This window comes from Pseudolabrys sp., assembly GCF_035943735.1.
GTDB lineage: Bacteria > Pseudomonadota > Alphaproteobacteria > Rhizobiales > Xanthobacteraceae > Pseudolabrys.
The window spans coordinates 1-57,044 of record NZ_DASZBV010000014.1; the positions used below are offsets into that span (position 1 = coordinate 1).

Sequence of the window (57,044 nt, forward strand, 5' to 3'; positions counted from 1 at the left end):
CGCCACCATGAACCTCGACTACGATCCGGACCCGGATCTCGACGGCGCGCGCTTCCCGCCGATGGTCTGGCCGGCGAAGACCGACGCCGACGCCGCCTACGCACGCTTTGCCGAATTCGGGCTCAAGAAGCCCGATACGGCGAAGTAGGCGCGCGAAGGGGCGGCCGAACTCCGTGGCTCAAATCGCACAATCCCGATGAAGCGCCTCTCGATCCTGAGTGCCGTCGTCGGGCTGGCCATCATCGCCGCAGCGATCATCGTCGCCGATCCGGCGACCGTCGCCGACGCCATCGCCCAGTCGCACTGGGCAACGGCGGCCGTGATCGGACTTCGGGTCGTCGCCGTCGGCTCGGCCGGATTGACCTGGTGGCTGCTCTTTCCTGCGCATCCGCGCCCGAAGGCCCGCATCTGCGCCCTGCTCCGCTATATCCGCGAGGGCACCAACGCGCTCTTGCCGCTAGCGCAGATCGGCGGTGACGTCATCGGCGCACGGCTGCTGACGTTCTGGAAAATTCCGGGTCCGCTCGCCGCCGCGACCATGATCGTCGACGTGCTGGCGCAGGCCGGCACGCAGTTCCTCTTCGCGCTCGTCGGTTTCGCACTGGTGATCGCGCACGGTGTCGGCGGCACCTTCATCCACGATCTCGCCTGGGCGCTCGCCGCGGGGGCCTTCGCCCTCGTCGGCTTCTATCTCGCGCAGCGCCACTGGGGCGAGCGGGTGGTGAACGCCGCGCTCAAGCGCCTTGCGCGCGGACGCGAGTGGCAGATCAACGGCACGTTCGAGACGCTCTTCCGCGAATTGCGCGCCGTCCATCGCCGCCGGCTTTCGCTCAGCGCCGCCATCGTTTGCCATCTCGCGGTGTGGTTTATCGGCGCGCTGGAAGTCTGGGTGACGCTTCGGGCGATGGGCTATTCAATCAGCTACTCCGACGCCGTGGCGATCGAGAGCCTGGCGCAGGCGGCGCGCGGCGCTGCCTTCGTCGTGCCCGGCGCAGTCGGTGTGCAGGAGGGCGGTCTCATCGTCCTGTGCGCGCTGTTCGGCGTCCCGGCGAACGCGGCGCTGGCGTTGTCATTGATCAAGCGCGCCGCCGATCTCGCCGTCGGCATCCCCGGCCTGATCGGCTGGCATGCGCTTGAAACCCGGCGCATGGCGCACAAGCACCGGAGCGCCTAGCAGACGCAACTCTGCCTTGGAGTTTAGGTCCGATAATCGGCCACGACCTGCGGCCGCTGTATGACCGGCACCCGCAATCCCGGATAACTGCCGAACGCGGGGCGCGGCGCGGTAATGCCGACCACCGTCACCGAATTCGGCCCGGAGCCCGCCGTGGGTAAAAACGCGTAGATGGTCACAATGATGAGCAGGGCACCAATAAGCAGGGACCAGTGGAAATAACCGCCCTTGATCGAGGTGCCTCGATCGTCGCCACCATAGTCGCCCATGGTGCCCTCCGCTGCCGTCGGCTTTACGATGTGACCCGGCACCCGTCCGGTGCCGGCCGCCGAGCGTTCAACGCGGAACCATGTTCAGCGTTTCTTACCTGACAAAAAATATCCCGCCGTCGCCTTCCTGGCGGCAAGCGCGCCGGGTCCGAGCGGCGCTGATAAAGGCCGCATAGCTCCAGGTGAGGTCGCGCGCAGAGGCCGGGATGCCGGTCGTTCGATCAAATTGCTCGGCGAGGTGGCCGTCGGCCGGAGTGAAGCCTCTTATCGTTGTCATAAAGGCGTCGCCACGCGCTATCATACTACGTCGATAGCACAGGGATGCCGCGGCCAGCGTGGTGACATACCAGGCGCCGCCGCCAAAATAGCGGTCGTTCCGCGACCGCCCCAATGCCGGCGCGCCGCGGCCACGGTTGATCGGGAACTCGCGCGCGAACAGATCCTCCAGCGCGGCAAAAGTCAGCCACAGGCGCGGATCGTCGACCGAATGCGGACCGCCCGGCAGATCGGCGTCGACCACTCCTAACAAGCAGGCCGTATCGACGATATCATCGCGCCCGCCGCCCCTGAGCGGCCAGATGGCGGCATAGACCTGATGGTCCTCGGACCAATGCCGGTCGAGCACCGCGCGCAGCCGTGCCTCGGCGTCTGGCGCTGTCACGAAGGCGCGCCCATGCACCAGCGCGCCAAATTGTACCAGCGCGACATAATAGTAATGCGCGTTCTCCTCGGCCTCCTCCCACGGGCCGATGCAGGCCGCCCCGGCATGGCGGCGCGTGAAATCGAGATCGCGGTGCAGGAGTTCGCGCATGGCCTCGCTCGCCGCCCCGCCGGTCGCGAGGAACCGCAGGCACGCGAGCGCGCGCAAAGCCGGCCCGTCATATTGCGGACGCGACCAGCGCAAGGCGTCCGGGCTGCCGTCCGGATTGAAGCGCGGCTCGCCGAGGAGGGCGTCGCCGGCCAGCGCGCGCATCGCATCGTCCGGGCGCAGAAACTTGCGGAACCCGGGCTGCGTCTTCTCTTGCAGCGACGGATAATCGGCACCGTCGATGCGCGTCAGCGCCAGACTGAAGTCGACGAAATCGTTGAAATGCCGGATCCAGCGTCGGCGCTCGGCCTCGCTTCGCGCATCTGCCGCCAGTTCCGCGACCGTGCGCATGACGATCGCGGAATCGCGCAGCCAGTGGAAGAAATAATCGGGTTCCGGATTCCAGTCGGCCATCGACGGCGACGCCAGCACGGAACCGCGCGCGGGCACGATCATCTGCCCGAAGGCAGCGCGTTCGCGCCGCAAATTGGTGGCGGAAATCGCGCGCTCCATCAAATTCGCGCTCAGTTGCGCTTGCCGCTCGATCCAGTCGTCGAGTTCCATCGCCACAATCTCATTTACGAACGCACAAAGTTCTGCACTTTATTCCCAGTCTGCGGCAACGCGGCATGAGACTTTTCTTGCAATCGATTCGTGTTTGACACACTCATTATGTGTCTCTTCGAGTCGCGATATTGCGCGACCGGACCCGCCAGCCGGGAGGGGGGCTGGCAGACGGACAAAATGTGAGAAATCTGCAGGACTGTCAGACTGACAGCGAGGACGCGTCCGCGCGTTCCGCCCGCACTGTCTTCACGTCGCCGAGCAAGGCCGGCGACGCAGCCGCTGTTGCAAGCGCTATATCCATATTCCAGCCACCAGCCATCGAGTACGAAGGCCGCGGCGCCGCCGCCGAGTGTCTCGCGCTCGTCAAGAGCCTTTGGCGCAGCCGTTATCGCGCCACGGTGACGCTGCTTACCAGCGGCATCCTGCTCATGCTGATCGGCAACATGTTCGGCCAGATCCGGCTCAACGACTGGAACGGCGATTTCTTCGATGCGATCGCCAAGAAGAACCTCGTTGCGCTCGGCCATCAGCTGCTGCTGTTCCTCGGCATTGTCGGCTTCCTTCTCTCACTCGTCGTCGCCCAGACGTGGATGCTGCAAATGTTGAAGGTGCGGCTGCGCGAATGGCTGACGCGGCACCTCCTCGACGAATGGCTGGCGCGCGGTCGCGCCTATCGGCTGGCGCTGGCAGGCGAACTCGGCGTCAACCCCGACCAGCGCATCGAGGAAGACACCCGCAAGCTCACCGACCTCTCGGCGGGACTCGCCGTCGGCCTGCTGCAGGCGAGCATCCTGCTCGTCTCCTTCATCGGCATCCTGTGGTCACTGTCGAGCCATCTCGTCTTCGTCGTCGGCGGCCACCACGTCTCCATTCCCGGCTACATGGTATGGTGCGCCCTCGCCTACGCGCTGATCGGCTCGACCCTGACCTGGCGCGTCGGCTCGCCGCTGATCGGGCTCAATTCGCAGCTTTACTCACGCGAGGCGGAACTGCGCTTCGCGCTGGTTCGCGCCAGCGAGAGCGCGGAAAGCATCGCGCTCTATGGCGGCGAACGCGACGAGCGCCGGCAACTCGACGGCAATGTCGACCGCGTCATCGGTACGATGAGCAAATTGACCGGTGCGGTGTCGAAGCTGACCTGGATCACCTCCGGCTACGGCTGGCTCGCCATCATCGTGCCGATGCTGGTCGCGTCGCCCGGCTATTTCAGCGGCACGCTGACGCTCGGCGGGCTCATGGTCGTGGTCGGCGCCTTCAACCAGGTGCAATCCTCGCTGCGCTGGTTCGTCGATCAGTTCCCCTCGCTCGCCGACTGGCGTGCGACCTTGCACCGGGTCAGCGCCTTCAAGGCGGCGATGGACCGGCTCGACCGCAGCGACGAAACGGTCGAGCATATTCGCATCGCGCGTCACCCCCGCGGCAAACTCGCCTTCGACGGCGTCAGCGTGCTGTTCGCCGATGGCCGCGTCGTCATCGCCGAGACCACGGTCGAGATCGCGCTCGGCGAGCGCGTGCTGATCGTCGGTGAATCCGGCGCCGGCAAAAGCACTTTGTTCCGCGCGCTCGCCGGGCTGTGGCCATGGGGCACCGGTACGATTCTGCTGCCCGATCCCGCCGGCATGATGTTCATGCCGCAGCGGCCTTACCTGCCGCTCGGCACCCTGCGCGCCGCCCTCACCTATCCGGACGCACCGAACGCGTTCTCGACCGCGGCGGTCGAGGTCGCGCTCAAGCGGGTCGGTCTGGCCGAGTTCCAGTCGATGCTTGATGTGCCGGCGCGCCTCGATAAGAGTCTGTCGCTCGGCCAGCAGCAGTTGATCGGCTTCGCGCGCCTGCTGCTGCACCGGCCGAAATGGGTGTTCCTCGATGAGGCGACCTCGGCGCTGGACGAACTCAGCCAGAAACGGGTGATGTCGATCCTCGACCAGGAGCTGGAGGGCGCCACCATGGTCAGCATCGGTCACCGCCCCGGGCTCGAGGCCTTCCATCGCCGCGTGCTGCATCTGGTGCGCAGCCCGCTTGGCGCTACGCTACGGCATGGACCGGTGCGGAATCGCGCCGCCGTCCCGGCGTAGGAAAGGCCGATGGACATCGACGATCTGCTGGGGCGGATGAGCCTCGCCGAGAAGATCGGCCAGCTCAACCACCCGAACATCGGCGGCGCCGACACCACCGGCGCCGGGCCCGCAAGCGCGCACCTGGAAGCACGCATTCGGGCCGGCGAGATCGGCAGCCTCGCCGCCGGGGCGCCGCTGCCGTGGCTCGCCGAATTGCAGCGCATCGCCGTCGCGCAATCGCCGCACGGCATCCCGTTGTTCTTCACGCTCGACGTGATCCACGGTCATCGCACCATCTTTCCTTTACCGCTAGCGCTCGCCTGCGCTTTCGACGCCGATCTCGTGGCGCGCACCGCGCGCGCCGCCGCGGTCGAGGGCGCAGCGTCCGGCATAATGCTTGCCTGGGCGCCGATGCTGGACGTCTCGCGCGATGCGCGCTGGGGGCGCTGCGCCGAAAGTCCGGGCGAAGACCCTTACGTCGGCGCGGTGTTCGCCCGGGCGATGGTCGACGGCTATCAGCAGGACGATCTCACGCGCGCCGACACGATGATGGCCTGCGCCAAACATTTCGCCGGTTACGGCTTCGCCGAGGCGGGCCGCGACTACAACATGGCCGACATCAGCCCCTACCGCATGCACAACGTCGTGCTGCCCCCTTTCAAGGCGGCGGTCGACGCCGGTGTCGGCGCGGTCATGGTCGGTTTCCACAATCTCGCGGGCATCCCCTGCACGGCGCATCGCGAGCTGCTGCACGATCTGCTGCGTGAACGCTGGGGCTTCGACGGCCTCATCGTTTCCGATTACACGGCGATCATGGAGCTGGTGCACCACGGCGTCGCTGCCGACGAGAAGGAAGCAGCCTGGCTCGCCTTCCACGCCGGCGTCGACATCGACCTCGTCGGCGAATGCTACCGCCGGCATCTGCCGGCACTGGTCGCGGAAGGGCGCATCGCCGAGAGAGACATCGACGCCGCCTGCCGCCGGGTGCTGCGCGCGAAGGAAAAGCTCGGACTGTTCGACAATCCATATCGCGGCCTCGACGAAGAGAAACGCGCCGCGGTGACGCTGACCCCGGCGGCGCGCGCACTGGCGCGCGAGGCGGCGGCGAAATCCTGCGTGCTGCTGAAGAATGACGGCGCGCTGCCGCTCGCCCGCGACCGCAGGATCGCGCTCATCGGACCGCTGGCCGACAGCCGCGCCAACATGCAGGGGACCTGGGCCGTGGCGGCGAAGCCCGAGGACAGCGTCACTATACTCGAGGGCTTCCGCGCGGTGTTCGGCACGGTGCTCTATGCCAAGGGCGCCAACATCGTCGACGATCCGAACATCGCCGCACGGCTCAATCTCTTCGGCGAGACAGTGACGATCGATCCGCCCGACACGCTGCTTGAGGAAGCGACGACGCAGGCGCGCAAAGCCGATGTTATCGTGGCCTGTATCGGCGAGGCGCGCGAGCACACCGGCGAGTCGGCGACGCGCAGCACGCTGGAACTGCCCGGCAGTCAACGGCGGCTGCTGGAAGCGCTCGTCGCGACCGGCAAGCCGCTCGTCCTCGTGACGATGAGCGGACGACCGCTGGCGCTGTCATGGGAAGACCGGCACGCCAATGCCATCCTGCATGCGTGGTTCGGCGGCAGCGAAACCGGCAACGCCATCGCCGACCTGCTCGTCGGCGCGGCCAACCCGTCGGCGAAGCTCGCAATGAGCTACCCGCGCGATTCCGGACAATGCCCGATGACCTATGCCGAGCCGCCGACGGGACGCCCCGGCGACAGAATTGGCCTCGACGTCGGCGGTGATAGCGAACGTGACGCGCAGGGCCGTCCTGTGTTCCGCAAATTCACCACCGCCTGCCGGCTCGAAGGCCCGGCGACGCCGCTCTATCCGTTCGGGCACGGGCTGAGTTACAGCGCGTTCGCCTACGGCGATGTCGCGCTCGATCGCAGCGAACTGGATGGCGAGGATGCCGTGCTCACCGCCAGCGTCACCGTCCGCAATGACGGCGCGGTCGCTGGCGAGGAGATCGTGCAGCTGTATATCGGCGATCCCGTGGCCAGCCGCTCGCGGCCGGTGCGCGAACTCAAAGGTTTCCAGAAGATCGCGCTGGCGCCCGGGGAGAGCCGGCAGGTCTCGTTCCGCATCACCGCCGAGGACCTGCGCTATTGCCGCGCCGACCGGCTCGCCGCGCCGGAGTATGTGTTCGAGCCCGGAGAATTCGTCATCGGCATCGGCGGCAGTTCCGAGAACCTCGGCACAAAGCGCGTGGTCTGGCGTTGCGACAAGCGATGACATCGGTGTCCGACGACGCCCTGCTCGATCTCGTGCAGCGACAGACGCTGCGCTATTTCTGGGACTTCGGCCACGCGGATAGCGGGCTGGCGCGCGAGCGCAGCAACCCGGTGGCTGGCTACGACTTCATAGACACGGTCACCACCGGCGGCACCGGCTTTGGCATCATGGCGCTGGTCGCTGGCGCCGAGCGCGGCTTTCTCACGCGCGGCGACGTGCGCGCACGCGTTGGCAAGATCGTCGACGGTCTCGCCTCGGCCGACCGCTACCACGGCGTCTTCCCGCACTTCCTCCATGGCGGCACCGGCAAGACTATCCCCTTCTCGTCCAAGGACGACGGCGGCGATCTGGTCGAGACCTCGTTCCTGATGATGGGTCTCCTGTGCGCGCGGCAGTATTTCGCCGAGGACGCGAGGCTTGGCGTCGCCATCGATCGGCTCTGGCATGACGTCGAGTGGGACTGGCACACGCACGGCGAAGACGTACTCTATTGGCACTGGAGCCCGCGTCACGGCTGGGCGATGAACCATGCCATCCGCGGCTGGAACGAGTGCCTCATCACTTACGTGCTCGCCGCGGCATCGCCGGCGCACGCAATCGCACCGCAAGTCTATCACCGCGGCTGTACCGACAGCCCGGTGTTTCACAACGGCAAAGCTTACGGCGACAAGACCCTCCCGCTCGGGCCCGATCAAGGCGGCCCGCTTTTCTTCGCGCACTATTCGTTTCTCGGCCTCGACCCGCGCGGCTTGCGCGACGCCTACGCCGACTACTGGGCGCAGAATTGCGCGCACGTCGAGATCAACCGCGCGCACTGCGTCGCCAACCCGCACGGCTTCGCCGGCTACGCGCCGGATTGCTGGGGGCTGACCGCCTGCGACGGCGACAAGGGCTATAACGCCTTCTCGCCGACGAACGACCACGGCGTCATCGCGCCGACCGCCGCGCTGTCGTCGATGCCCTATACGCCGGCCGAGTCGATGGCGGCGCTGCGCCACCTCTACGAAGAGCGCGGCAGCGCGCTGTGGCGCGACTTTGGCTTTGCGGATTCATTCAACGCTTCGGCGAACTGGGTCGCCGAGGGCCATCTCGCCATCGATCAGGGCCCGATCGTGGTGATGATCGAGAACCACCGCTCGGCCCTGCTGTGGCGCCTGTTCATGAGCTGCCCGGAGATCAGGCTCGGCCTCGACCGGCTCGGCTTCGCCTGACCGCCCGGCGCGGTCTCACATCTGGTCGATGACTTCGCTCTTCCAGAGCTCCCAGGCATCGTCGACGCGCTTGGGATCCTGCGCCTCGTCCGGCGCAACGTAGGTGATCGGCCGCCCGAACGACTTCGCCATCGCGAGCTGCTGCGCATTCACCTCCGCGTAGAGCGCGCGGTGCACCGCCTTGCGAATGTCCGGCGCCACGACCACGTTGCCATGCCCGCGCATCAGCGCGATCGGCCGATTGCCCAGGGTCTTCGCCAGCGAGCTGCCCTGCTTACTGGTCGTGACCAGCAGCCCTTGCGTGAGGCAGCAGTCCCGGATTTCCCATATCGGCACTTCCTCGCACATGAACGAGGCGATGTGCGAGATCGCCTTCAACGGCTCGCCGGTGACGCTGAACGGGATCATGGTCGGCGAATGGCTGTGCACGACGGCGTTGACGTCCGGCCGCGCGCGATAAACCTCGCCGTGGATGTAACGCTCGAGGAAGGCGCGCTGTCCGCGCAGGTCGACAGGCGTCGAGTGCAGGTCGAACTCGAGGATGTCCCCGGCGCTCACCAGGCCTGCCGCGCGGGCGCGCGAAATGAGATAGCGATCGGGGTTGCTGGGATGGCGGATGCTGACGTGCCCCCAGGCGTCGAGCACGCCGTGGTGCGCCAGGATGCGGCTGGCGGCGACGAAGTCTTCCATGAGCGCCGGATCGATCGGACCGGCTGAAGCGGGGGCATTGTCGTGCACGGGCGCCATCCTCGAACTTGCGTTGTTGTCGCATCAAGCCGTCGCGCCGCCACCGGCGTGTCGAGCCGGGCCGCGGCGCGCGACTATTATCACGATCGAGGACGGGTTCGACAGATCGGGCTACCGACCGCCGGATATTTTCGCTCCCGTGCCGCGGTCTTAGGGCCGCACGTAGCTCCAGCCGTCCTCCTGCAATTCGCTGATGCGCACGACACCGGACGGCACCACCTTCGCTTCCGATACGATCTGGATCGGATGGCCCTCTCTCTTCTCCATGCCCATCATCGTGTTGTGGCAGGCGGAGAACTGCAGGCGCGCCGGGAAGCTGCCGTCCTTGGCCATGCGCGAGAGCCGCTCCTTCACCGGCGACTTGTCCTCGCGCAGCATGTTGAGCCCTGGCCCGTAGGCTACGACCTCGACCTTCGCCGGCTCGCCCTTGCCGTTGTAGTAGTCCAGTATGTTCTGCACGTTGTTGAGCACGAGGTTCATCACCGCCGGGTCGTTCTGGTCGACCTGGAAGACGATGCGGTGTTCCTTGCCCTTCTCTGCCGCGTGGCCGGTCAGAGACATCGCGGCGACACCGATCAGACCGGCGAGCACGGCCAGAACGTACATTACCCGTTTCATTGCTCTCTCCCTTGCGGCCCTGTTCTCGTCTTATGGCCGGACCAGCGTGAAGCCCTTCTCCGTCAAAGCCAGGATCTGCGCCACGCCGGCGTCGACCTTTACCGCATGCGGGTTCAGGTCCACCGGCTTGCCCGTCTCGCGCTCGATGGTCTCGATCGTGTTCATGCAGACGTCGAACTGCACGCCTTGCGAGACGAGGCTATCAACCTCGGCGCGATGCGCATTGCCCGCGCGCAGCAGATCGATGCCGGGACCGAAGGTGACGACCTCGACGGCGATGCGATCCGGGCCGTAATACTTGAGCAGATTGTAGGCGACGCTGATCGTCAGCGCCTCCTTCTTCGGATCGTTGTCCGAAAGCTGCAACGCGAGGTGATGCTCGGCGAAGGGCTTGTCGATGATCGGCGCCGCGTTCTGCGCGAGGGCCGGCGACGACAGCAAAGCCAAGGCGGCGAGCGCCTGTCCGATCCACTGTCGCAGCCCCTGCGCGACCGCCATGATGCCTCTCAGCCGGCCATGCCGGGATTGTTCGCGAGACCCTTGATCGCGACCTTGTTCAGCTTCTTCGGCCGCGCGTCCTTCACGCCGCGCAGGTAAGACGCAAACACGTCCGCCACCGGCTTGCCCTCTTGCGGATTGACCGACGCCCAGCCGGCGACCTTGTAGGTCTTGCCGGCCTCGAGCGGCTTACCGTTGTCGAGGGTCAGGTCGGAGAGCCGGTGGCCGATGCTTTCAGCCGGTGCGCAGGCATAGTCCATGCCGCCGACGCGCACCATGTCCCCGCCCTGCTGGTAGTACGGGTCCGGATTGAACAGGTTGTCGCAGACGTCTTCCATGATGGCCTTGATCTGATCGCCGGTCATCTCCTGCACGTAGACCTGCGGATAGGTGATCGCCGTCTCGGACAGCACATCGTCCATGGTGATCGCGTCACCCGGCAGCACCGACTTGCCCCAGCGGAAGCCCGGCGACAGCGCAAGCTCGGCGCCGAGTTCGGCACGCAACGCGTCGCATATGAGCTGGTCCATGGTGCCGTTGAAGTTGCCGCGCCGGTACAGCAGCTCTCCGGCGACCGCGAGCTTCGCATCGAAGCCTGCTGCATATGGCTTGCGGACGCGCGCGACGAACGCCTCCACTTCGGCGTCCGGCTTGAGCAGGTCCGCATAGACCGGCAGCAGGTGATAGCGCACGTCCTTGACCCGGCCCTTGTCGAGATCGAGGTCGAGCACACCGAGAAACTTGCCGTTCGAGCCGGCGTTGGTGACGAGCGTCTTGCCGCCGGCGTTCGTCACGGCCACCGGCCGCGGCACCGCATCGTGCGTGTGGCCGCCGAGAATGACGTCGATGCCGGTGACGCGACTGGCGAGTTTGAGATCGACGTCCATGCCGTTGTGCGACAACAGGACCACGGCGTCGACCTTGTCGTTCTGACGCAAGCCATCGATCAGCTTCTGCATCTCGGCATCGCGGATGCCGAAGGTCCAGTCCGGCGTGAACCGCTTCGGGTGCGCCACCGGCACATACGGAAACGCCTGGCCGACGATGGCAATGCGCTTGCCGCCGATCTCCTTGATCGTCGCCGGCTTGAACACGCGGCCACTGGCGGCATCGAAGGCGGGCTTGTCGTTGAAGGCCGCATCCTCGGTGAGAAACACGTTCTGCGCCAAGAACTCGCCGTTGAACCGCTTCAGGTTCGCACGCAGACGCTCTTCTCCGTAGGTGAACTCGAAGTGGCCGGTCATCGCCTCAATGCCGAGCAGGTTGGACGCCTCGACCATGTCTTCGCCGTGCGTGGCGTCGGCAAGGCCGCTGCCCTGCCAAAGGTCGCCGCCGTCGATGAGGATCGAGCCGCCCGGCCCCGCGTCCGCGCGCAGGCGATCGATCAGCGTCTTCAAATGCGCGAAGCCGCCGAGCTTACCGTAGCGACGCGCGGCCTCGGTGAAATCGAGATAGGTGAAGGCGTGCGCCGCCCGGCTCTTCGGCGCAACGTCGAAATATTTGAGAAATGCCTCGCCGACGAGATGCGGCGGCTGCCCCGCCCTCGGCCCGAGGCCGAGGTTGACGCTTGGCTCGCGGAAATGCACCGGCAAAAGCTGCGCATGCGTATCCGTCATGTGCAGCAGCCGCGCGTTGCCGAAACGGCCGATGCCGTAGAGATCGTCGGCTTCGGCAGCGCGCGCGAGCCCGGCCGGCGCAACACCGGCCAGTGCCGCCGCGGTGAACAGTTTGAGGACGTCGCGGCGGTGCATCCGATCTACTCCGTCAGTCGCGGGCGGTCACCGGACGACGGCCTCCGGCCAGAGCTTTTCCTGCTCCTTGGCCTGCGCGGTCGACGCATTGGCCAGCGCCTCGGCGTGCTGCGCCAGCGTGACCGCGTCGTCGAACTTGCCGGCATCGGCCGCGGCCTTCGCCTTCTTCAGCGTCGCCTCCGTGGCCGTCCAGCGGTTCTTCGCGGCGGCCGCGCCCTTCTCGGCCGCCTCGGCTTTCGCATAGGCCGCCTTGAAGTCGTCGGCGGAGGCGGCAAAGGCGGTGCCCGCGAAGCCGAAGGCCGACAGGATCACCGCCAGGCGGATCATTGTGCGTGTGCGCATGACATGAACCTTTACTTACGGCCGCGTGCCGGGGCCGGAGATCGGCAGCCCGTTCGCCATGTAGGACAGGTAGTATTCGACGTCGCGATATTCCTCGCTCTCGCCGGGCAGCGGCACGCCGCCGACTTGGCTGTTGCAGCTCTGCAGCCGGCGGCTCACCGTGCCCATGCCGCCCCAGGTCGAGCGATAGATCGGCATCGCGTTCATGATGCCGAGCGCCGGCGCCAGCACCTCGGTGCGGATGTGATTGCCGGGGTTCTGCACGTGGCAACTGGCGCAGGAGAAGTTGAGCTGGCCCCGCCGCGTGTAGAAATATTCTTTGCCCTTGGTGTAGGCAGCGAGCGCGCGCGGGTCGTTCGGGATCGCGATGTTCATCGGCTTTCCGCGCGAGGTAAACGCCATATAGGCGGTGAGCGCCGCCATGTCGTCCTTGCTGTAGTCGAATGGCTTCTCGCCGTTCGCCTCGCGGCACTGGTTGAGCGCCACGTCGAGCGTGATCACCTGTCCGGTCTTCGCGTCGAACTTGGGATAATCCTGGCGGACACCGATGCCCTTGTTCGCGAAGCAGTCGCCGTAGGTCTTGCCGTTCTTGAACGGCGTCGCGAACATCTGCTTGCCCTTGTCGACGACGAAGTCGTAGGGCGGGAATTCGTCGATCGCCTTCCACTGCTTGCGCAGGCCTTCGTCCATCGAATACGGGCCGTTGACGAAGTCGTCGAGCGCGACCTTCGGAAAGCGATTGGTGAAGTAGTCGCGGAACGCCTTGAAGTCGGCCTTTGGATCGCTGGCGGTCTCCGCGGCCAGGAGCGGCTGCGCCGCCCCGGCGAGGATCGCGACCGCGATCAGAGTTTTGCGCAGCATTGTCTTTCCTCCCCTTCGCCCCTTGAGCGCGGAGCTTATCGGACAGCTATTGGATTTTGGCGACCGTCGAGTCCGACTGACCCTTGTTGTCGACCCAGCTCACTTTGAGGTCGTCGCCCTTCTTGCCGCCCTTGAAGCTGAACTTGACGTAAGGGTCCTTGGAAACGGCCGGTCCCCAGAGACAGGTGAACACCACCTTGCCGGCGTGCTCAAACTCCACCACCTCGATGTGATGCGGCGGGATGATCTGCCCCTTGGAGTCCTTCACGAAGCCGGAATCCATTGGATGGTTGATGAGCGACTGCACCTGGGTGGTGTCGCCGCTGGCGATGGCGCGAACGCGGATGGTCGAAGCCATGTGCGAAATCCTTTTCCCGTACCCGTTCAGCCGCCGCAGCCGCCGACGGTGACTTTGACTTCTTTTGTCGCGCTGTAGAGTTTGCCGCCCGCTTCGACGATCGCCACGACCTTGCTGGTCTTCGCCATCTTGAGCCGGCAGGCGACCGAGGCTTCGGTGCCTTCCGGGATCTTGTAGGCGGCGGCGAGCGTAAAGGGGTTCTCCAGCACCATGATGGCGATGCCGGTCACGCCCGGCATCGTGGTGGCGACCGCGATCGGCACCACCGCGCCGTTCTCGGCGATCTCCGGCGCGTCGAGATTGATCTTGTCGGATGCCTCGGCAGCCTTGCCGTACAGCGCCTTGAGCGCGTCGGCCTCGCTCTTTTGCTTGAAGGCGTTCTCCGGCCAGGCCTTGGCGTCGGCCGCCGCATAGGCGCTCGACAGCGTCGCGGCGGTGAAGCCGAATGCGGCAAGGCCGGCCGCGCCCTTGAGGATGATGCGCCGCGTGTGATCGGGCGCGTCGATGAATTCGTTCTTCACAGTCCCTCCTATGCTTCGCCCAGGGGCTATTGATTGTAGAGGTAATCGACGATCGTATCGATTTCCTGCTTGGTGAGGATGAGGTTGCGTCCGAACGGCGGCATCACCGTCTGCGGATTGCGCTTGGTCTCGTCGTTGACGATCGCGACCACGTCCTTGCGATCGGGATAGCGCGATTTCAGGCCGATCAGCGACGGCCCGACATTGCCATAGTCCGAGATGCCTTTGATCTCGTGGCACTGCTGGCAATTCGAGTCGAGCAGCTTGACCGCATCCGGTGATGCGGCAGCGGCGGGACGGGCGACCAAGGTCGCAGCGGCGAGTGCGGCGGCCACAACGAGGCCGGTTTGTCGCAAATCCATCGATATCCTCCCCTTACGCGGGCCGCATGAGCGAAGCGGCCTCATTTTGGTTGCATGTCGTCCAACGGTCCAGTCGTCCGCGGCGTCAGATCCTTGCCTTCGGCCGTCGAGTCGATCGTCACCTTGGCCGCATCGACGCAGTTCGTCATGCACTCCTTGGCCGCCGTGTCCGGCCGCGGGTCCTGCCAGATGAAGGCATCGTGGTGCGGCATCTTCACCTTGGGCAGACTGTTCCGGTCGGCGACAAAATCATTCGGCACGATATTGTTCAAGTTCAGGATATAGGCCGTCATGGCATACACCTGATCGGCGCTGAGCGAATGCGGCGCCGGGAACGGCATCGCCCGGTTGATGTAATCCCACAAAGTGGTGGCGTATGGCCAGTAGGAGCCGACGGTCGGCTCCGGCCGATCGCCCGTAAGGTCGCCGCCGGCGAGCTTGGGATAGCGGCCCTCGCCCTCGCCGAAGGTACCGTGGCACGCCGCGCACTGGTCCGCGAAGATGTCGGCGCCCTGATTGACCGTGCCCTTGCCGGGCGGCAGGCCCTGCCCGTCCGGACGCACGGCGATCGCCCAGCCGTCAATCTCGGCCTGCGTCGGCGCGCGACCATAACCGTAGTGTCCCGCCGGTTGTGTTTCCGCCGCCCAGGCGGGCGCCGCCACGAACGCCGCGGCGAGCAGGACAAGCGCCCCTTTAAGCCAGCTGGACATCGAACACTTTCCCGTCCGGCTTGACCTGCCAGGTCTGGATCGAATTGTTGTTGTAGATGCCGTTGACGCCGCGCACGGCGCGCAGTTCGGCGATGGTCGGCTGCACGAAGCCGGTCTCGTCGACCGCGCGCGACTGCAGCAGCGCCGGCTTGCCGTCCCAGCGCCATTCATGCGTGAAGCGCGTCAGCGCTTTCGAGAGAACCGGCTCCTGCAGACGGGCGCGCTGCCAGTTGACGCCGCCATCGGTCGAAACATCGACATGGGTGATGCGGCCTTTGCCCGACCAGGCAAAGCCGCGAATTTCATAGAGACCCGGTCCGTTGACCGGTTTCTCCGGACAGGGGAACGTGATCACCGATTTGGCATAGATCAGCCAGGTGAAACCGCGGCTGCGTCCGTCCTTCATCAGCTCGGTGTATTTCGACGTCTCCTCGCGCGTGAACCAGGGCTGATCGCCGATCTGGATGCGGCGCAACCATTTGATGTTCACATTGCCTTGCCAGCCGGGCACGATCAGGCGCAGCGGAAAGCCCTGCTCCGGCCGCAGGGCCTCGCCGTTCTGTCCGTACACCACCAGACAGTCGTCGAGGCATTTCTCGATCGGCAGACTGCGGTCCATGTGCGCAGCATCGGCGCCTTCAACCAGCGCCCACTTCGCTTCCTTCTTGAGTCCGACTTCCTCGAGCAGCGTCGACAGCTTGACGCCGGTCCACTCGGCGCAGCTCACCATGCCGTGCGTGAACTGCAGCGAGTTGAGCTGTGCCGCGCGCCATTCCATGCCGCCGTTCGCCGGACATTCGATGAAATGGATACGCGACACCGACGGGAAGCGCTTGATGTCGTCCATCGTCAGGATGAGCGGACGATCGACGAGGCCGTGAATCATCAATTTGTGTTGCGTCGGATCGACCGTCGCGCGGCCGCCGTGATAGCGCTCGAAAAATAGACCGTTCGCCGTGATGATGCCGGGCTGGTCCTGCAGCGGCGTGAAACTCACCGAGGATTCCGTGCCGGCGGTAAGCCACGGCACGTTGCGGCGGATGACGTCTTTGACGAAATGCGACGGGTTGCCGTAGGGGCGGTCGACGACGCCCGGCCCCAGCATCTTCGACCAGTCCGGGTCGGCGGGCGGCGCCGCCTCTTCGGCATTCGCCACAGGCGCCCCGACCAGCGCGCCGCCGGCCGCAGCTGCCGCGCTGAACAAAAACCGACGCCGTCCGGAGACCTGGTCGGTCTCGTTCGGGTCCGCATGCCACCCTTTAGGCAAACTCATTCCGGCGCTCCACCCTTCCGCTTTTTTTACATATCAGTATCTGAATACGTGCGCCTGTCCAGAAGAAATTTCCACCGAACGAGGACAAAGGCAAAGGCTTGTTCTTCTTTTTGCCACATCCGTGCAAAAATTCGATACCCACTTCATTGTGGCGCGGCACTAACACCTTACCGCCGCTTGCAGATCGCGCGACAAACCGTCAGCACTGATATCCGCAACAGAGCCAGTTCATGCAGCACCACAGGATTGTCGCGGTCGCCGTCGCCGTTCTGACCGCAGCCTTGCTTGCGCGACATGCCGCCGCAGCGGACGAGTACGCGCCGCTTCCCGTACCGCTGCAGATCCAACAGGCTCCCGCGGCGCCGATCTACTACAGCATCGGCCACCCCGGCGTGCCGGGGAAGCAGAACGAGGGCAACACGTCGAATGCCGGCTTCGTGGTCACGCCGGACGGCGTGCTGGTCTTCGACGCGCTCGGCACGCCGAGCCTCGGCTGGGCGCTGCTGCAGGACATCCGCAAGATCACCGACAAGCCGGTGCGCTACGTGGCGCTGAGCCACTATCACGCCGATCACATCTACGGCCTGCAGGCGTTCAGGGACCATACCGGTGCGGTGATCATCGCGCAGGATCGCGCGCGTGAGTACAAGGAGGAGAACGAGGAGACCGCCGACGAGCGCGCCAACCAGCGACTCGATCAGCGGCGTGCGGCCCTGGCGCCCTGGGTCGACGACAAGACGCGCGTCGTGCCGCCGGACATCACCTTCAACGACCGGCTGACGCTCACATTCGGCGGCAAGCGCTTCGAGATGATCTATGCGGGGCCCGCGCATTCGGCGAGCGACATGATGATGATGGTCGAGCCGGACGGCGTGCTATTCGCCGGCGACATCGTGCAGAACGGGCGCGTGCCGTTCATGAATGGCGACGACGTGGACACGAAGCAATGGTTGAAGGCGCTCGACGCCGTCGCCAAGCTCAATCCGCGATTCATCATTCCGGGCCACGGCCAGCCGTCGACGGCGGCGCAGCAGGCGATCGCCTTCACGCACGACTACATCACATACGTGCGACAGGCGATGCAGAAGGCGGTCGACAACTGGACCGATTTCGACGTGGCCTACAAGCAGACCGACTGGTCGAAATACGCAAAGATGCCGGCGTTCGAGGCCAACAACCATGGCAACGCCTATCGCATCTTCCTCGAGCTGGAGCAGAACCAGTTCGGCAGCGGCGCAGCCCCAGTCAAGCCGTAGCCGCGCATCGCTCTCAGAATCTGATTTTCACTTATATTGAAGCCAGCGCCGGCACGCGCACCGGGCTGCGCAGCCCGACCGCCGCGCCGATCAGGATGCCGAGCACGGCGATCGCCGACGGCAACGCCAAAGTTGACAGGCCGGTGAGCCCCTGCCCGATCGAGCAGCCGAACGCCATCACGCCGCCGACGCCCATCATCGCCGCGCCGCCGATCGAGCGCAGCATGTGATTGTGCGATTTGTAGCCTTCGAGCTCGAAGCGGCGGGTGACCACCGCCGTGATGAAACTGCCGAGCAGCACCCCGGCCATCACGACGATGCCGAAGTTGAGCGTCGAGCCGGTCGACAGCATCACGTACTGCAGCGAATCGGCGAGCGGCGCGATGAAGGTGAGCGACGCCACCGGTGTCGGCGTGAACGGATCATTGCCGAGGAAGCCGGTGATGAACCAACCGGCTGGCACCAGCAGGCCCATGATGATGCCGCTCACGACGAGCAGCGTCGAGGCGCGGAACCGCGCGTGCGAGAAGGCAAAGATGAGGAACGCCGCCGCGACGATGACCGCGGCGATCGCCGCCGCCAGCGACGGCGTCAGTCCGGAATGAGTGAGAAGCGCCGGCAGCGACACCGTGCCGAAGGTCGTTTGCGAAGCGTTGACGAGCGCGATGCGCAGGGGAGCGATCAGTCCCTTCAGCGTCATCTGCGCCGTGATACCGATGGTGGCGATCACCACCAGCGAGCGCAGATTGCCGCGGCCGAGCAGCACCATGGTGCGCGAGGCGCAGGCATTGGCGGCGATCATGCCGTAGCCGAACAACAGACCGCCGAGCAAAACGACCGGCGCCGAGAAGCTCGGCGCGAGGTAGATCGACTTGCCCAGGTCGACATAGCCGAAGGCGCTCAGCGCCTGGGTGCCGAGAATGGCAACCGCGACCGCCAGAGCGATGGTGCGGATCATGCGGCCGTCGCCGTTGATGTGGTTGCGCAGCCCGGAAACCACGCAGAAGCCGCTCAACAGTCCGACCGAGCCGAAGACAAGACCGATCAACAATCCGCCGGCGAGGACGACGACAGGCTGGGAATCCATGAGAGCCACTCCGCTTGGCTCATTTAACTGGAGGATCGGCTTGGAGGCCGCAAGCAGGCGGCCAAGGGCCCCGCGAATTAAAAAAATTCGCCACGCGGCCGTTCAGCGGAGGGGAATAAAGCTGCTGTCGATTGCTTATTATGGGTGAAAATCACCTACCGGTTTCCGCCCTTTTTGCCGCCCGGGAGCACGATTTTCTACCGACCGCCGTCCCATGAGGCCGACCGGCATTTACGGCTGCACGAGCGGCGGCCCCATCGGCATCATGTTGGTGTTCATGCTCTCCGTGATCCAGATCGAGCCGCCGAGGAACAGGATGACGAGGATCGGGATCGACAGACGACGAGTTCGATGTGCCCGGAATAGACGAAGTCCGGCATGTAGCGCGCGCGCATGTTCGATTCGCGGAACCACCACGCTAAGCCCAGCACCGATCGTCGGGATCACGATCGCCAGCATGATGGCGAGAGAGTCGAGCATGATGGTCGCGTCGGCGGAGCCGACCGGCCCGGCCGGCGTCAGAACGCCGAACTTGCACCCCGACACGACCAGCGCGCAGCCGAGCACCATCACGTTTTTGAATGACGCAAAACCGCATCGATTAGGCAGAACCTGGCTGTCCGCGTGAGGCGTGGGGGCCGGCGAGAGTCGGCACCTGAACGGCCATGGCTTTCGAGAAGTTCAATCGCTGCGACATATCCCGCCCGCGGCGTGTCGGCTCCCCGACGCAGGGACCGCCTGCGAACCGCGCGTCAGATCGGATGTCGGATGGGCGAAGCGGCAACATCGCGCGGACGGAGCGCCCGCGCGTCATTACACGATACGACCGGCTCTAGGCGCCGGCGGGGTCCGCTCAGCGCGCGCGCTGGCGCAGCCGGCGCTCTTCCACGAAGATCGTCAGCAACATGGTAAGCAGGAACGCGACGGTGAACAGCCAGCCGAACGCGTCCGATGCCGTTGCGATGTCATAGCGTACTGGTCCGCGCTGCAGAGAGATCGCAACCAACTGGCCGGCGACCGCCAGCGGCAGGCAGACCGTCATTATTGCGAAGAGAATGCTATTGGCGCCGTCCCGCGACAGAAGTGCCCTGGTCATAACAACCTTTACGTTCGACCCGTGCGCCCCCGTGTCGATGCCGCCCGGAACCGTGGCGGCGATGGTTGATAACGCGCCGGCGGCGAAAATGGACCGCGACCAGAGTTCGCAGGTCCGTTTATCCACCGCCGGGCGACCCTACGATGAAACCGCCCGGTGACGGTGCTCTAGCCGTCCTTGTGGCAAAGCCGTACAAACGGGGCCCGGATTCCGCGCGTGCGGCGCCGGCACAATGACAAAAAAGCGGGTGGAGACAAATAATGCGTGATTTTCTTGCGATATCAGGGAGAACTATGGGGCGCGCGCTGCGCATCGCGCTGCTGCCGGCCCTGCTGATCGGCGCCGTCGCGGCCCATGCCGAGGACTGGCCGACACGGCCGATCCGGGTCATAAGCCCCTACCCCGCCGGCAGCGCCTCAGACACCGTGAGCCGCGTCGTGCTCGACGAGGTCTCGCAGCTGCTCGGCAAGCCGTTCGTCATCGAGATGCGCCCCGGCGCCGGCGGCACGATGGGTTTTGCCAGCGTCGCCCATGCGACACCGGACGGCTACATGCTGGTGACCAGTTCGTCATCGATGGCGACGGAAAGCGTGCTGCACCGGACGCTGCCCTACGACCCGATGCGCGATTTCACCCATGTGGTGCTGCTCGGCACTTCGCCCAACGTCATCGTCGCGTCGAAGAAGAGCGGCTTCAAGACTTTGGGAGACCTGGTCGCCGCCGCCAAGGCCAAGCCCGGCACGCTGACCTTCGCATCGGCGGGTATCGGTTCGTCCTCGCACATGGCGGGCGAGCGCCTGCGGCTCGCCGCCAAGATCGACGTGCGGCACGTGCCGTTCCGCGAGGGCGGCCTGCTCGAAGTCATGGCCGGCCGCATCGATTTCTATTGCATCCCGCTCGCCGCGGCCGCCTCGGCGTTGAAGAACCCCAACCTCGTCGTGCTGGCGGTGACCTCCGACAAACGCTCGCCGCTGTTGCCGAGCGTACCGTCGGTCGCCGAAGCCGGCTATCCGGGCGCCGTGTTCCGCTTCTGGAACGGCATCTCGGCGCCGGCCAAGACGCCGCCCGAGGTCGTGCAGAAGCTGCATGACGTGACCGAAAAGGCGCTGGCCATGCCGGCGGTGCGCGAGCGCTTGGCCAAGCTCGGCGTCGAACCGGCGAACCTGAGCACCGCCGAGTTCGGCAAGTTCTTCAAGGACGACTACGACGCGACACGGCAGCTCGCGAAGGACGCCAACATCAAGCCGATCGACTGAACGCGGATGAGACCGGCCGGATTCGCTGATGCGGGTCCGCCCGGTTTCGTCGTTACCTGAGGAACCAATCGGAATACTTCCCGTTTCTCTCCATCGCCTAATCCGGGAGGATTCCGATGAAGTCTACTCTTGCATTCCTACTCAGCACCGCCGCCGCGCTGTTGACGCTGAACAGCGCCAATGCCGCTCCCATCGCGCCATCGGCTACGCCGGCGGCAACGTCGTATGCCGAGCTGCTGGAACCGGTTCCAAATGCCAGCGAAACGCTGATCGCGGACGATCTCGCCCGCGCCCAGCAGAAGCCGCTGTTGCAACTGGTCCAGTTCCATCATCACCACCACCACCATCATCATCATGGCTTCTTCCGCGGCTTCGGCTTTGGGGTGGGCATCGGTGCGCCGGGCTATGCCTATCGCGGTGACTGCTATTGGCGGCTGAGCCGCCCCTACTGGAACGGCCGGCACTGGGTGCGCCGTCGCGTCCGCGTGTGCGACTGACGGTGAACACCGGCACCTCGCACGGCGCCGGTTGCGTCTGATTGCCAACATCCGCATGCTCCGCCCCGTCACGAGTGGACGGGGGGAGCATGATCCGGATCGGCGTTATCGGGTTGGGCTGGTGGGGCAAGCAGATCGTAACCTGCCTGGCCGAAAGCCCGCGATTCAAGGTCGTCGCCGGCTGCGACGTCGATCACAATATGGCGGCGCCGTTTGCCCGCCAGCACGGCTTCGATCTCGTCACCGACTACGAGGATCTTGTCCGCCGCGGCGGTCTCGACGCGATCGCCGTCGTTACGCCGCATCTGCTGCATGAGGAGATGGCCATCGCCGCTCTCGCCGCCGGCAAGCAGGTGTTCTGCGAAAAGCCGCTGGCGCTCAGCACTGCGAGCGCCGAGCGCATCCTCGCCGCCTCGGCGAAACAGGGTGGCGTGCTCGGCATCGGCCATGAGCGCCGCTACGAGCCGGCGCTGGAGAAGGTGCGGCTCCTGCTCGAAAGCGGTGCGCTCGGGCGCGTCCTCCACATGGACGCCAATGTCAGCCACAACAACTTCCGCAACATGGACCCGTCGAACTGGCGGCGCGATCCGCGTCACGCGCCCGCCGGCGCCTGGACCGCGCTCGGCATCCACATCGGCGACCTGATGGTGTCGCTCGCCGGAGCGCCGACGCGCGTCGCCGCCCGCACGGCATCGCAGATCTTTCCCGCCCCGTCCGAGGATTTCGTCAGCGCGGACGTGGACTTCGCCGATGGCGCGCGCGGCCGCATCACCTGCCTGTCGACGCCGCCGTTCTATGCGCGCTTCACCCTGATCGGCGATCGGGGCTGGGTCGAAGTGCAGGAAGGCGGCAATGTCGACAAGGGCCTGCCGTCGACCTTCGTCCATTGCAAGCCGGACGGCACGCGCGAGAGCCGTGAATACGCGCCGGTCAACACCGTGCGCATGAACTTCGAAGCCTGGGCCGACGCGCTCGAAGGCCGCGCGCCCTATCGCTTTACGCCCGACCAGCTGCTCGCCAATATCCGCATCTTCGATGGCGTCGTTCGCTCGGCCGCAAAGAACGGGGAGCCAGTTGCTCTTTAGTCGCAACAGCGACTACGAGAGTCGAATTCCGACGGCAGCTGGGCTAAACAGCGCGCCATGCAGAGCGAAAAGGAACAGGTCGCACTGACGTCGATCGCGGCGTCCGCCGGACTGACGGTCGCCAAGGCGTTCGTCGGCCTGAGCACCGGTTCGCTGGCGATCCTGTCGGAAGCGGGACATTCGCTGATCGATCTCGGCGCGACGATCATGACCTACGTCGCCGTACGCATCTCCGGCAAACCGGCGGACGAACAGCACCATTACGGGCACGGCAAGGTCGAGGCCATTTCCGCACTGGCGGAAACGGCGCTGCTGTTCCTGCTCTCCGGCATCGTGATCTGGGAGGCGGCGAACCGCCTCGCCGCCCGCGACGGGCACGCTGTGGCAGCGACGGCGTGGGCCTTCGGCGTGATTGCCGTCTCGATCGTCGTCGATTTCTTCCGCTCGCGGGCGCTGGCGCGCACCGCAAAAGCAACGCAGAGCCACGCGCTCGAAGCCGACGCTTTGCATTTCTCTTCCGATTTGTGGTCGTCGGTCGCCGTGCTGATCGGCCTCGTCGGCGTGCACTATGGCCTGGCTTGGGCGGATTCGGCGGCGGCGCTGGCCGTCGCGGTGCTCATCTGCATCGCCGGCTGGAAGCTGGGCAAGCGCACCGTCGACACGCTCACCGACGTGGCGCCGCCCGGTGCCGCCGGCCTCATCACCGCCGCGGCCGCGCGCGTTCCCGGCGTCGTGCGTGTCGAGCAGGTGCGTGCGCGCGCAGTCGGCGAGACAATCTTCATCGATCTCGCCGTCGCCGTCAGCCGTACGCTGCCGCTCGACCGCGTCAACGCCATCCGGGAAGCTGTCGCCGCGGCGTTGCGCACGCAGATGGCGGGCGCCGAGCCGATCGTCACCACCAATCCGGTAGCGCTCGACAACGAGACGATGCTCGACCGCGTGATGGTCATCGCGCGCAACCGTGCGCTGGCGGTGCATCACGTCACGGTGCACGACCTGCAGGACAGACTGTCGGTGTCGCTCGATCTTGAGGTCGATGGAAGGCTGTCGCTGCGCGCAGCGCACGACATGGCCGACGCGCTGGAGAACGCGATCGAAGCCGAGCTCGGCCCGCATGTCGAAGTCGAGACGCATATCGAGCCGCTGCAGACGCAGGACGCGACCGGCCGCGAGGCGCCCCCCGAGCGCGTGCAGGCCGTCACCATGGTACTCAGCGAACTCGCGGCGGAAGGCCGTGTCATCCGCGATGTACACGACGTGCGCGTGCGCGAGACCGAGGACGGCGAGATCGTCAATTTTCACTGCCGCGTCGATCCCGAATTGTCGGTGCGGGCGGTGCACGAGGCCGTGGACGCGCTCGAGCGCGCGCTGAAAGCGCGTTCGCTGCAGATCAAGCGCGTGATCGGCCACGCCGAGCCGATGCGCTAAGGCACCAGAACCGCCGCGCCCTCGAGCCGCCCATGGCGCAGGTCGGCGAGTGCCCCATTCGCCTTGGCGAGCGGATAGCGCGTCACCGCGCATTGCACGCCGGCCTTGGGCGCGAGCGCGAGAAATTCGCGCGCGTCCTCGCGCGTCAGATTCGCGACCGAGCGCAGCTGCCGCTCTTCCCAGAGGATGGAGTACGGGAAGCTCGGGATATCCGACATGTGAATGCCGCCGCAGACGACGCGCCCGCCTTTGCGGACCGCCTTCAGCGCCGCGGGCACCAGCGCCCCGACCGGCGCAAAGATGATGGCGGCGTCGAGTGGCTCCGGCGGGATGTCATCGGAGTCGCCGGCCCAATCGGCGCCGAGCGAGCGGGCGAAGTCTTGCGCGCGTGTATCGCCCGTGCGCGTGAAAGCCATGACGCGCCGTCCCTGCCACCTCAACACCTGCGCCAGGATGTGCGCGGCGGCGCCGAAGCCGTAGAGGCCGATTGTCTCGCTCTCGCCGGCCAGCCGCAGGCTGCGCCAGCCGATCAGCCCCGCGCACAGCCACGGCGCGATTTCGGCGTCATCGCCATCCTCGCCGAGCGGAAAGCAATAGCGCGCGTCGGCCACCGCGTGCGTGGCGAAGCCGCCGTCGCGCGTATAGCCGGTGAAGACTGGCGCGTCGCACAGGTTCTCGGCGCCCTCGCGGCAATAGGGGCAGACGCCGCAGGTGGCGCCGAGCCAGGGCACACCGACGCGCTCGCCGACAGTGAAGCCGCTGACACCCTGCCCGACCGCCGCAACGCGCCCGACGATTTCGTGCCCCGGCACGATCGGCAGCTTTGGGTGCTCCAGCTCGCCATCGACCACATGCAGGTCGGTGCGGCAGACGCCGCAGGCCGACACCGCGATCACGAGTTCGCCCGCCCCCGGCGCCGGCACGGACCGTTCCCGCAACACGAGCGGCGTCCGCGGCCGCTCCAGCACCATGGCCCGCATCGCGGTCATTCGCCTTGTTCCTTCCAATCCGCCGCCCGGCGTCCTAGATCAGAGCGCATGCGCACCGACATCGCCCAGCCCATCCGCCTCGCCGATTATCGCCAGCCCGACTGGCTCGTGGATACAGTCCACCTCGACGTCTCGCTGCATCCGAATGCCACGCGCGTGCGCGCGACCCTGGCGCTGCGGCCGAACCCGCAGGTTCCGGCGGCGCCATTGGTGCTCGACGGCGATGAAGTGTCGTTGACCTCGCTCAAGATCGACGGCGTCGAGGCGGCGCGCGAGAGTTACGCCGCCTCGCCCGAGCGGCTCACCATCGCGCAGCCGCCCAATAAACCGTTCACGCTGGAGATCGAGACCAAAGTCGACCCGTCGGCGAACACCCAGCTCTCCGGCCTCTACCGCTCGAGCGGTACCTATTGCACGCAGTGCGAGGCCGAGGGCTTCCGCCGCATCACCTATTTCCCCGACCGGCCGGACGTGATGGCCGTCTACACAACACGCATCGAGGCCGACAAAGCCGAAGCCCCCATGCTGCTCGCTAACGGCAATCTCACCGAGAGCGGCGAGCTGCCCGGCGGCCGCCATTTCGCGGTCTGGCACGATCCGCATCCGAAACCCTCGTATCTCTTTGCACTGGTCGGCGGCGACCTCGCCCATATCGAAGACAAGTTCCGCACCGCGTCCGGCCGCGACGTCACGCTGCGCATCTATGTCGAGCACGGCAAGGAAGATCGCTGCGGCTACGCCATGGACGCACTCAAGCGCTCGATGCGCTGGGACGAGCAGGCGTTCGGCCGCGAATACGACCTCGACATCTTCATGATCGTCGCCGTTTCCGACTTCAACATGGGGGCGATGGAGAATAAGGGCCTCAACGTCTTCAACGACAAATACGTGCTGGCGACGCCGGAGACCGCGACCGACGTCGACTACGCGCACATCGAAGCGATCATCGCGCACGAGTACTTCCATAACTGGACCGGCAACCGCATCACCTGCCGCGACTGGTTCCAGCTCTGCCTGAAGGAAGGCCTCACCGTCTTCCGCGACCAGGAGTTCTCGTCCGACATGCGCTCGCGGCCGGTGAAGCGCATCGCCGACGTACGTGGCTTGCGCGCCGCGCAGTTCGTCGAGGACGCGGGCCCGCTCGCGCATCCGGTGCGGCCGCAGAGCTACAAGGAGATCAACAACTTCTACACCTCGACCGTCTACGAGAAGGGCGCCGAGGTCGTGCGCATGGTGCAGACGCTCATTGGCCAGGAGAAATTCCGCGCCGGCATGGACCTCTACTTCGCCCGCCATGACGGCGAGGCGGCGACCGTCGAGCAGTTCATCCAGTGCTTCGCCGACGTCAGCCACCGCGACATGGCGCAATTCATGCTGTGGTATGCGCAGGCCGGCACGCCGGAAGTGACGGTCACGGCTCGCCATGACGCGGCGGCGAAGACCTTCACCCTTGACTGCAAGCAAACGCTCGCGCCGACCCCCGGCCAGCCGGTGAAGCAGCCGATGGTCATCCCGCTGCGCCTCGGCCTCGTCGGCAAGAATGGCCGCGACCTGCCGCTCCTCCGCGACGGCAAGCCGGCCGGCGACGTCATCGAGCTCACCACGGCGGCACAGACATTCGTCTTCACCGGCATCACCAATCGCCCGGTGCTCTCGGTCAATCGTGGCTTCTCGGCGCCGATCAGGCTCGTCACCGACCTCTCCACCGACGATCTCGCCTTCCTCGCCGCGCACGATAGTGATCCGTTCAACCGCTGGCAGGCATTGCAGTCGATCGCGACGCGGCTGCTGATCGACAATGTCGGCGAGGTCCGCAAAGACGGCAAACCCAAGAACGACGACAAACTCATGCTCGCGCTGGCCGGCCTCATCGAGGACGTCAGCCTCGAACCGGCCTTCGTGGCGTTGGCGCTGGTGCCGCCCGGCGAAGGCGACATCGCCCGCGAGATCGGCCGCGACATCGATCCCGACGCGATCCACCGCGCGCGCGAGGCGCTGCGCTGCGACATCGGCGCGCGGCTCGGTGCCGCGCTATCGACGCTCTACGAGCGCCTCACGGTGCCCGGCGGGTACACCCCCGATGCGACCAGCGCGGGACGCCGCGCGCTGCGCAACATCGCGCTCGATCTCATGGCGGCCGACGGCAATGCCGAAGGCATCGGCCGCGCCGCGCGGCAATATGCGACCGCCGACAACATGACCGACCGCATGGCGGCGCTGGCCGTTCTATCGCTGCATGCGGGCGACGCGCGCACCAAGGCGCTCGCTGCGTTCTACGAGCGCTACAAGGCCGACGCTCTGGTCATCGACAAGTGGTTTGCCCTGCAGGCGACGAGCCCCCTGCCCGGCGCACTCGATGAGGTGAAGCGGCTGACGCAGCACCCGTCCTTCTCGCTGGCCAATCCCAACCGCGTGCGCGCCGTGATCGGCGCCTTCGCGCAGGGCAATCCCACCCAGTTCAACCGCGCCGACGGCGCCGGCTACGGCTTCATCGCCGACAATATCCTGGCGCTCGACTCCAAAAACCCGCAGGTCTCCGCCCGCATGGCCACCGCCTTCCGCACCTGGCGCATGCTGGAGCCCGGCAGGCGCGCCAAGGCGGAGGCGGCGCTGCGGCGGATCCAGGCGACGCCCAACCTGTCGCGCGACCTGGCCGAAATCGTCGAGCGGGCGCTCAGCCCCGGCTAAGCCCCTGATTTTCAAGGCGCCGAATCCAAAACCGGGAAAGTGAGTCCCGCGCGCCACAGCGCCGGGTCTGTGTGTAACGATTTTTAAAGAATTGACTCTCGGACTCTCGACAAATCAGCGGCCATCGATTCCAATCGACCGGTGATTCGGAGAGATGCGGCACATCCTTCCGGTCCAGGGTGGTGGGGAAATTCCGAACGGAGGCCGTCTATGGCGCGCGCCACATTGGCGAGTGCGTCTGCACAATCGGATTCGATCAAGGGCCTCGCACAATCGATTGCCAAACCGGCATATCGGCGGCTCTTGACGGCGGAGCCGCTTCTGCGCCGCGCCGTTCCAGTCCTCATCATCGCCTTCCTCGTCACCATTTGCGTCGGCGCCGGCGTGCAGGTGATCGACCAACGCCGGCAAGTACTCGCCAACGACATCGCCATGCTTGCCGCGGCCGCCGATCTGGCGGCCGAACGCATTGAGGCGGCCCCACGCAATACCGCCGCGCAGGACATGCTGACGCATGCGTTGCCCGCCTGGGCGCCCGGCAAAGGCCGCAGCTTCATCCTCACCAATTCCGACGGCATCATCACCGCCACCAGCCCCGACGCGCGCGGCTCGCTCGGCCGCCGGTTGATCGACCTGCTCGGACCGACGCAGCCCCTCACCACCTTCGGCGCCGATGCCGGCGTGCTGGAAATCGCCCTGCCCGACCAGAGCCGCGCGCTGGCCACTGTGCGGCTGCTGAAGCCGCCCTTTGGCCAGATCGCGGTTCTGCAGCCGCGCGCGACGGCGCTGTCGAACTGGCGTTCGGTCACCACGCTCACCATCACCCTCTCGGCCACGACCGGCTTCGTCGTGCTGATCCTCGGCTTCGCCTTTCACTGGCAGGCAACGCGCGCGCGCGAGGCCGACGTCATCTACGAAACGGTGCGCAGCCGCATCGACACCGCGCTCAACCGCGGCCGCTGCGGTCTGTGGGACTGGGACCTCGCCCGTGGCCGCATCTTCTGGTCGCAGTCGATGTTCGACATTCTCGGCATGGAAGGACAGGACGATCTGCTCAACTTCGGCGACGTCAGCAGCCTGATCCATCCCGACGACGTGCAACTCTACGATCTCGCGGCCGAGCTCGCCGACGCGCGCGTGACGACGATCGACCATGCCTTCCGCATGCGCAACGCCAACGGCCACTGGGTCTGGCTGCGCGCACGCTGCGAACTGGTGCGGCAGCCGCACGACCCCGGCCTGCACCTCATCGGCATCGCCGTCGACGTCACCGAGCAGAAGACCCTGGTCGAGCGCACCGTCGCCGCCGACATGCGGCTGCGCGACGCCATCGAGACGATCCCGGAAGCCTTCGTCCTGTGGGACGCCGACAACCGCCTCGTCCTCTGCAACTCGAATTTCCAGGAACTGCACGACCTGCCGGACGAGGCGATCACCGTCGGCGCTTCCTACGAGGCGGTGGTCGCTGCCGGGCGGCAGCCGGTGGTGCGCAACAAGGTGATCACGCACGGCCCCACGCAGCCGGGCGCGCGCACCTTCGAGGCGCAGCTCGAGGACGGCCGCTGGCTGCACATCAGCGAGCGCCGCACCAAGGACGGCGGCTATGTCTCGGTCGGCACCGACATCACCGCGCTCAAGATGCACGAGGAGAAGCTGGTCGACAGCGAGCGCCGGCTGATGGCGACGGTCGCCGACCTGCGCGCTTCGCAGCACCGCTTGGCCGAGCTCGCGGAAAAATACGCCGCCGAGAAGACCCGCGCCGAGGAAGCCAACCAGGCGAAGTCGAAGTTCCTCGCCAATATGAGCCACGAGCTGCGCACACCGCTCAATGCGATCATCGGCTTCTCCGAGATCATGGAGTCGGGCATGTTCGGCCCGCTCGGCGCCGACAAGTACCAGGAATACTGCAAGGACATCCGCAGCAGCGGCGAATACCTGCTCGATGTCATCAACGACGTTCTGGACATGGCCAAGATCGAGGCCGGGCGTATCCGCCTCGACTTCGAGGACCTCGCGCTCGACCCGCTGCTGCACGAGGCCATGCGAGTCGTCTCGGCCCGCGCACAGGACAAGGCGCTCGATCTCAGAGCCTGCGTCTCGCCCGACATCTCGCTGCGCGCCGACCGCCGCGCGCTCAAGCAGATCGTGCTCAATCTCCTGTCCAACGCCGTGAAGTTCACGCCGGCCGGCGGCCAGGTTACCGTGCGCGCGCGCACCGTCGACAATTGCATCGTGCTTGGCATCGCCGACACCGGCATCGGCATCGCGCCGGACGCGCTGCAGCGCCTCGGCCGGCCGTTCGAGCAGGTCGAGAGCCAACTGACCAAGAGCCATCAGGGCTCGGGGCTCGGGCTTGCCATCTCCAAATCGCTGGTCGAACTGCACGGCGGCCGCATGAGCATCCGCTCCACCGTCGGCCGCGGCACCATGGTGCTGGTGCGACTGCCGATCGAGCCGCAGTGCCAGTTGCCGAAGGAAGAAGCGGCGTGAGGCTTCTCGTGCCCCGGACGCAGCGCAGCACGAAGTGATGCGCCGCAGAACCGGGGTCCCGCTTTCGCACAAGTGATCCGGGGTCCCGTGTCAGCAGAGCCGCATTCCGCTTCGCTTCACGCCGCACTGCACCCGGGACACGGCGCGGTTACGGCGCACTCCCTAAAATCCGCACGAAGCTCGCGCGAACACGCTCCTGCAAATCGATAAGCGTCGCGTCCAGCGTGGCGAAATCGGGGACACCCGCGGCGCGCGCCAGCAGTTGCAGCAGCCCGGGCGCCGCCGTCTTGGGATCGAACGGTCCGGTAAGGCACAGGCGCAGAATTTGCGTGAGGTCCTGATAGAGCTGCACGGCCGCGCGCAACGGCTCGGCGTCCTCGGCGGCGATGAGGCGCAGCGCCCACGCCTTCTCCAGCACGCGGGCGGTCGAGGTATCGAGGATTTCCGGCCGCGCCTGCGCATGCACGAGCTGCAGGTACTGGGCGATGAATTCGATATCGACCAGGCCGCCCGCTACATATTTGATGTCCCAGCGGTCGCTGTCGCCCTTCTCCGTGGCGATGGCGCGGCGCATCTCGACGACGTCGCCGGCCACAAGGTCGGCGCCGCGCGGCCGCGTCAGCACCTCGCGGATCACCGCCTCGACGCGGCCGCGGAACCCGGACGGCGCCGACACCACACGCGCGCGCGTCAGCGCCATGTGCTCCCACGTCCAGGCTTCGCTCTCCTGATAGCCGGCGAAGGCGTTGAGTTGCGTCGCCAGCGGGCCGGCGCGCCCCGACGGGCGCAGCCGCATGTCGACGTCGTAGAGAGCGCCGTAATTGGTCTGCGCCGTCAGCGCATTGATCAACCGCTGCGTCAGTCGGGCGAAATATTGCCCGCCGTAGAGCGAGCGCTTACCGTCCGATTCCGGATGCGTCTCGTCGAAATCGTACATAAGGATGAGGTCGAGATCGGACGTCGCCGTCATCTCGCGGCCGCCGAGCTTGCCCATCGCCAGCACGGCGGTTTCCTCGTCGCGCAAGTGCCCGTAGGTGCCGGCGAAAACCTCGGCGACGGCACGATGCACGGCACAGATCACCGCATCGGCGAGCGAGGCGAAGGCGGCGCCGGCCTGCCGCGCCGTCACGGTGCCGGACAGGATGCGCACGCCGATCAGGAACATGTATTCCAGCCCGAACATGCGGATGCGCTCGAGCAGGTCCTCGTCGTAGCGCGACTGCGCCAGCGCCGCCTCAAGACGCCGGCTCAGTTCGGCAGCGTCCGGCAGTGCGCCGAAGAAGCTCGGGTCGATCAGCGCGTCCATCACCTGCGGATGGCGGGCGAGGATGTCGCCGAGCCGCGGCGCGATGCCGAGCACGAGGATTATCAGGGAAATAAGCTCGGGATTCTGCCGCAGCAGCGGCAGCAGGCGTCCGGCACCGTGCAGATTGGCGAGGAAATCGTCGAACAGGAGGAGGGTGCCGTTCGGATTGGCGGTGCGCGCGATCTGCTCTACCAGCACCGGCACAAGCTCGTGCAGGTGGCTCTGCGCCACGTCGCCCTTGAGCGACCGGTGGCCGCCAGCGAGCCAGTTGCGCACGATTGCGGAGGCTTCCAGCGCCGAACGGAAGCCCAGTTCGCTCAGGCGATCGAGTGTGCGGTGATCGTCGGCCTCGACCGGGAATTTGAGGTCCGGCTGGTCCGGCGACGGCATCTTTTCGAACAGGCGCGCGTAGTAGTTTTGCACCTTCTCCATGTGCCCCGTGAGCACACGCGCGAAATCGTCACGGTCGTCATAGCCGAGGAAGCGGGCGAAGCGCTCCATGCCCTCGCGCTCCGACGGCAGCACCTGCGTCTGCTCGTCGTCGATCATCTGCAGGCGATGCTCGACGACGCGCAGAAAACAGTACGCCTCGGACATCGCGTCGCGCGCGACGTCGTCGATCCAGTGGTCCTGCGCCAGCTTGTCGAGCGTGACAAGCGTCTCGCGGTCGCGCAACGCCGGATTGCGTCCGCCGGCAATAAGCTGCTGCGTCTGCGCGAAGAACTCGACCTCGCGGATGCCACCCCGGCCGAGCTTGATGTTGTGTCCTTCGACGGCGAGCGTGCCGTGGCCGCGGAAGGTGTTGATCTGCCGCTTCATCGCGTGCACGTCGCCGAGCGCGACGAAGTCGAGATATTTGCGCCAGACGAAGGGCGAAAGATCGTTGACCAGTTTTTCGCCGGCGGCGATGTCGCCGGCGCAGGCGCGCGCCTTGATCATGGCGGCGCGCTCCCAGTTCTGACCGACGCTCTCGTAATAGGCCATCGCGGCCGCCGTCGAGATGGCGATCGGCGTCGAGGCCGGATCGGGGCGCAGGCGCAAATCGGTACGGAAGACGTAGCCCTCGCCGGTGCGCTCCTGCAGCAGTTTCACGACGCGCTGCGTGATGCGCACGAATGCCGGCCCCGGCTCCCCGCCTTGCGGGATGAGCGGTGTGGCGGCGTCGTAGAAGACGATGAGGTCGATGTCGCTGGAATAATTGAGCTCGCAGGCGCCCATCTTGCCCATGGCGAGCACGATGTAGCCGCTGTCGCGCTGCGGGTCGAAGCCATCGCGGGGCGTGATGCGGCCGCTCGCCGCGGCCTCGGCGAGCGCGAAATGCACGGCGGACTGCACGGCGGTGTCGGCCAATTGCGTCAACGCGCGCGCCGCCTGCATCACCGGCCAGACGCCGCCGATGTCGGCGAGCGCAATCAGCAGCGCGGCTTCCGCCTTCATCCGCCGCAACAGGCGCATCGCCTGGTCGAGATCGGCGGTCGCCCCCACAGCGCGGGCGGTTTCCGCGAGCAGTTGCGGGAAATGCCGGTCGGGATCGGCGTCGATGAGCTTCAGCAGGCGCTCCGGCTCCCGGCTCGCCAGTTCCCACAGGAACGGCGAATTCTCGGTCAGGCTCTGCAGGATGCTCGCCAGCAGCGGTGCGGCGCGCATCCGCGCCTCGAGCGCCGTCCGCTCGGCAGCAGGCACGTCGGCGAGCCATGCGGCAAGCGCCGCCTCCGCATGCGCGGCGTCGACCAGACGCGGCGCGGTCACGAAACGCCCGGCGAGCGCTCCTGAAACGGGAGATGTGGAAGGTGCGGTACTGGCGTCGCCCGGCGAAGTCATCCCGGACTCTGTACCGGTCCTCCCCGCGGCAAGGCAATGACCGCTTTCAGCCCCGGATGATTATCAGTCAGCCTCAGTTCGCCGCCGTGCAGGCGCGCGACCGCGGCGGCGAGGCTCAAGCCGAGCCCTGAGCCCGGATGCGAGCGGCTCTGTTCCAGCCGCACGAAACGTTCCACCGCGCGCTGCCGGTCGGCCTCCGGTATACCCGGACCGTTGTCCGACACCGAGAGCAGGATGCGGTCGCCCTCGGCCGCGGCCTCGACCACGATCTGCGGCGCAACGCGGTCCGCCGCGCCCGGCTGCGGCGCGGTGTATTTGATCGCATTGTCGACCAGATTGGCGATCGCCTGGCTGATCAGTTCGCGATTGCCGTGCACCGGCGCCGCCGTCGCCGCCTCGACCTTGAGCGCGATGCCGCTCTCCTCGGCCAGCGGTTCGTACAATTCGCAGATGTCGTGCGCGATCTCGGCGGCGTCGAACTCGCTCATGTTGTCGCGCGCCTGGCCGGACTCGGCGCGGGCGATCATCAACAGCGCGTTGAACGTCAGAATGAGACCGTCGGATTCATCGATCGTCGCTTCCAGCGCGTTGCGATATTCGCTTTCGGTCTTGGCCGCGCGCAGCGCCTGCTCGGCGCGATTGCGCAGCCGCGTCAGCGGCGTCTTCAGATCGTGCGCGATGTTGTCGGAGACTTCCTTCAAGCCTTCCATCAGCGCCTCGATGCGCTCGAGCATGACGTTGAGGTTCTCGGCGAGACGGTCGAGCTCGTCGCCGGTGCCGGCGACCGGGAGGCGCCCGCCGAGATCGCCATCCATGATGGTGCGCGTCGATTCGGTGATGGCATCGACCCGTCGCAGCACGCGGCGGGTGACGAACAGCCCGCCGGCCAGGCCGAGGATGATCACGATGATCACCGACCAGCGGCCGGCCGACAGCACGATGTGATAGAGGCGCTCGCGCTCTTCCAGGTCGCGGCCGACGAGCAGACGGAATCCGCCCGGCAACTGGAAGACGCGCACCAGCGCCTCGTGCTCCGGACGATTGGTATTCTCCGGCTCGTCGAGACGCCGGTAGAAGATCTCGCGCCAGCCGGGATTGTCGAGCGTGCCGGGCTGCAGTGCGGTGACGTTGCCGGCGAGCGCCTCGCCGGTATAGGTGGTCACGAGATAGAGGCTTGAGCCGGGACGGCGGGCGCGCGCATCGACGACGATGACCAGCCGGCGGATGCCGCCGAGCCGGTACTGCTCGGACAGCCCGGTGATCTCGGCGTCGACGGTGTCGTTGATCTGTTCGGTGATGAGACGGCGGGTATTGAGCGCGAAATAGCCGAGCAGGAAGGCCGCGAACAAAGCGAACACGGTCAAATAGACCAGCGTCAGCTTGAAGGTGGTCGTCCGGAAAAGCTTACCGAGCGCCGTCACGTATCATGTATCCCGCGCCGCGAATGGTATGCAGGAGCGGCTGGGAGAAACCTTTATCGATTTTTGAGCGCAAACGCGAGATGTGCACGTCGATGACGTTGGTTTGCGGGTCGAAGTGATAATCCCACACGTTTTCGAGCAGCATGGTGCGGGTGACCACCTGCCCGGCGTGCTTCATCAGATATTCGAGGAGGCGGAATTCGCGCGGCTGCAGCGAGACCTCCTCCTCGCCGCGGCGCACCTCGCGCGACATGCGGTCGAGCGAGAGGTCGCCGACGCGCAGCACGGTCTCCTCGCCGCGGCCGCCGCGGCGGCGCGACAGCACCTCGACGCGGGCCAAAAGCTCGGAGAAAGAATAGGGCTTGGGCAGGTAGTCGTCGCCGCCGGCGCGCAGGCCCTTGACCCGGTCGTCCACCTGGCCGAGCGCCGAAAGGATGAGGACAGGCGTCTCGACGCCCTTGTCGCGCAGATTGCCGATGACGGTGAGCCCGTCGAGCTTGGGCAGCATGCGGTCGACGATGAGGACGTCGTACTGGCCGTCGAGCGCCATCCCGAAGCCTTCTTCGCCGTCGATTGCGGCATCGGCCACATGACCGACCTCGCGGAAGGCCTTCACGAGATAGTCGGCAGCGTCGCGATCGTCCTCGACAACGAGCAGGCGCATGGTGACCCGGTCCGGCTGCGCATCGGCCACCCGGCCGAAGGCACGTTGCCCTTGAATATCCGCATTAGGGGGCATCGGTCACACCAATTTTCGTTCATTCGATGGCGGTAATCGGCCCGCCTGTTCATCGATCCGCAGTTTCTGCCGGTCCCGCCCGGACCGGCCTGTCGCGCCCGCACGGCCCCCGACGTACGCGAAGGGGTGGCGGCAAGGCCGCCACCCCCTCAACGACCCCACCCCAGCGGGGGCGACGGATGCCGGGGTTGGAGTTCGGCCCGCAGGCAGGAGGTTTCCCCTGCCCCCGGATTTAGCCGGGACGGGCACATGGCCCGTCCCGTGAGGGCGACCACCGGCGGGGGCGACGGATGCCGGCGGGACGTCCCCAAGCTCAGCGCATGATCCCGAAAAGTGGGTACCGGTTTTCGGTCAAGATCATGCGCAAACGAAAGAGTCTTCAGCCCTGGCCGATTGGCAGGGCGACGAAGCGCGTGTTGTCACCCGACTTCACGCGCATCAGTACGTTCTTGCGACCCTCGTGACGGGCGGTGCCGATGGCGTTGCGCACATCGCCCGGTGTCGAGACTTCCTTGCCGCCGACTTCGAGAATCACGTCGCCGGTCGAGAAGCCGTGCTCGGCGGCGACGCCGGAAGTGTCGACGCCGGTGACGACGACGCCGTGTTTGCCGGCGCCTTGCACGCGGTCGGCAGGCGCGAGCGTCAGCCCGAGCTTGCCGATGGCGGCGGAGGCGGCGCCATTGTCCTCCTGGGGGGTGTTGCTGGCCTCCTTCTGGTTCGGCAGCTGGCCGAGCGTCAGCGAGAGGCTCTTCTCGGTGCCTTCATGCAGCAGGGTCAGATTGATCTTGGTGCCCGGCGCCATCGAACCGATACGCTTGGCGAGGTCACGCGAGTCCTTGACCGCGTTGCCGTCGACCTGGGTGATGACGTCGCCGGCCTTGATGCCTGCCTGCGCGGCCGGGCTGTTGGCCTGCGGCTCGGCGACCAGCGCGCCTTCCGCCTTCTTCAGGCCGAGGCTGTCGGCGATGTCGGGCGTGACCGTCTGGATCTGCACGCCGATCCAGCCGCGCGTCACCTTGCCGTGCTCCTTCAACTGCGCAACGACGGCCTTCACCGTGTCCGCAGGGATGGCGAAGGCGATACCGACAGAACCGCCCGACGGCGAGTAGATCGCGGTGTTGACGCCAATCACGTTGCCTTCTGTGTCGAAGGCCGGGCCGCCGGAATTGCCTTTGTTGATCGGCGCGTCGATCTGGATGAAGTCGTCATACGGGCTGGCGCCGATGTCGCGGCCGCGCGCCGACACGATGCCGGCGGTGACGGTGCCACCGAGGCCGTAGGGATTGCCGATCGCCAACACCCAGTCGCCGATGCGCGGCGTGTTGTCGGCGAGCTTCACATACGGGTACGGCCCGCCCTCGACCTTGATCAGCGCGAGGTCGGTGCGCGGATCGGTGCCGATCACCTTGGCGGTGTGCGTCTTGCCGTCGTCGGTGATCACCTTGACGCTGTCGGCATGCTCGACGACGTGGTTGTTGGTGACAGCGTAGCCGTCAGCCGAAATGAAGAAGCCCGAGCCTTGGCCCATGATGATGCCATGGCCCTGCCCCTGTCCCTGACCTTGCTGCCCATTGGGCATGTCGGGCATGCCGAAGCGGCGGAAGAAGTCGCGCAAGCCGGGCGGGATTTGTTTGTTGTCGCTGGTGACGCCGCTATCGCCCTTGTCGTCGATGCGCACCCGCACCGAGAACACGGCAGGCTTCACCTTGGCGACGATATCGGCGAAGCCGGTCGGCGCCGGCAACTTGTGCGCCTGCTCGGTGAGGTTTTGCGCGTGCGCGACCGGATAGCCGGCGGAGATGTTGAAGTCGGGCGCAGCGACGAAGGCGGCCGCGCCGAGACCGGCGATGGTGGTGGCAAGGAGGGCAATGCGGCGGGCCGACAGAACGCCGCGGTGCTTGGGAGCGGGATTATCGCTCGGGTTCATCACGCAATCTCCATTGATTCGAATGAAGGGCGCCTCGGCGCTCTGTTTCGAATCTGAAGATGGGGTGGTGTGCCTTACGGCGTCCTGTCGAGGGGGTTAAACTTTCGTAAGATAAGGAAAAATGGCGCCGACCGACCTGGAATTCGACTGTACTTTCAGTGACCCGACGGCTCAGGCTCCACCAAAGTCGCAACCTTCGCCTGCTCCTCGGCGCTGAGCGCTTCCGGCTGCAGCGACACGGTCCGCCGGCGGCGGGCCATCAGCAGCAAGCCGACCAGCCCGGCAGCAAGCGCGAACGGCGGCAGCCCCCACAACAGCAGCGTATCGAGCTGGAAAGGCGGCTTGAGCAGCACGAAATCGCCGTAGCGCGCGACCAGGAAGTCGAGCACCTGCTTGTCGTTATCGCCGGCCATGATGCGCTGACGCACCAGCACGCGCAGATCGTGCGCGAGCGGCGCTTCCGAATCGTCGATCGACTGATTCTGGCAGACCATGCAGCGCAGCTCTTCCGAGATGTGCCGCGCGCGCGCCTCGAGCGCGGGGTCCTTCAGCATCTCGTCCGGCCGTACCGCGAAGGCCGCGCCCGGCGCGAGCAGCGCGAACAGAACGGCGATGAGCGCAAGGCGACGCATCGTCCCTACTCCGCCGGCTGCATGGCGGCCTTCGCGCGCGCCGGCTTCGGCGCGCCGACGCGCAGCCGACGGTCCGACAGCGACAGTCCGCCGCCGAGCATCATGATGACCGCGCCGATCCAGATCAGTAGCACCAGCGGCTTGTAGTAGAGCCTTATCGCCAGCGCGCCGTTCGCCTCTGTATCGCCGAGCGAGAGGTAGAGTTGGCCGAAGCCGCGCGCCATCAGCGCCGCCTCGTTGGTACTCATGCCGCGCGCCGGAAAGGTGCGTTTCGACGGCTGCATGACGCCGATGATCTTCGCCCCGTCGCGCACGGTGAAGCGGCCCACGACGGCGCTGTAATTCGGGCCCGCCCGCTGGCTCAGGCCATCGAAGGTTAAGTCGTAGCCGGAGATCGAAATCGTCTGCGACGGCTTCACCGCGACGATGCGCTCCGTGCCCCAGGAGCCGGCGGCAATGATGCCGAGCATCGTCAGCGCCATGCCGAAATGCGCCACCGCGGTGCCCCAGGTCGAGCGCGGCAGGCCGCCGGCGCGCGCCGCCACCATGCGCAGCGGCATCCGGAACAGGCCGGTGCGCTCGATGAGATCGGTCGCCGCCCCGACCATGATGTAGAAGGCGAGACCGGCGGCGAACGGCGCCAGCACCGGCTCCTTGCCTTCGATGGCGTAGGTCAGGCCGATCACCACGAGACCGATGCCGAAGGCGGCCATCAGGCGTTGCGCCGCGCCGTAGAGATCGCCGCGCTTCCAGGCCAGCAGCGGGCCGAACGGCATGGCGAACAGCAGCGCCAGCACCAGCGGGCCGAAGGTGAGGTTGAAGAATGGCGCGCCGACCGAAATCTTGGCGCCGGTCAAAGCTTCGAGCGCCAGCGGATAGAGCGTGCCGACAAAGACGGTCAGGCAGGCGGTGGTCAGGAACAGATTATTGAACACCAGCGCGCCCTCGCGCGAGATCGGTGCGAACAGGCCGCCCTGCTTCAGCATCGGCGCGCGCCAAGCGAACAAGGTCAGCGCCCCGCCGATGAACAGGACGAGGATGCAGAGGATGAAGACGCCGCGCGTCGGATCGCTGGCGAAAGCGTGCACCGAGGTGAGCACGCCGGAGCGGACGAGGAAGGTGCCGATCAGCGACAGCGAGAAGGTCAGGATCGCGAGCAGGATCGTCCACACCTTCAGCGCATTGCGCTTCTCCATCACCACCGCCGAATGCAGGAGCGCGGTGCCGGCGAGCCACGGCATCAGCGAGGCGTTCTCGACCGGATCCCAGAACCAGAAGCCGCCCCAGCCGAGCGTGTAATAGGCCCAGTACGAACCCATCGCGATGCCGAGGGTGAGGAACATCCACGCCATCAAGGTCCACGGCCGCACCCAGCGCGCCCAGGCGGCGTCGATGCGGCCTTCGATCAGCGCCGCGATGGCGAAGGAAAAGGCGATCGAGAAGCCGACATAGCCGAGGTAAAGCAGAGGCGGATGAATGGCGAGGCCGGGGTCCTGCAGGATCGGATTGAGATCGCGGCCCTCGAACGGCGCCTGCGTCAGGCGCAGGAAAGGATTCGAGGTGAGCAGGATGAAAATATAGAAGGCGCAGGCGATCCACGCCTGCACCGCCAGCACCAGCGCCTTCAGCGTCGACGGCAAATTGACGCCGAACACCGCGACCAGCGCGCCGAACAACGAGAGGATCAGCACCCACAGGAGCATCGAGCCCTCGTGGTTCCCCCACACACTGCTGATCTTGTAGACCAGCGGCATCATCGAGTGCGAGTTCTCGTAGACGGTCGCCACCGAGAAGTCGGACGTCACGTAGCAGATCACCAGCGCCAGAAACGATGCGGCGACGAACACGAACTGCATCAGCGCCGTGGAGTTGGCGAGCCGCATCAGCGCGCCATCGCGATAGACGCTGCCGATCACCGGCGCCACCGACTGGATGAGGCCGAGCGCGAGCGCGAGGATGAGCGCGTAATGGCCGAGTTCGGGGATCATTTCACGGCACCTCCGGCCGAAGCCGTTTCGCCTTCCTGCCAGCGCCCGCTCTTCTTCAGCGCGTCGACGACTTCCTTCGGCATGTAGCGTTCGTCGTGCTTGGCCAGCACCGTGTCGGCGTCGAGCACGTTGCCCGGGCCGAGCTTGCCTTCGGCGACGACGCCCTGCCCTTCGCGGAACAGGTCCGGCACGATGCCCTGGAAACGCACGGGGATATCGCTCTTGCCGTCGGTCACCTCGAAGCGGATCTTGAGATCGCCGCCGCGTTCGACGCTGCCGGTCTTGACCAGCCCGCCGATGCGGATGCGGGTGCCAGGGGCGATGTGCCTGACCAGGACGTCGCTCGGGGAATTGAAAAAGACGATCGAACCGCCGAGCGCGCTGAGGATAAGCGCCAGTGCGATACCGAGCACGCCGACACTGCCGCCGATCAGCACCAGCCGCCGCTGTTTTCGTGTCATCGCCATCGGCTCAACCCTGCAGCCCCAGAGACCTTATCATATCCTCGATCTGCCGCAGCTTGTCCGGATCGCCGGCGAGCGCGCGCCGGGCGTCGCCGGCCGCGGCTTGCGCCTTATCGCGCTCGCCGAGCACGACGTAGGCCCGCAGCAGCCGCTGCCAGCCTTCGACGTCGTTGCCGTCGGTTTTGAGCTTGTCGGCGAGCCGCGCCACCATGCCGCGGATCATGGCACCGCGGTCCTGCTCGCTCATCTGCGACGCGGCCGCGACCTGCGCCGCGTTCGGCCCCGGCGCCGCGGCGGCGGAAGGCGGCGCACTCGCTGCGACCTGCGGCGGCGTACCGCCGATACGCACGATCGCCGCCTTCACATTGTCTATCCACGGCGCGCCGGCCGGCGCCGCCTTGAGCATGTCATTCCAGATCGCGACGGCCTTCTCTTTATTGCCATCCTGTTCCGCGGCCATGCCGCGATAGAACTGCGCTTTGGGATCGGTCGGATCGAGCTTCGCCGCCTTGTCGAAGGCGGCTTTCGCGTCGTCGGTGACGACGCCGTTGCCGGCCGCGGTCAGCGCCTCGCCAAGATCGCTTTCGCGCGCCGCCGTATCGCCCGCGAGCGCGATCACCTTGCGCCATGCGGCGACGGAATCGTCGAAGCGCCCGATCCGCAAATAGATCGGCGCCAGCACTTCGTAGCCGCGCGCGTCGTTCGGATTGCGCTCGAGATGCGCTTCGACCTGCGAAATCATGGCCGCGATCGAACCGGCCGAATGCACCTGATCGAGCCGGGCGCCGAGCGGCTCGCCGGGCAAATTGGGCGAGCCGAGCGCGAGATAGAGCGCGACGGCGGCGGCCGGCACCAGCATCAGCCCGGCCACGGCGGTCGCCCGCTTGCGCCAGAGCGAGCCCTGCCCGGCGACCGGCTGCTCGGCCTCGTCGGTCGTCGCCGCGGCGATAAGCCGGCGCGACACTTCGATGCGCGCCGCCTCGGCCTCCGCATTGCCGATCAGGCCGGTCTTGCGGTCGCGGGCGATTTCATCGAGCTGATCGCGGTAGACGGCCACTTCGGTGCCGCCGCGAACGCGCGCGCGCCGGGATAATGGCCAAAGGACAGCAAAAATCGCTGCCGCCGTCATCAGCGCAAAGGCGAGCCACAGTGCCATCAAGGGGTCTATCCACCTTGGCCGCGCGGGAGTTCCGGCGGGCCTCAAGGCAGGGCATACATACGCGCAATCATGGCGGCAATGAGCAAAATCAACGAGGTTGGCGGGGATTGGCCGGCGGTCAGGCGCTCAGCGCGACCGGATGCGCCGCGGCGCCGGCCAGAGCCGCGCGGGTCACCGCCGCCGCGTCGGTCGTGAGCGCCGAAAGCCGCCGGGCGAGCGTGCTGCCGACAGGAATGGCGAGCTCGCCGCGCAGCCCCTGCACGGCGGCGTCGATGGCGCGGATGGCGATGATGGCGGTCGCGCCGTCGCTCGCCGCCAGGGCCGCGCCAAGCTGCGCGATCTGGCAATCGAGATCGCCGAGGAGGATGTCGAGCACGACGCCGTAGGGCGTGTCGGCGACCCGCGCGGCGCTGTTGCTGCCGGCCGCGTGCACGGCGAGCCGGACGATTTGCCACGGCGCGGCCATGCGACGCATGAGCACGAGCAGCGCGTAGACGAACACGTCGCGCGGGCGCGCGGCGTTCTCGATCAGCATCGTCAGTACGGGGATGGATTGCGGGGGAAGGTCGTCGATGGTCGCGGGCAGCCGCGCGGAGAGCGCGGAGAGCGCATCGCGTCCGCGCAAGGCCCAGCGCAAGGTCGCGATCTCGTCGGCGGCGCGCGGCGTGCCGAGCTGTGCCAGCAGCCGCCGCGGCAGCAACTGGTCATCCGACTCCGCGAAACTGGCGCGGATCACGGCGGCGACACGATCCTGGAAATCGCGCGCCAGGCCTTCGGCACGCGCGACGTCGCCGGCAGCGAGCGCGTCGTCTGTCGCGTCGGAGAATTCGCTGGCTTCGTCGCGCAGCAGATCGCGCGCGACCCAGCGCCACAACTGCGGCAACGACGAACGCGGCAGCCGAAACGGCCGCTCCACGACGTCTTCGACGATGAAGGGCTCGAGCGGCTGGAAGAAGAGCCGCGCCGGCGCGTCGAGGTCGAACGGATCGAGGCGGCACAGCTCGTCGAGGATCACGGCGGCTTCGCTGCTCGCGGCGCGGGCGAGCTGCTGCCGCAGCTCCACTCGCGCCTGCGGGCTCAGCGCCAGCAGATACTGCCGCAGCCGAACCGCGTTGCTCGCGCCCGACATTCCTCACCCCTTTTCCCGACGGAACTCATAGCGTCGGGCGGGTGAAGAGACGGTTAAGGATACCGGGCGGTTAACGTGCGCCTTAGCTGAGCGGCGTCCAGCTGCCGTCGGGATTGCGGCAGGCGGTGCCGCGCGCCGTCTGCGGCCGGCCGTCGATATAAATGGTCTCGGTATAGGCGCGGCAGTTGCGGCCGGCGTCGACATAGGCCGGGCCCGGCACCACCGAGCCGTAGCGGCCCGTGTCCGGGTTGCGCCACGACACCGGAGCGCCAGACTGGCCGCGATCGAGCGCGTTCATCTCCGCCTCGTAGGCGAGCTTCTTGTCCTGGTCGTCGAGCGAGGCGCCGATGCGGTTGCCGATCAGGGCGCCGACGCCGGCGCCGATCAGCGCGCCGGCCACGTGACCGCCCGCGCCGCCGCCGAACTGCGATCCGATCGCCGCACCGCCGAGCGCGCCGAGCAGCGTGCCGGTGTTCTCCTTCGGCCCCGGTCCCATGCCATCCGGGCTGCCAGCGCAGGCGGCGAGCGAGCCAGCCAGACCAATGATGGCGATGTATTTAGCAACGGACATGTCGACCCCCGGACAATCGGACAGGAAATGCGAATCCGCCGGACGGCGGACGCTACGGAAGCCTATCGGAAGGGGATGATTGGGGCAAAACAGCGGCCTGAGAAAGCAACCATGGCGGCGCAATGGCGTTGTTCCGCGCGGTTGAATGGTGCGGAGCACAAGGGTGTTGAAGGTCTACGGCCTGGAGGATGGCAATCTTACCGAAAGCAGCGACAGCGCCGGTGACCTGCGCGCGGCGCAGTGGATCGATCTGTCCGACGCCAGCGACGACGAAAAACGCCGTGTCGAAAACGCCCTCGAGATCGAACTCAGCCCCGTTAACGACTACGAGCCGTTCCAGGTCTCCAGTCATTTCATGGCCACCGAGCGCCAGCTGACGATGACCGGCCTGCTGTTGATGCTCCCCGAGAGTGGCGATCCGCATCTGCTCAAGGTCACCTTCATCCGGGCCGAAGGCGTGCTGGTGACCGTGACCGACGGGAGCGCCCAGGGACTCTCCGTGCTGGTCAAGGAATGCGAGAACTGCACGCACGGCTCCGGCCGCGATGACGTCTTCGCCGCCATTCTCGACATGATCGTCGATCACACCGACAACATTCTCGACAAGGTCGGCCATGACCTCGACCGCATCAACATGATGGTTTTTCAGCATCGCGCGACCAACCAGCGTCGCCGCCTGCTGGAAGGCTCACCACGGCTGCGCAACCGTCAGCTCGAGCGTGTGCTCACCGAGCTTGGGCCGCGGCGCGAGATCCTGGTCAAGCTCCGGCGCAGCGTCCTGAGCTTCCGCCGGCTGGTGGCGTTCTTGCGTGAGCAGGACGTGGCCAAGAGCCTCATCGTCAAGCTCGACACATTCGAGCGCGATTTGAGATCGATCGCCGAGGCCGAGACCGATCTGTCGGCGACCGCGGGCTTCCTGCTCGACGGCATCGTCGGCTACATCGGCCTGCTGCAGAACAAGGTGATGAACGTGCTGACCCTCGTCGGCATCATCCTGACACCGCCGATGGTGATCGCCGGCATCTACGGCATGAATTTCAAAATCATGCCGGAACTGCAATGGACCTACGGCTATCCGTTCGCCCTCGGCCTCATGGTGGTGACGACGCTGGCAACGTATCTGTTCGTCCGCATTCGCGGGCTCTAGCCGGCCGGCAGCAGGAGCTCGGCGCGCAGGCCTCCGATCGGCGCCTGGCCGAGCTTGAGCTCGCCGCCATAGAGGTTGACCAGCTCGGTGACGATGGAGAGGCCAAGGCCGGACCCGGGCTTCGACTCATCGAGGCGCTGGCCGCGCTTGGCGACCTGCTCGCGCTCGACCGCCGACAGGCCGGCACCGTCGTCGTCGACGACCACGTGGAGCAGCCCCTCGCCGCCTTCGGCCGTGCCTGTGACCGAGACAAGGACGCGCGAGGTCGCCCATTTGCAGGCATTGTCGACCAGATTGCCGATCATCTCCTCGAGATCGGGCCGTTCGCCGCGGAATTTCGCCTGCGGGTCGGCGCGCACCTCGACGGCCACGCCCTTGTCGCGATGGATCTTCTCCATGGTGCGGGCGAGCGCGATGACGACCGGCTCGATCTCGGTGACGCTGCCGACCACCGTCAGGCGCGCCGCCAGCCGCGCGCGTTCGAGATGCCGCGCGACCTGATCGCGCATGATCTCGGCCTGCTCGCGCACCTTGCCGGCGAAGGCGTCGTCGCCATGTGCGGCGGCCTCGTTGACCATCACCGACAGAGGCGTCTTGAGCGCATGCGCGAGATTGCCGACGTGCATGCGCGCGCGCTCGACGATCTCGCGATTGGCCTCGATCAGCGCGTTGGTCTCGCGCGCGAGCGGCGCGATCTCGACGGGAAAGTCGCCTTCCAGGCGTTCGGTGGTGCCGGCGCGGATCGCGGCGAGGCTGGTGGTGATGCGCTTGAGCGGCGCCAGGCCGAATCGCACCTGAAACATCGTCGTCAGCAGCAGCACGACCGCGAGCAGCACGAAGGTGACGGTGAGCGCCTGGTCGAAGGAGCGCGTCTCGTCATTGATCTCGGCGGCGTCGCCGGCGACGGCGACGAGGTAATGCCCTTCGTCGCCGAGATCGATCGTGCGCTCGAGCAGGCGCAGACGCTGGTCGCTGGGGCCCGAGACATAGCCCTCGCGCGAGCCGTCGGCGCCCGCCGCCACGCGCTGATCCTGGAGATGCGGCAGCCCCCCGTCCCACAGTGAGCGCGATGAGCGGACGTCGTTCTTGCCCGGATCGAGCCGCGTCACCTGCCAGTACCAGCCCGAGAGCGGCAGTTCGAACAGCGGCTCGCCGAGCGATTGCGGGAACTTGTCGCCCGCTTCTTCCGGCGCCGACAAGTCGGCGACGATGGTGCGCAGATAGACGTCGAGACGGCGATCGAACGAATGCTCGACCGCCTGGCGATAGAGCGAGGAGAGGATGAAACCGGTAATGACGAGGATGAAGACCGCCCAGGCCGTGGCGGTGAGGAAGAGACGCAAGGCGAGCGAGTTCGACCGCAGAATGCGCGGCAGCGAACCGAGCCAGCGTCGCGCTTTGCTCATGGTGTCGGCGGGGCGAGCAGATAGCCTAGGCCGCGCACGGTCTGGATGATGTCGACGCCGAGCTTCTTGCGGATGCGGCCGACGAAAACCTCGATCGTGTTGGAGTCGCGGTCGAAGTCCTGATCGTAGAGATGCTCGACGAGTTCGGTGCGCGAGACGACGCGGCCGGCGTGATGCATCAGGTAGGCGAGCAGCCGGTATTCGTGGCTGGTGAGCTTGACCGGATTGCCGTCGACGGCGACGCGGCCGGTGCGCGTGTCGAGGCGCACGGGGCCGCAGTTGAACTCGCTTTTGGCGTGGCCGGCGGAGCGGCGCAGCAGCGCGCGGACCCGCGCCAGCACCTCCTCGAGGTGGAACGGCTTGGCGACGTAGTCGTCGGCGCCGGCGTCGAACCCCTGCACCTTGTCGCTCCAGCGGTCGCGCGCCGTGAGCATCAGCACCGGCATGGCGCGCCCGGTGCGGCGCCAGGATTCGAGCACCGAGATGCCGTCCATCTTCGGCAGGCCGATATCGAGGATCACCGCGTCATAGGGCTCGGACTCGCCGAGATAGTGCCCCTCCTCGCCATCGAAGGCGCGATCGACGACGTAGCCGGCGTCAGTCAGCGCGGCGGCGAGCTGGCGGTTCAGGTCGGGATCGTCCTCGACGACAAGCAGACGCAAAAGTGGGATCTCCGCTCAGCGCTTGTTGACCAGCAGTTCGCCGTTGCCGGCATCGACGCTGGTGCGGATCACTTTGCCATTATGCGCGAGGAGAGTCAGCATGTAGACCAGCTTGCCCTCGTGGCGGCACAACCGGGCGCGGACGACCTCGGCGCGCTTGCCGTGCTCGCGCAGGATCTTGATCGCCTGGCCGAGCGGGATGGCGTGGTGGGAGGCGACCGCGGCGCGCTGTTCGGACTTGGTCAGGCAGGTTCCGGCATGCACGACGACGTGGGCGGCCGGATACGGCGAGGCATCCGCCGCGTCGGCGGGCGCCGCCGGCAGCAGCGCGAGGACAAGTGCGGTCAGGAAGGTGGATAAAGCCGCCATGGGATGGGTGTGTACGAACGCGCCGGTGAACGGCGGCTGAACAAAGCGGCTTAACGTCGCGTGAAATCTATCGCTCGAAGCCTGAAAACGACGCAAAAACGTCAACCGGTTCACGCGGGGATCGCCAGGAATTGATGGGGGCGGCCGCGTCTGCGTAGCCGAGGGCCAGGCCCGAATAGATCATCAGGTTGTCCGGCAGATCAAGGAACGTGCGCATGGTACGATGCCACGACACCCAGGCCTGCTGCGGACAAGTATGCAGGCGGTGGCCGCGCGCAAGGAGCATGACCGTCTGCAGGAGGCCGCCGATGTCGGCCCATTGCGCGACACCGAAGCTGCGGTCAAGCGCGAAGAACAACCCGACCGGCGCGCCGAAGAACTGGAAGTTGCGGGCGTATTGCCGGTAGCGGGCCGGTTTGTCCGCGCGCGGCACGCCGATCGACTGATAAAGCATCTCACCGACGGAGAAGCGGCGCGTGCGATACGGCTCCTCCGTCGGATCGGGATAGATGCGATAGTCGCCGCCCTCGGCCTTCGGCAACTCGTTCATGCGCGGCGCCAGCAATGCCTTTAGCGCCTCGACGCGCGCGCCGGCAATTGCATAGATGCGCCACGGCTGCATGTTGCCGGCCGACGGAGCGCGGCTCGCACGCGCGAGGATGTCGCGCACGATCGCCTCGGGCACCGGCGTCGGCAGGAACGCGCGGCAGGAGTAACGGGAAGCGACGGCGTCGAAGATGTCCATTGCAAAATTTCACCCGACCCGTCGCATGCATCACGCGGCCGACCACTGACCCCATGATTGCGCGTTGCCACCCCAACAGGCACAGTACTCTGGGTCAAGGCTGTCTCAAAACGGCACCCGCATGGCGAAAGCGAGCGAGCACGGGAAAATCATCGCTGCGGCGGCGAAAGCGGCGCTTGCGCCAATTGGATGCGTACGCAAGGGCCAGTCGCGGGTTTGGTATTCGGATCAACGCTATTGGCTGATTGCCGTCGAGTTTCAGCCCAGCGGATGGTCGAAGGGCAGCTACCTTAACATCTTCGTGGCCTGGCTTTGGAAAGAATCATACGGATATGCCATCGCCTACCGTCCTGCCAAGTTCGTGCCGTTTGAGAACGCCGAACAATTTACACCCCAAATCGCACACATGGCTGCCGTCGCGGCACGAGAAGTCCAAAAACAACGGGAGCGATTCAAAACCTTCAATCGAATCTACCAACATCTGCTCTCCGACTCGCACCGCGACGACTGGCCGAAATATAACGCCGCCGTTGCGGCGGGATTGGCCGGAGAAATGCTGACTGCTCGCCGACTCTTCAATGAAATGGCAGCGTGGCAGACGCACGGTTACGGATGGCAGGAAAAACTGAAGGTGGACAGTGCCGCTTTGGCCGAACTGCTCGACGAACCCGCACAGTTTCGCGCCGCCGTCCTCGCGATTATAGAGCGGCGGCGCAATATCATGCGACTCCCGCCAGACCCGCACTGCCTGGATGCGCTCAATCCCACAGAGCTGCCGTGACGCTGCCGAGTATATGACGAAGCCCGGTTATTCCTTTTATTGTGGCACCCCGGTTAACCTGCAGCTCGATGATCGGCACTTCAGATCCTGCCCCCGTGTGATCACGAATTTCTTTAACACGCGTCGAGGTCAAGACCGCTCCACCTGTTTTGACGTCATAAATGGCCTGAATATCTCCCGCCTCATTTCGAAGGAGAATGTCAGTTCGGATGCTTCCGGGGTCGCCGTAATCCGCTGTGTCCTTATCGAAGAAACTCTGCTCCACCTCAACGCCTGGAATCTCCTGTAGCCGCACGCGCACCCCAAAATCGACGTGGACCGCCGTACCGTAGACCTGCGGCGTCCATTCCGGGAGGAAATTCACATCTTGCATCGACCTAGAAAGTGTTTCGCTCAGGCTTTTCGTCACGTTATCGATATTCGATATCCCGGTTAGTGCCCTCGAGTAGTCGATATTGACGAGCGAATTTGGTGTTCTAGGCAATGGGCTCGCTGCCAAGATAGCCGCGCGGCCTCCGACCCTTTGGGACAGTGAGCGACTGGAGACGACGACACGACGAGGCGTCTCACCGCCATTGGTCGAACGTGCAACCCCGCTACCTGCGCCACCGTCCTCCGTCCACTGCCCTCCTTCCCGCTGCCCTGCGGGAACCCGAGCCTGATTGGGATTGAAATTGGCCTTAAAGCGCGCTTCCGCAGATCCCAAAATGCTCAATTGGGCACGACGAACAGCATGCCTCCGCTCAATTGCAGCGAGCTGGCGTGCACGCGCGGGTGAATAGAGCTGGGGGTGAGATGACCTACACGTCAATAAGAGCCGCTTCGCGACCGAGAGCAGTTCGCAATCGCGGAAAAGCTCTTTGCGCAAAAGGTCGGACGAGACGGCTTCCGAACGAGGGGACTTCATTCGCATCTGCCATTATTTAAAATCTTACAACCGCGCTGTGAGCACGCTCGGTAGCCTGTCGGAACCCGCTCACTTGCGTCCGAGGATGCGCGCCACCTTCTCCAGGCTGCGGCCGCCGAAATAGGCGGTCAGCACGATCATCGCCCATTGCCCGACGTCGCCGGACAGAGGCGGCGTCGTGCCGAGACCGAGCACCCGGTCCCACACCACCACCTTCCACGTATAGATGATGAAGGCGGCGGCGAAGAGCGGCCGCGGCAGCGCCGTGTACCAGCGCCCCTGCTCCGCCACGATGATTTGCGCCTCGACCTCGCGCTCGCGTTGTTCGACCGCGAGTTCGCGCGCGGCGAGACCGGCGGCGACCTTCTCGCTCGTATTGTCGGCGGAAAGCTTGGCGCGATAGGCGTCGACCGCGGCCTTGGCGAACGGTCCGCCAAGCAGGTTGCCAAGCCAGCCGAGCAAAGTCGCGAACATGTCAGGCGGCCTTCGCGGTGCGACGGCGAGCAACCTCGGTGATCAGCCCGATCCCGATGATGTAGTAGGGAATCAATTTCGGCTGCAGCGCCTGCTGGATCGCGCCGTTGACGTTCGGATCGGCGGCGAGCGACTGGCCAAGGGCGAGCAGCACGCCGCCGAGCGCGACGACGCGCGCCCACAGGATGGTGATGGAGTTCTTGAACGACGCCTTGATCTTGGCCCACATGGGTCAGTCCTTTCCTTCGAGAACATGGATGAGCAGCAGCGCCGCAAGCGCGCCCGCGACGGCGACCGCGACGATGAGACCGATCGGCAAACCCGCCTGATGCGCAGCGGCGGCGCTCGCACCGGCTGCGGCGGCGGCGCCGCCGGCCTTGATGGACACGACCGGCTTCGGCGCAACGGGTCCTGCCGCTGGCGGCGCGGCCATTTGCAGCGCGGCCGCCTTGACCTCGTCGACCCGACGCCCCCAGCCCGTGCCGAACACGGACCACGTCTTCAGCGACTTGAGGAAGCGCAGCCGTTCGTCGCAAATCGCGACCACCAGCGCGCGCGCGTCGGCGGCTTGGCACGCAGCGACCACCTCGTCGGTGACCGCGCTGCTGTCGTCAGGCAAACGCAGCATGCGGCGCAGCACCTTGCCGGAGCGGCCGATGCCGGAATTCACGCCATAATCGAACACGGCGTAATCGACGCCGGCCGGAAGATCGTCGCAGCGTTGCGCGTCCCAGTAGCGCTTGCGATAGATGCGCTTCGCGTCCTCGACCGACATGGCGCGCACGTCGCCGGCCGTCGCGTCTGCCTTGGCATAGCGGCGATAGTCGGCGATGGTGATGCCGAAATTGGTCGGTCCGCCCGGGTCGTCTGGGTGGTTGGTGTATCCGCCCTCGTGCGCCAGAAGGCACGCAAGCGACCGCGCATAGCTGGCGACAGCCATGGTCGTTCTCCACCGGATCTCTGGATGAATGTGAACCGCGGTCAGGCCAATCCCGCGACCGCCTGCAGATACGGATGCAATGCGCCGTAGAGCGCGTTGACGTCGCTGCTGCTCAGCCCTGCGCCGAAACCGCCGCAGTAGACCGTGCCGGTGTAGTAATGCGCGCTCTGACCGACAAAAAACGCGATCTTCTTGTTGGCGAGCGCCGTGGACGCCGCCGTTACGTTCGCAATCAGTGTGCCAGCGCCCTTGTAAGCGGCATACCCGCTGCCGGCTGTTCGCGAGAGGGCGCGCAAGCCGCTGCCGTCGGTTTGACCCGTGGCGATGGCGCTCTCGGTGCTCTCACCGAGATTGCCGTACATCGTGTTGTCGACGTACCGCGGGTATATTTCGGCCGGATTACTGTTCGTGTCCGTGGCGTTGCCGATGGTGGCGCCGGCAATGCCGGCGACCAACGATCCCCACGCGAAAGCGCTGGCGCTGTTCTGCTGGAACTGGCCTCCGGCGGTCGAGGGATTGAAATTGCTGTCGACGTATTTCCCCGTCGCGCCGGTGAAGCCCTGATCGGTGGTGAAAGTCGGCGTGCCGACCGCGGTTGCGCCGAAACTTGCCGATACCAGGTTCGTGAGTGCCGTCGCCTGATCGGCCGCGGCGAACATGTAGAGCGTATCGAGCTTGCTCCACACGTCGGCGCTCACGAGCGCGGAGATCATCGTGTTGTAGAGCGCCTTGCGCGCGGCGCTTGGCTGGCTCGCGAGCCTCTGAAAGAAGGCGGACGCCTGCGCGCAGTAGATCGGGGCGCCAAGAACGCCCCTGTTCGCGGGCATGGCGATGCCATAGGCGACGGAGGTCATGGAGCGACGTCTCCCGAGATGACCCACGCGGCGGCCGAGCCGCCGCTATTGCTGTCGACGGTCAACGACACCTCCGACCATTGGCCGGCGGTCCTCAGGTAGCCGGTGCGTGAGTGCAGCGCCGCTCCGGCGGCCGCGGCGAACGTCACCTGCCCGGCACCGGCCTGGCAGAGCAGAAATGAAAATCCCTGCTCGCGGTCGTTCGGCAAGGTCACCGTGACGGCGCTCGCATTCGTCGTGCGCTTGCGCTTGCCGAGATCGCCGGCGACCACAGTGTACGCGGTCCCGGCGACGTCCTCCGTGGTGACATCGGCGGCGAGCGGGCCGGCGACGCCTTGCGGTCCCTGCGGCCCCGTATTGCCGGTCGGACCGGCCGGACCCTGGGGTCCGGCGACGCCGGCGGGTCCCTGCGGACCGGCTGGGCCCTGCGGCCCTGACGGACCTTGCGGTCCCGCCGGGCCCTGCGCGGTGATGCGGATGGTGCGGATCGGATCGGTCATGGTGCGATCACCAGGATGGGAATGATGAGCAGCGTCGACCGGCAGCCGAGCGTGTCGATGATCGGGATCACCGCGCGCGCGCGCTGACCGTCGGGCACGTTGATGGTGTCGGCCCGCGCCACCGTGACGGTGAACTGGCCCGCAGCGCCGACAACCAGCCGGCCGTTGACGGTCGTGAGAGGCAGCGCACCGCCGCGCCACGACAGCGCGGCGCCGTCGAACGTGCAGCCGGTGAGATCGACCGGCACGTCGTTGTCGCCGATGAGCGCGAGCGGCCACACCCAGTCGTCGCCGCGGGTTTCGGTGATCGGTTCGGTTTCGATGGCGGGTTGCATGGAGAGCTCCGTTCGTCAGGCGCCGGGCGCCGACATTTCGATGAAATAGACGACGAGGCGGACCTTGCCGGCGGTGAAGCTGCCGCCGTTGGCGGTGACGCGCACCCGCGTATCGGCGTAGACGCCGGAAGGGCCGATGACGCCGATATTGGTCGAACCGAGCGCGACGCCGAGCAGATCGCCGAACTGCGTGCTGTTCGAAACGGTGCCAACGCCGTAGGAGGCCGCGCCGGTGATCGCCAAAGTCGTGCGCGAGGCGACGCCGAGCACGATGGCGCGGTTCGGGATGAACGCGGCGTCCGTGGTCTCCACATAGGCGCCGGTGAGCGTCACTTCCTCTTCCTTCGCGCGCAGCGTCACGCGGCCGCCATTGGCGGTGAGCGCAATACCGTCGCGCCAGACACCATCCTCGTAGGTGAGCGTCAGCCGCTCGTCCCTCACCCATGCTTTCAGTCCGGGCACCGGCGCGAGGCGCAGCCAGCCGCCGCCGCTGAAGAGCGCGAGCTGGTTGTCCCAGCCGCTCCAGGCGCCGGTCGCGCTTGCCGCGGGGATATAACAGCCGCCTTCGGCGGGTGAGGCCGGCGGCGCGGCGAGCGAACGGCTTTCGACCGCGAGCTGCGTGAGGCAGTCGAGCAGCGCCAGGGCCTCGTTATGCGTGACGTGCTTTTGCGCCTGCGCGGCTTCGATCACCGGCAGAGACAATCGGGGCGTATCGGTCATGATGGGCTACACTGTGAGTGTGAGATCGGCGGCGAAGCCGCGGCCGACGGTTGCCGAGAACTGCGCGACGCGGATGTGCAGCGCGCCCTGCGGGGTGCCGAAATCGGCGAGTTCATCGGCCGCCGCATAAAATGCCGACGGCGCCGCCGTGCTGAGCGTGCGCACGACGCTGCCGCCGGAGAGAATGTCGAGCGCGTATTGCTCGCTGTCCTCGCCGAGCGGCACTTCGCCCACCCAACTGTCGCCGTCGATGCGCGTGCGCCGAATCCAGGTGAACGTCACGCCGCTGCCATCGCGCCTAGCAGTCACGTGCACCGGCGCGAGCGGCATCAACGCGGTCGCCTGCGGTGTCACCGAGAGGGCGAGCGCGGTCGGATCGCCGTGATCGCGGTTGGCCGCGACCACGCGCAATTGCAAAGTCCGCTCCAGCGCGCCAAGCCCGCTCGCGATCGCCACGAGATTGCCATCGAGCAGCAGGAAGGGCGCGCCGGCGGCCAGCGGCGCGCCTATCGCCCACTCGCTGCCGGCCTGACCGCGCAAGAAGCGCGACAGGAGATAAGTACGGTCGCCGACGAGTTCGGCGTTCGCAAACTGGATGACCTCCCAAGCGCCATCGGTGCGCTGCACCGCGGCGGCATTGCCGCCCGAGAACAGCGCATCGTCCGAGATCGACGACAGCCCGCCGCCATAGAGCTGCACGCGCACGCCGGTGTTGTGCCAACGCGCAGTCGGACCCGCCGGCAGGTCGTCGAGCGTCTCGCCGACGATGCACGGCGCCACGGCAAGCGCGGCGCGGTCGTAGCTCACGCCGTCGGTCAACGACCACACCGCCACCGGTCCGGGCCAGGGATCGGCGAAAGCGGCGAGCCGCGACAGCACCGGCGGGTCCGTAGCGAGCAAGGTGGGCAGATCGAGCGCCAGCGCATGCACCGGGCCGACCGCCGACGGGATACCGGCGACGCGCGGTGGCGCCGGCGGCAACGGGAGGCTGAACACCTCGGGATCGATCGACCGCGCGACGACGGCGCGGTCCTCGGCGTCGGCGATCTGCTGCGCCTCCACGAGACGCCGGCGGCCGTTGATGGTGACGCCGAATATATCGGAAGCGGTGAGCATGAGCCGGCTCGGCGGCACCGCGAAGTCGGTGATCTCGCGCCCGGCCCAGAGGTCCTGCAGCCAGATCTCCGCCCGCCGCTGCATCTGCGCGCCGCCGCTCACGGCCGCGAGATCGGCATGCGCCGTGCGCGCGCTGCCGCCGACCAGGCGCCGCGACGCAACCGTGCCGGCCTGATAGTCCGCGTCGATGTCGGTGAAGCCGATCGTCACCTCGCGCGGCAGATCGGTTTCCTGCGTCCGCGTCAGCCGCGCCGGCGCCGTCTGGTCCGGCAGGACAAGATCGTCTTCGGTCAAGTCCGCAACCGGCGAACCGCCGCGCGCCGCAAAGCGCAAGCGACCCTCGACCTCGCAAGCATCGAAGGCGTAAGCGAGCGCCAGCGGATCGAGCGCGGCGCGCGGCGCCATCGGCCGGTCGACGACATAACCTTGCGGCCCCTCGCCGAGCGCGCTGGTGTCGGCGCCCGCCATGCCGCCGTCCGTGAGGATGGCCGCGACCAGAGCATCGAGCGGCGCGCCGCCGAAGCGGCCGGTGAGCCAATGTCCGGTTTCCCAGTTGCCGGCGTCGCTCCACACGCCGTCTGCCGCCGGAAATACCGGCCAGGGTCGCGCGTCCCAGGTCCACAGATGGACTCCGTCCGGCGCGATCATGCGCCCGCCATACACGGTGGATGTCGGATTGAGCGCGGCAGCACCGAAGTCCGGATCGAGCGCGCCGAGCACGGCTTCGAGATAGCGCCGCTGCATCAGGTCGTCCCGCGTGCCATCGGAATAATAAGGCAGACCCGACTCCGACGACTTCGGATCGGGAAACACGCTCGGCTGATTGGCGCCCTTGTTGACCGCCGGGCAGCCGATCTCCGTCAGCCACACAGGCTTCGATTGCGGCACCCACGCGGTCGGCGCCGCCACCTCGGCGCCGCCGACGCGCTCGTGATGCGGCTGTGACCAGAAATTCCAGATATCTTTCTGCCGGAACAGCCACGGCTTGCCGAGACCGTCGGTGATCGGCGTGCGCATCTGCGCATCGCGCGCCGCGGCGTCGGCATAATACCAGTCGTAGCCTTCGCCGGCGGCGAGATTGCCGGCGAGATAACCGAGCCGGTACGGACTGTCGGTCAGAGCCGTATCGAGTTGCGTGCCGGCGTCGCGCCAGTCGGCGAGCGGCGCGTAGTAATCGATGCCGATGGCATCGATGGCCGACGACGCCCACAATTTGTCGAGCGGGAAGCGCACCTCGTTGGCGCCCGTGTCGACAACATGGCTGCTGTATTCGGTCCAGTCGGCGCCGTAGGTCACCGTCGTGCCGGCACCGACGATCGCTTTCGTCTCGGCGGCGAGCGACACCAGCGCATCGACCGCCGGATAGACGCCTGAGGCGGAGCGTACGCGCGTCAGCGCTTTCAGCTCGGAGCCGATGAGGAAGGCATCCACGCCGCCCGCGTCCGCCGCGAGCGACGCGTAATGCAAAATCATGGTGCGGAAATTCCAGTCGTCGGCGCCGCCGCTGAAGAAGGCGTTCACCTGATCGGCCGCCGCGCTCGTGCCGTCCGGCGAGCCGGCCTGCCCCGGCGCCGGATCGCAGGTGATGCGCCCGCGCCACGGATAGGCCGGCTGCGCCGCCACGCCGGTCCACGGATCGGCAAGCGCATTGCCCGCGGCGATATCCATCATCAGGAACGGATAGAGCGTGACCTTCAGGCCGCGTGCCTTCAGTTCGGCGATGAGATCCCTGACGCTCTGGTCGGAGGGCGTGCCGCCGTAAGCAGGGCGGCCGTCGGCCTGCGACACCACTTGCGCGCTCGTGCGGTCGAGTCCGGCGACGCCCCAGGTCGCACCGAACGTCTGCTTGTTCGCGCTGTCGACCTTCGGCAACACGCGGCATTCTCCCGCGCGCAGATCGGTGCCGAACCAGCTCACGACGACGGCGACGCGTTCGAGATTGGGCGCGACCGCCTGTAAGTCGTCGAGCGCGGCGAGCACATCGGACGCCGTCGTCGTGACGTGTCGGTTCTCCGGCGCCGACTGTCCCGGCCCGAGCGTCTGCACCACGGTCGAAGGTTCGTAGCCGAACTCGGTCGAACCCGGAATCAAAGTGACCGCCTTGCTCATCTGCTCGAGCCGCCCGACCGGCCGCACCACCTCGAACGACAATTGCGGAATGCGGTTGCCGAAATTCTCCAGCGGCAGGCGTTCGAACACGACGTAAGCCAGCCCGCGATAGGCCGGCACGTCGCCGTCCTTGGCGACGATCAGCGGATCGGGCGTCTGGCTCTCGTCACCGGTGTAGGTGCGCACAGTCAGGCCTGAGAGATCGAGCGCCTGGCCGTCGGCCCACACGCGCTGCACCGCGCCGATCGGCCCCTCGCACAGGCCGACCGCGAGATTGGCGAAATAGGAATAGGTCGTCGTCGTCGTGGTGACGCTCGTGCCACCGCCCATGCCGATGCCCTTGCCGCCGCTTCTCGTCGTGTCGCTCGACGTGCTGACGACCTCTTCAAGGTTGGTGGCCCAGATCACCTGCCCCGACAGGCGTGCGCGGCCGTAGACGCGCGGCATCGGCGCCCCTGCCGTCGAGGCCATTACGGTCAGATCGGACAGGCGCGGTCCATCGACGCTGCGCTCGATGCGCGGTGCGAACAGCGC

At 66.5% G+C, this 57,044-nt stretch carries 53 protein-coding genes (1 of these 53 running past the window's edge); 13 read left to right on the forward strand and 40 right to left on the reverse strand.

Translation table 11 applies throughout. The annotated features are described in order from the left end of the window. Positions 1-196: 196 nt before the first annotated feature. Complete coding sequence (locus VGV41_RS07475; protein WP_326863149.1) at positions 197-1,174, forward strand: flippase-like domain-containing protein; 978 nt, start codon at positions 197-199, stop codon at positions 1,172-1,174. A 23-nt stretch (positions 1,175-1,197) separates the two neighbouring features. Here the strand turns inward: VGV41_RS07475 and VGV41_RS07480 are convergent, their stop codons facing one another. Both VGV41_RS07480 and VGV41_RS07485 read right to left on the reverse strand, forming a co-directional pair. Continuing rightward, positions 1,198-1,443 carry a hypothetical protein gene (locus VGV41_RS07480; protein ID WP_326863150.1) on the reverse strand — a complete coding sequence of 82 codons (246 nt, stop codon included), beginning with the start codon at positions 1,441-1,443 and terminating at the stop codon, positions 1,198-1,200. 94 nt (positions 1,444-1,537) lie between these two features. Further along, the gene (locus VGV41_RS07485; RefSeq protein WP_326863151.1) at positions 1,538-2,815 is read right to left on the reverse strand and encodes a glycoside hydrolase family 15 protein; all 1,278 of its coding nucleotides are present in this window, start codon (positions 2,813-2,815) and stop codon (positions 1,538-1,540) included. A 182-nt stretch (positions 2,816-2,997) separates the two neighbouring features. On the opposite strand from VGV41_RS07485, the gene VGV41_RS07490 reads away from it, so the two are divergent. The 3 genes from VGV41_RS07490 to VGV41_RS07500 are packed head-to-tail and all read left to right on the forward strand — an operon-like array spanning position 2,998 to position 8,375. Then, positions 2,998-4,893, forward strand: coding sequence for an ABC transporter ATP-binding protein/permease (locus VGV41_RS07490; protein ID WP_326863152.1), 1,896 nt, complete (start codon positions 2,998-3,000; stop codon positions 4,891-4,893). Positions 4,894-4,902: 9 nt separating this feature from the next. Then, positions 4,903-7,164: a beta-glucosidase BglX gene (bglX, locus tag VGV41_RS07495; protein ID WP_326863153.1), complete on the forward strand. Its 2,262-nt coding sequence runs from the start codon at positions 4,903-4,905 to the stop codon at positions 7,162-7,164. Then, entirely contained in the window at positions 7,161-8,375 is a 1,215-nt protein-coding gene (locus VGV41_RS07500; protein ID WP_326863154.1) for a glucoamylase family protein, read from the forward strand. Before bglX ends, VGV41_RS07500 begins: the two co-directional genes overlap by 4 nt. Before the next feature lie 15 nt (positions 8,376-8,390). On the opposite strand, the gene VGV41_RS07505 is transcribed toward VGV41_RS07500, so the two are convergent. The 11 genes from VGV41_RS07505 to soxC form a co-directional block, all read right to left on the reverse strand. Continuing rightward, on the reverse strand, positions 8,391-9,113 hold the full coding sequence (locus tag VGV41_RS07505; protein ID WP_326863155.1) for a class II aldolase/adducin family protein: 723 nt from the start codon (positions 9,111-9,113) through the stop codon (positions 8,391-8,393). 159 nt (positions 9,114-9,272) lie between these two features. Next, positions 9,273-9,740, reverse strand: a complete 468-nt coding sequence (locus VGV41_RS07510; RefSeq protein ID WP_414705073.1) for a hypothetical protein — start codon at positions 9,738-9,740, stop codon at positions 9,273-9,275. Positions 9,741-9,770: 30 nt separating this feature from the next. Then, positions 9,771-10,238 carry a hypothetical protein gene (locus VGV41_RS07515; RefSeq protein ID WP_326863156.1) on the reverse strand — a complete coding sequence of 156 codons (468 nt, stop codon included), beginning with the start codon at positions 10,236-10,238 and terminating at the stop codon, positions 9,771-9,773. An 8-nt stretch (positions 10,239-10,246) separates the two neighbouring features. Beyond that, entirely contained in the window at positions 10,247-11,989 is a 1,743-nt protein-coding gene (gene soxB / locus VGV41_RS07520) for a thiosulfohydrolase SoxB (protein WP_326863157.1), read from the reverse strand. Between the two features lie 27 nt (positions 11,990-12,016). Beyond that, positions 12,017-12,331, reverse strand: a complete 315-nt coding sequence (locus VGV41_RS07525) for a hypothetical protein (RefSeq protein ID WP_326863158.1) — start codon at positions 12,329-12,331, stop codon at positions 12,017-12,019. A 15-nt stretch (positions 12,332-12,346) separates the two neighbouring features. Beyond that, positions 12,347-13,192 (reverse strand): sulfur oxidation c-type cytochrome SoxA, encoded by an 846-nt coding sequence (gene soxA, locus VGV41_RS07530; RefSeq protein WP_326863160.1) that lies wholly within the window; start codon positions 13,190-13,192, stop codon positions 12,347-12,349. A 46-nt stretch (positions 13,193-13,238) separates the two neighbouring features. Further along, positions 13,239-13,550 (reverse strand): thiosulfate oxidation carrier complex protein SoxZ, encoded by a 312-nt coding sequence (gene soxZ / locus VGV41_RS07535; protein ID WP_326863161.1) that lies wholly within the window; start codon positions 13,548-13,550, stop codon positions 13,239-13,241. A 26-nt stretch (positions 13,551-13,576) separates the two neighbouring features. Further along, positions 13,577-14,071 carry a thiosulfate oxidation carrier protein SoxY gene (gene soxY / locus VGV41_RS07540; RefSeq protein ID WP_326863163.1) on the reverse strand — a complete coding sequence of 165 codons (495 nt, stop codon included), beginning with the start codon at positions 14,069-14,071 and terminating at the stop codon, positions 13,577-13,579. A 26-nt stretch (positions 14,072-14,097) separates the two neighbouring features. Then, positions 14,098-14,433 carry a sulfur oxidation c-type cytochrome SoxX gene (gene soxX, locus VGV41_RS07545; protein WP_326863164.1) on the reverse strand — a complete coding sequence of 112 codons (336 nt, stop codon included), beginning with the start codon at positions 14,431-14,433 and terminating at the stop codon, positions 14,098-14,100. A gap of 41 nt (positions 14,434-14,474) precedes the next feature. Then, positions 14,475-15,143 carry a cytochrome c gene (locus VGV41_RS07550; protein ID WP_326863165.1) on the reverse strand — a complete coding sequence of 223 codons (669 nt, stop codon included), beginning with the start codon at positions 15,141-15,143 and terminating at the stop codon, positions 14,475-14,477. After that, positions 15,127-16,416 (reverse strand): sulfite dehydrogenase, encoded by a 1,290-nt coding sequence (soxC, locus tag VGV41_RS07555; protein WP_326863166.1) that lies wholly within the window; start codon positions 16,414-16,416, stop codon positions 15,127-15,129. Before soxC ends, VGV41_RS07550 begins: the two co-directional genes overlap by 17 nt. A gap of 230 nt (positions 16,417-16,646) precedes the next feature. On the opposite strand from soxC, the gene VGV41_RS07560 reads away from it, so the two are divergent. After that, positions 16,647-17,672 carry an MBL fold metallo-hydrolase gene (locus VGV41_RS07560; protein WP_326863167.1) on the forward strand — a complete coding sequence of 342 codons (1,026 nt, stop codon included), beginning with the start codon at positions 16,647-16,649 and terminating at the stop codon, positions 17,670-17,672. Positions 17,673-17,703: 31 nt separating this feature from the next. On the opposite strand, the gene VGV41_RS07565 is transcribed toward VGV41_RS07560, so the two are convergent. The 3 genes from VGV41_RS07565 to VGV41_RS07575 form a co-directional block, all read right to left on the reverse strand. Further along, the gene (locus VGV41_RS07565; RefSeq protein WP_326863169.1) at positions 17,704-18,759 is read right to left on the reverse strand and encodes a YeeE/YedE family protein; all 1,056 of its coding nucleotides are present in this window, start codon (positions 18,757-18,759) and stop codon (positions 17,704-17,706) included. 231 nt (positions 18,760-18,990) lie between these two features. Then, positions 18,991-19,332 carry a hypothetical protein gene (locus VGV41_RS07570; RefSeq protein WP_326863170.1) on the reverse strand — a complete coding sequence of 114 codons (342 nt, stop codon included), beginning with the start codon at positions 19,330-19,332 and terminating at the stop codon, positions 18,991-18,993. A 280-nt stretch (positions 19,333-19,612) separates the two neighbouring features. After that, on the reverse strand, positions 19,613-19,981 hold the full coding sequence (locus VGV41_RS07575) for a hypothetical protein (protein ID WP_326863171.1): 369 nt from the start codon (positions 19,979-19,981) through the stop codon (positions 19,613-19,615). 134 nt (positions 19,982-20,115) lie between these two features. Between VGV41_RS07575 and VGV41_RS07580 the strand changes: the two genes are divergently transcribed. The 4 genes from VGV41_RS07580 to VGV41_RS07595 all read left to right on the forward strand — a co-directional run bounded on the left by VGV41_RS07580 (position 20,116) and on the right by VGV41_RS07595 (position 24,121). Continuing rightward, entirely contained in the window at positions 20,116-21,111 is a 996-nt protein-coding gene (locus VGV41_RS07580; RefSeq protein WP_326863172.1) for a tripartite tricarboxylate transporter substrate binding protein, read from the forward strand. A gap of 116 nt (positions 21,112-21,227) precedes the next feature. Further along, the gene (locus tag VGV41_RS07585) at positions 21,228-21,608 is read left to right on the forward strand and encodes a hypothetical protein (RefSeq protein WP_326863173.1); all 381 of its coding nucleotides are present in this window, start codon (positions 21,228-21,230) and stop codon (positions 21,606-21,608) included. 89 nt (positions 21,609-21,697) lie between these two features. Beyond that, complete coding sequence (locus VGV41_RS07590; RefSeq protein WP_326863174.1) at positions 21,698-22,693, forward strand: Gfo/Idh/MocA family oxidoreductase; 996 nt, start codon at positions 21,698-21,700, stop codon at positions 22,691-22,693. A gap of 57 nt (positions 22,694-22,750) precedes the next feature. Next, positions 22,751-24,121 carry a cation diffusion facilitator family transporter gene (locus VGV41_RS07595; protein WP_326863175.1) on the forward strand — a complete coding sequence of 457 codons (1,371 nt, stop codon included), beginning with the start codon at positions 22,751-22,753 and terminating at the stop codon, positions 24,119-24,121. Here the strand turns inward: VGV41_RS07595 and VGV41_RS07600 are convergent. Next, positions 24,118-25,101, reverse strand: coding sequence for a zinc-dependent alcohol dehydrogenase family protein (locus VGV41_RS07600; RefSeq protein WP_326863226.1), 984 nt, complete (start codon positions 25,099-25,101; stop codon positions 24,118-24,120). The two genes, VGV41_RS07595 and VGV41_RS07600, sit on opposite strands and share 4 nt — an antisense overlap. A gap of 57 nt (positions 25,102-25,158) precedes the next feature. On the opposite strand from VGV41_RS07600, the gene pepN reads away from it, so the two are divergent. Both pepN and VGV41_RS07610 read left to right on the forward strand, forming a co-directional pair. Further along, a complete protein-coding gene (gene pepN, locus VGV41_RS07605; protein WP_326863176.1) occupies positions 25,159-27,798 on the forward strand; it encodes an aminopeptidase N in 2,640 nt (879 codons plus the stop codon). Between the two features lie 210 nt (positions 27,799-28,008). Beyond that, entirely contained in the window at positions 28,009-30,288 is a 2,280-nt protein-coding gene (locus tag VGV41_RS07610; protein WP_326863177.1) for a sensor histidine kinase, read from the forward strand. A 148-nt stretch (positions 30,289-30,436) separates the two neighbouring features. Here the strand turns inward: VGV41_RS07610 and VGV41_RS07615 are convergent, their stop codons facing one another. From VGV41_RS07615 to VGV41_RS07660, 10 genes are all read right to left on the reverse strand, one after another. Continuing rightward, entirely contained in the window at positions 30,437-33,415 is a 2,979-nt protein-coding gene (locus VGV41_RS07615) for a bifunctional [glutamine synthetase] adenylyltransferase/[glutamine synthetase]-adenylyl-L-tyrosine phosphorylase (protein ID WP_326863179.1), read from the reverse strand. Then, positions 33,412-34,836: a HAMP domain-containing sensor histidine kinase gene (locus VGV41_RS07620; protein ID WP_326863180.1), complete on the reverse strand. Its 1,425-nt coding sequence runs from the start codon at positions 34,834-34,836 to the stop codon at positions 33,412-33,414. The genes VGV41_RS07615 and VGV41_RS07620 overlap by 4 nt, the downstream gene beginning before the upstream one ends. Then, entirely contained in the window at positions 34,820-35,500 is a 681-nt protein-coding gene (locus VGV41_RS07625; protein ID WP_326863182.1) for a response regulator transcription factor, read from the reverse strand. Before VGV41_RS07625 ends, VGV41_RS07620 begins: the two co-directional genes overlap by 17 nt. Before the next feature lie 454 nt (positions 35,501-35,954). Beyond that, entirely contained in the window at positions 35,955-37,502 is a 1,548-nt protein-coding gene (locus VGV41_RS07630) for a Do family serine endopeptidase (protein ID WP_326863183.1), read from the reverse strand. 155 nt (positions 37,503-37,657) lie between these two features. Next, a complete protein-coding gene (locus tag VGV41_RS07635) occupies positions 37,658-38,134 on the reverse strand; it encodes a cytochrome c-type biogenesis protein (protein ID WP_326863185.1) in 477 nt (158 codons plus the stop codon). Between the two features lie 5 nt (positions 38,135-38,139). Then, positions 38,140-40,122, reverse strand: a complete 1,983-nt coding sequence (locus tag VGV41_RS07640; RefSeq protein ID WP_326863187.1) for a heme lyase CcmF/NrfE family subunit — start codon at positions 40,120-40,122, stop codon at positions 38,140-38,142. Continuing rightward, positions 40,119-40,583, reverse strand: a complete 465-nt coding sequence (ccmE, locus tag VGV41_RS07645; protein WP_326863227.1) for a cytochrome c maturation protein CcmE — start codon at positions 40,581-40,583, stop codon at positions 40,119-40,121. Before ccmE ends, VGV41_RS07640 begins: the two co-directional genes overlap by 4 nt. A 10-nt stretch (positions 40,584-40,593) precedes the next feature. After that, the gene (gene ccmI, locus VGV41_RS07650; RefSeq protein WP_326863189.1) at positions 40,594-41,742 is read right to left on the reverse strand and encodes a c-type cytochrome biogenesis protein CcmI; all 1,149 of its coding nucleotides are present in this window, start codon (positions 41,740-41,742) and stop codon (positions 40,594-40,596) included. A gap of 121 nt (positions 41,743-41,863) precedes the next feature. Beyond that, the gene (locus tag VGV41_RS07655) at positions 41,864-42,874 is read right to left on the reverse strand and encodes a hypothetical protein (protein WP_326863190.1); all 1,011 of its coding nucleotides are present in this window, start codon (positions 42,872-42,874) and stop codon (positions 41,864-41,866) included. Positions 42,875-42,956: 82 nt separating this feature from the next. Continuing rightward, positions 42,957-43,445 (reverse strand): RT0821/Lpp0805 family surface protein, encoded by a 489-nt coding sequence (locus VGV41_RS07660; RefSeq protein WP_326863191.1) that lies wholly within the window; start codon positions 43,443-43,445, stop codon positions 42,957-42,959. 163 nt (positions 43,446-43,608) lie between these two features. On the opposite strand from VGV41_RS07660, the gene VGV41_RS07665 reads away from it, so the two are divergent. Further along, positions 43,609-44,592: a CorA family divalent cation transporter gene (locus VGV41_RS07665; RefSeq protein ID WP_326863192.1), complete on the forward strand. Its 984-nt coding sequence runs from the start codon at positions 43,609-43,611 to the stop codon at positions 44,590-44,592. On the opposite strand, the gene VGV41_RS07670 is transcribed toward VGV41_RS07665, so the two are convergent. From VGV41_RS07670 to VGV41_RS07685, 4 genes are read right to left on the reverse strand one after another with little or no spacing between them, the layout of a single operon-like run. Beyond that, the gene (locus VGV41_RS07670; protein ID WP_326863193.1) at positions 44,589-45,998 is read right to left on the reverse strand and encodes a sensor histidine kinase; all 1,410 of its coding nucleotides are present in this window, start codon (positions 45,996-45,998) and stop codon (positions 44,589-44,591) included. The genes VGV41_RS07665 and VGV41_RS07670 overlap by 4 nt on opposite strands. Continuing rightward, positions 45,995-46,660 (reverse strand): response regulator transcription factor, encoded by a 666-nt coding sequence (locus VGV41_RS07675; RefSeq protein WP_326863194.1) that lies wholly within the window; start codon positions 46,658-46,660, stop codon positions 45,995-45,997. The genes VGV41_RS07670 and VGV41_RS07675 overlap by 4 nt, the downstream gene beginning before the upstream one ends. A 15-nt stretch (positions 46,661-46,675) precedes the next feature. Next, on the reverse strand, positions 46,676-47,143 hold the full coding sequence (locus VGV41_RS07680; RefSeq protein ID WP_326863195.1) for a hypothetical protein: 468 nt from the start codon (positions 47,141-47,143) through the stop codon (positions 46,676-46,678). Further along, a complete protein-coding gene (locus VGV41_RS07685) occupies positions 47,097-47,774 on the reverse strand; it encodes a nitroreductase (RefSeq protein WP_326863196.1) in 678 nt (225 codons plus the stop codon). The genes VGV41_RS07680 and VGV41_RS07685 overlap by 47 nt, the downstream gene beginning before the upstream one ends. 121 nt (positions 47,775-47,895) lie before the next feature. Between VGV41_RS07685 and VGV41_RS07690 the strand changes: the two genes are divergently transcribed. Continuing rightward, a complete protein-coding gene (locus VGV41_RS07690; protein WP_326863198.1) occupies positions 47,896-48,555 on the forward strand; it encodes a hypothetical protein in 660 nt (219 codons plus the stop codon). Here the strand turns inward: VGV41_RS07690 and VGV41_RS07695 are convergent. The 9 genes from VGV41_RS07695 to VGV41_RS07735 all read right to left on the reverse strand — a co-directional run. Then, positions 48,533-48,964 (reverse strand): hypothetical protein, encoded by a 432-nt coding sequence (locus VGV41_RS07695; protein WP_326863199.1) that lies wholly within the window; start codon positions 48,962-48,964, stop codon positions 48,533-48,535. The genes VGV41_RS07690 and VGV41_RS07695 overlap by 23 nt on opposite strands. A gap of 567 nt (positions 48,965-49,531) precedes the next feature. Then, the gene (locus tag VGV41_RS07700; RefSeq protein WP_326863200.1) at positions 49,532-49,936 is read right to left on the reverse strand and encodes a hypothetical protein; all 405 of its coding nucleotides are present in this window, start codon (positions 49,934-49,936) and stop codon (positions 49,532-49,534) included. Position 49,937: 1 nt separating this feature from the next. Beyond that, positions 49,938-50,165: a hypothetical protein gene (locus VGV41_RS07705; RefSeq protein ID WP_326863202.1), complete on the reverse strand. Its 228-nt coding sequence runs from the start codon at positions 50,163-50,165 to the stop codon at positions 49,938-49,940. Positions 50,166-50,168: 3 nt separating this feature from the next. Next, entirely contained in the window at positions 50,169-50,876 is a 708-nt protein-coding gene (locus tag VGV41_RS07710) for a glycoside hydrolase family 108 protein (RefSeq protein ID WP_326863203.1), read from the reverse strand. 41 nt (positions 50,877-50,917) lie between these two features. Next, positions 50,918-51,730: a hypothetical protein gene (locus VGV41_RS07715; RefSeq protein ID WP_326863204.1), complete on the reverse strand. Its 813-nt coding sequence runs from the start codon at positions 51,728-51,730 to the stop codon at positions 50,918-50,920. Next, complete coding sequence (locus tag VGV41_RS07720) at positions 51,727-52,230, reverse strand: hypothetical protein (protein WP_326863205.1); 504 nt, start codon at positions 52,228-52,230, stop codon at positions 51,727-51,729. The genes VGV41_RS07715 and VGV41_RS07720 overlap by 4 nt, the downstream gene beginning before the upstream one ends. Next, positions 52,227-52,565, reverse strand: coding sequence for a hypothetical protein (locus tag VGV41_RS07725; RefSeq protein ID WP_326863206.1), 339 nt, complete (start codon positions 52,563-52,565; stop codon positions 52,227-52,229). The genes VGV41_RS07720 and VGV41_RS07725 overlap by 4 nt, the downstream gene beginning before the upstream one ends. 15 nt (positions 52,566-52,580) lie before the next feature. Beyond that, complete coding sequence (locus tag VGV41_RS07730) at positions 52,581-53,285, reverse strand: DUF2793 domain-containing protein (RefSeq protein WP_326863208.1); 705 nt, start codon at positions 53,283-53,285, stop codon at positions 52,581-52,583. A gap of 6 nt (positions 53,286-53,291) precedes the next feature. Beyond that, positions 53,292-57,044: the 3' portion of a baseplate multidomain protein megatron gene (locus VGV41_RS07735; protein WP_326863211.1), read on the reverse strand. Its footprint extends 117 nt past the window's final position; only the last 3,753 of its 3,870 coding nucleotides appear in the window; its start codon lies off the right edge, out of view; its stop codon occupies positions 53,292-53,294.

Bases quoted from the DNA above. Each gene is read 5' to 3' on its own strand.
- VGV41_RS07475 (WP_326863149.1), top strand. From the start codon at position 197: ATGAAGCGCCTCTCGATCCTGAGTGCCGTCGTCGGGCTGGCCATCATC.
- VGV41_RS07480 (WP_326863150.1), bottom strand. From the start codon at position 1,443: ATGGGCGACTATGGTGGCGACGATCGAGGCACCTCGATCAAGGGCGGT.
- VGV41_RS07485 (WP_326863151.1), bottom strand. From the start codon at position 2,815: ATGGAACTCGACGACTGGATCGAGCGGCAAGCGCAACTGAGCGCGAAT.
- bglX (WP_326863153.1), top strand. From the start codon at position 4,903: ATGGACATCGACGATCTGCTGGGGCGGATGAGCCTCGCCGAGAAGATC.
- VGV41_RS07500 (WP_326863154.1), top strand. From the start codon at position 7,161: ATGACATCGGTGTCCGACGACGCCCTGCTCGATCTCGTGCAGCGACAG.
- VGV41_RS07510 (WP_414705073.1), bottom strand. From the start codon at position 9,740: ATGAAACGGGTAATGTACGTTCTGGCCGTGCTCGCCGGTCTGATCGGT.
- VGV41_RS07515 (WP_326863156.1), bottom strand. From the start codon at position 10,238: ATGGCGGTCGCGCAGGGGCTGCGACAGTGGATCGGACAGGCGCTCGCC.
- soxB (WP_326863157.1), bottom strand. From the start codon at position 11,989: ATGCACCGCCGCGACGTCCTCAAACTGTTCACCGCGGCGGCACTGGCC.
- VGV41_RS07525 (WP_326863158.1), bottom strand. From the start codon at position 12,331: ATGCGCACACGCACAATGATCCGCCTGGCGGTGATCCTGTCGGCCTTC.
- soxA (WP_326863160.1), bottom strand. From the start codon at position 13,192: ATGCTGCGCAAAACTCTGATCGCGGTCGCGATCCTCGCCGGGGCGGCG.
- soxZ (WP_326863161.1), bottom strand. From the start codon at position 13,550: ATGGCTTCGACCATCCGCGTTCGCGCCATCGCCAGCGGCGACACCACC.
- soxX (WP_326863164.1), bottom strand. From the start codon at position 14,433: ATGGATTTGCGACAAACCGGCCTCGTTGTGGCCGCCGCACTCGCCGCT.
- VGV41_RS07550 (WP_326863165.1), bottom strand. From the start codon at position 15,143: ATGTCCAGCTGGCTTAAAGGGGCGCTTGTCCTGCTCGCCGCGGCGTTC.
- soxC (WP_326863166.1), bottom strand. From the start codon at position 16,416: ATGAGTTTGCCTAAAGGGTGGCATGCGGACCCGAACGAGACCGACCAG.
- VGV41_RS07560 (WP_326863167.1), top strand. From the start codon at position 16,647: ATGCAGCACCACAGGATTGTCGCGGTCGCCGTCGCCGTTCTGACCGCA.
- VGV41_RS07565 (WP_326863169.1), bottom strand. From the start codon at position 18,759: ATGGATTCCCAGCCTGTCGTCGTCCTCGCCGGCGGATTGTTGATCGGT.
- VGV41_RS07580 (WP_326863172.1), top strand. From the start codon at position 20,116: ATGCGTGATTTTCTTGCGATATCAGGGAGAACTATGGGGCGCGCGCTG.
- VGV41_RS07585 (WP_326863173.1), top strand. From the start codon at position 21,228: ATGAAGTCTACTCTTGCATTCCTACTCAGCACCGCCGCCGCGCTGTTG.
- VGV41_RS07590 (WP_326863174.1), top strand. From the start codon at position 21,698: ATGATCCGGATCGGCGTTATCGGGTTGGGCTGGTGGGGCAAGCAGATC.
- VGV41_RS07595 (WP_326863175.1), top strand. From the start codon at position 22,751: ATGCAGAGCGAAAAGGAACAGGTCGCACTGACGTCGATCGCGGCGTCC.
- VGV41_RS07600 (WP_326863226.1), bottom strand. From the start codon at position 25,101: ATGCGGGCCATGGTGCTGGAGCGGCCGCGGACGCCGCTCGTGTTGCGG.
- pepN (WP_326863176.1), top strand. From the start codon at position 25,159: ATGCGCACCGACATCGCCCAGCCCATCCGCCTCGCCGATTATCGCCAG.
- VGV41_RS07610 (WP_326863177.1), top strand. From the start codon at position 28,009: ATGGCGCGCGCCACATTGGCGAGTGCGTCTGCACAATCGGATTCGATC.
- VGV41_RS07615 (WP_326863179.1), bottom strand. From the start codon at position 33,415: ATGACTTCGCCGGGCGACGCCAGTACCGCACCTTCCACATCTCCCGTT.
- VGV41_RS07625 (WP_326863182.1), bottom strand. From the start codon at position 35,500: ATGCGCCTGCTCGTTGTCGAGGACGATCGCGACGCTGCCGACTATCTC.
- VGV41_RS07630 (WP_326863183.1), bottom strand. From the start codon at position 37,502: ATGAACCCGAGCGATAATCCCGCTCCCAAGCACCGCGGCGTTCTGTCG.
- VGV41_RS07635 (WP_326863185.1), bottom strand. From the start codon at position 38,134: ATGCGTCGCCTTGCGCTCATCGCCGTTCTGTTCGCGCTGCTCGCGCCG.
- VGV41_RS07640 (WP_326863187.1), bottom strand. From the start codon at position 40,122: ATGATCCCCGAACTCGGCCATTACGCGCTCATCCTCGCGCTCGCGCTC.
- ccmE (WP_326863227.1), bottom strand. From the start codon at position 40,583: ATGACACGAAAACAGCGGCGGCTGGTGCTGATCGGCGGCAGTGTCGGC.
- ccmI (WP_326863189.1), bottom strand. From the start codon at position 41,742: ATGGCACTGTGGCTCGCCTTTGCGCTGATGACGGCGGCAGCGATTTTT.
- VGV41_RS07655 (WP_326863190.1), bottom strand. From the start codon at position 42,874: ATGTCGGGCGCGAGCAACGCGGTTCGGCTGCGGCAGTATCTGCTGGCG.
- VGV41_RS07660 (WP_326863191.1), bottom strand. From the start codon at position 43,445: ATGTCCGTTGCTAAATACATCGCCATCATTGGTCTGGCTGGCTCGCTC.
- VGV41_RS07670 (WP_326863193.1), bottom strand. From the start codon at position 45,998: ATGAGCAAAGCGCGACGCTGGCTCGGTTCGCTGCCGCGCATTCTGCGG.
- VGV41_RS07685 (WP_326863196.1), bottom strand. From the start codon at position 47,774: ATGGACATCTTCGACGCCGTCGCTTCCCGTTACTCCTGCCGCGCGTTC.
- VGV41_RS07690 (WP_326863198.1), top strand. From the start codon at position 47,896: ATGGCGAAAGCGAGCGAGCACGGGAAAATCATCGCTGCGGCGGCGAAA.
- VGV41_RS07700 (WP_326863200.1), bottom strand. From the start codon at position 49,936: ATGTTCGCGACTTTGCTCGGCTGGCTTGGCAACCTGCTTGGCGGACCG.
- VGV41_RS07705 (WP_326863202.1), bottom strand. From the start codon at position 50,165: ATGTGGGCCAAGATCAAGGCGTCGTTCAAGAACTCCATCACCATCCTG.
- VGV41_RS07710 (WP_326863203.1), bottom strand. From the start codon at position 50,876: ATGGCTGTCGCCAGCTATGCGCGGTCGCTTGCGTGCCTTCTGGCGCAC.
- VGV41_RS07715 (WP_326863204.1), bottom strand. From the start codon at position 51,730: ATGACCTCCGTCGCCTATGGCATCGCCATGCCCGCGAACAGGGGCGTT.
- VGV41_RS07720 (WP_326863205.1), bottom strand. From the start codon at position 52,230: ATGACCGATCCGATCCGCACCATCCGCATCACCGCGCAGGGCCCGGCG.
- VGV41_RS07725 (WP_326863206.1), bottom strand. From the start codon at position 52,565: ATGCAACCCGCCATCGAAACCGAACCGATCACCGAAACCCGCGGCGAC.
- VGV41_RS07730 (WP_326863208.1), bottom strand. From the start codon at position 53,285: ATGACCGATACGCCCCGATTGTCTCTGCCGGTGATCGAAGCCGCGCAG.